Source organism: Enterobacter sp. JS8-1 (assembly GCF_049187015.1).
In the GTDB taxonomy this organism is placed as follows: Bacteria; Pseudomonadota; Gammaproteobacteria; order Enterobacterales; family Enterobacteriaceae; genus Enterobacter; species Enterobacter mori.
The window spans coordinates 4796670-4854340 of the sequence record NZ_CP185805.1; the positions used below are offsets into that span (position 1 = coordinate 4796670).

The window sequence follows — 57671 nt, forward strand, 5'->3', positions numbered from 1 at the left end:
CTGTACCGTCGGCTTTATGCCCATTCAGGCGCTGTTCGTCAGCCAGCCCTCGCTCGGCTATCTGGTGGCCGCGCTGGCGTTCGTCACCGGCGGCCTGTTCTGCATGTGGTGGTGCTATAGCGGCGTGAAAGAACGCTACGTGGAGCTCACGCCGGATCACCATAAGCCCGGCATGCTGAAATCGTTCTGCGCGATTTTCCGCAATCCGCCGCTGCTGGTGCTGTGTATCGCCAACCTGTGTACCCTCGCCGCGTTTAACATCAAGCTGGCGATTCAGGTCTATTACACCCAGTACGTGCTGAACGATCTGCATCTGCTGTCGTGGATGGGCTTCTTCAGCATGGGCTGCATTCTGATTGGCGTGTTTCTGGTACCCGGCGCGGTGAAGCGCTTTGGCAAGAAACCGGTCTATCTGGGCGGGCTGTTGCTGTGGGCGGTGGGCGACGTGCTGAACTTCTTCTGGGGGACCAGCTCCCTGCTGTTCGTACTGTTTTCCTGCATGGCCTTTTTCGGCACGGCGTTTGTGAATAGCCTCAACTGGGCGCTGGTGCCGGACACCGTCGATTACGGCGAGTGGAAAACCGGCATCCGCGCCGAAGGGTCGGTATATACCGGCTACACCTTCTCGCGCAAAATCTCTGCGGCGCTCGCCGGTTTCCTGCCCGGGATTATGCTGACCCAGATTGGCTACGTTCCCCATGCCGTGCAGAGCGCGGGCACGCTGCTTGGCTTACGTCAGCTTATTTTCCTCTGGCCGTGCGGGCTGGCGATCGTGGCCGCCGTGACCATGGGGCTGTTTTATAAACTCAACGAAGCGCGCTTCGCCTTTATTATCGAGGAGATTGGAAAACGGAAAAAACAATCAGCGAATACCCCTGAGATAACCACCAACAATAAAGCGTCAGCAGTCACTTTATAACAATAAATCCGGCCATCCTTTCCTTCCTGTTAATCAGGAGGGAGGCCTTTCTGTACCTGATACATGGACAAATTATGAAAAGAATCATCACTGTACTGATCGTGTCGTCAGTGTCCTGCCCGGTATTTGCCGGAGCGTATGTCGAAACGCGTGAAGCCTACAATACGGCCTCTGAGCTGCACGAGGTGATCCTGCGCGCAGGGTATAACTTCGACATGGGCGCGGGGCTGATGTTCACCAACGCCTATAACGTGGGGAAATGGGATGAGCTCAAGCACAGCTATAACGAAATAGAGGGGTGGTATCCGCTCTTTAAACCGACCGACAAACTCACCTTCCAGCCCGGCGGGTTAATTAACGACAGCAGCGCGGGGTCAGGTGGCGCGGTTTATTTAGATACCAACTACAAATTTACGGACGGGTTCAACCTGACGTTCCGCTATCGCTATAACCATAACAATTACGATACGCCGGACTATAACGGGCAGATGGATAAAAACGACACGCACGAATTTGCCAACTACTGGAATTTCAAAGTGACGGATGCGTTTTTCTACACCTTTGAACCGCACTTTTTCCAGCGAGTGAATGATTACCACAGCAAAAATGGCAAAGACCATCACTGGGAGATTACCAATAAGTTCAGCTATAAGATCGACAGAAACTGGCTGCCGTATCTTGAGCTGCAGTGGCTGGACAGATGGAATGATTACAACCGCGAGCAGTACCGGATTCGGTTGGGGTTACGGTATTCGTTCTAATAAAAAAGCCGCTGATCTCTCAGCGGCTTTTTACATACAGGACAGCGTAAACGCTAACCTGTATTACTCTTCTTTCGCACCGCGCATTGCACGTTTACGATCGTTCTCGGTCAGGTGACGTTTACGGATACGAATTGACTGTGGAGTCACTTCTACCAGTTCGTCGTCATCGATGAATTCCAGAGCTTGCTCCAGGGTCATCTTGATCGGTGGAACCAGAACCGTTGCTTCGTCAGTACCGGACGCACGCATGTTGGTCAGTTTCTTACCGGTCAGGCAGTTTACAGTCAGGTCGTTAGAACGACTGTGAATACCGATGATCTGGCCTTCGTAAACTTCTGCGCCGTGGCCGAGGAACAGCTTACCGCGGTCCTGCAGGCTGAACAGTGCGAACGCAACCGCTTTACCCTGACCGTTGGAGATCAGAACGCCGTTGTTACGCTGGCCTACTTCGCCCGGACGCACATCGTCATAGTGGCTGAAGGTGGAGTACAGCAGACCCGTACCAGACGTCATGGTCATGAACTCTGAACGGAAACCGATCAGGCCACGGCTTGGGATCACGTAGTCGAGACGTACGCGGCCTTTGCCATCTGGATTCATGTTTTTCAGGTCGCCTTTACGCTCACCCAGAGCCTGCATCACAGAACCCTGATGCTGCTCTTCAACGTCCAGCGTTACGTTTTCGAACGGCTCCTGTTTACGGCCGTCGATTTCGCGGAAGATAACTTTCGGACGGGAAACCGCCATCTCGAAACCTTCACGACGCATGTTTTCGATCAGAACTGACAGGTGCAGCTCACCACGACCGGAAACGCGGAATGCATCAGCGTCTGGCGTTTCTTCAACGCGCAGCGCAACGTTGTGCACCAGCTCTTTGTTCAGGCGGTCAAGGATCTGACGAGAGGTAACGAACTTACCTTCTTTACCACAGAACGGGGAGGTGTTGACGTTGAAGAACATGGATACGGTTGGTTCATCAACGGACAGGGCTGGCAGCGCTTCGACTTTCTGCGGATCGCAGATGGTGTCGGAGATGTTCAGTTCACCCAGACCGGTGATGGCGATGATGTCGCCCGCTTCAGCGATGTCGCTCTCGATACGCTCAAGACCCAGGTGAGTCAGTACTTTACCCACTTTACCGTTACGGGTTTTGCCTTCGCTATCGATGATAGTGACCTGCTGGTTAGGCTTAACTTTACCGCGCTTGATACGACCAATGCCGATTACGCCAACGTAGTTGTTGTAGTCGAGCTGAGAGATCTGCATCTGCAGGGTGCCGTCGAGATCAACGTTTGGTGCAGGAACACGGTCAACAATCGCCTGGTACAGCGGGGTCATGTCTTCGGCCATGTCTTCGTGGTCCAGACCTGCAATACCGTTCAGCGCAGAAGCGTAAACGATAGGGAAGTCCAGCTGCTCGTCGGTCGCGTCGAGGTTAACGAACAGGTCGAAGACCTGATCAACAACCCAGTCAGGACGCGCGCCAGGACGGTCAACTTTGTTGATAACAACAATTGGCTTCAGACCATGAGCAAACGCTTTTTTGGTCACGAAGCGCGTCTGGGGCATTGGGCCATCCATTGCGTCAACGACCAGCAGAACGGAGTCTACCATGGACATTACACGTTCAACTTCACCACCGAAGTCGGCGTGCCCTGGGGTATCAACGATGTTGATACGGTAGTCATTCCATTTGATAGCGGTGTTTTTGGCGAGGATGGTAATCCCACGCTCTTTCTCCAAATCGTTGGAGTCCATCACGCGTTCTTGAGTTTCGGCACGAGCATCAAATGTACCGGACTGCTGCAGCAGCTTATCAACCAGGGTAGTTTTACCATGGTCGACGTGCGCGATGATGGCGATGTTACGCAATTTTTCGATCACAACTTTGCCTCAGGCATTTAGAAATAGCGCGTTATTGTACACGGATTAATCGCACTACAAAACAGGATCACAAACATCCCCCGCAAACAAGTATTGCAGAGATGCTTTGTGATCGCTTTCACGGAGCGGTAAAAGGGCACTTTAACGTAAATTGCACCAATATGGTGCTCAATGTTCACATTGAAGCACTATACTGGTGCAACAAATCCATTGTGGTGCAGCCCTTTTGCACTATGGTGCGCATGATAACGCCTTTTTGGGGTGTTTTAAAAGTTGGCACAGATTTCGCTTTATAAAAATACGGCAAAAAGATGGCATCACAGCCACCTTGATAGAAGTTGAAGACCTCGTTACCACGACGACAATGACCAATCTGGAGAGTTAAGTATGTCCGCTGAACACGTTTTGACGATGCTGAACGAACATGAAGTGAAGTTTGTTGATCTGCGCTTCACCGATACCAAAGGTAAAGAACAGCACGTCACAATCCCTGCTCATCAGGTGAACGCCGAATTCTTTGAAGAAGGCAAAATGTTTGACGGCTCCTCCATTGGTGGCTGGAAAGGCATTAACGAATCCGACATGGTTCTGATGCCAGACGCAACCACTGCGCTCATTGACCCGTTCTTCGAAGAGCCAACCCTTATCATCCGTTGCGATATCCTCGAGCCAGGCACGCTGCAGGGCTACGATCGTGACCCACGCTCCATCGCGAAACGCGCTGAAGAGTACCTGCGTTCTACCGGCATCGCAGACACCGTTCTGTTCGGGCCAGAGCCAGAGTTCTTCCTGTTTGATGACATCCGCTTCGGCGCGTCAATTTCAGGTTCCCACGTGGCTATCGATGACATCGAAGGCGCATGGAACTCTTCCACCAAATACGAAGGTGGTAACAAAGGTCACCGTCCTGGCGTGAAAGGTGGTTACTTCCCGGTTCCTCCGGTCGATTCTTCACAGGACATCCGTTCTACCATGTGTCTGATCATGGAAGAGATGGGCCTGGTTGTGGAAGCGCATCACCACGAAGTGGCGACCGCTGGCCAGAACGAAATCGCTACCCGCTTCAACACCATGACCAAAAAAGCGGATGAGATTCAGATCTACAAATACGTTGTGCACAACGTTGCGCACCGTTTCGGTAAAACCGCGACCTTCATGCCAAAACCAATGTTTGGCGACAACGGTTCCGGTATGCACTGCCACATGTCCCTGTCCAAGAACGGCACCAACCTGTTCTCTGGCGACAAGTACGCGGGTCTGTCCGAGCAGGCGCTGCACTACATCGGTGGTGTTATCAAACACGCTAAAGCGATCAACGCCCTGGCGAACCCAACCACCAACTCCTACAAGCGTCTGGTCCCAGGCTACGAAGCACCCGTCATGCTGGCGTACTCTGCCCGTAACCGTTCTGCTTCTATCCGTATCCCGGTTGTTGCGTCTCCGAAAGCACGTCGTATCGAAGTACGCTTCCCGGACCCAGCGGCTAACCCATACCTGTGCTTCGCAGCACTGCTGATGGCCGGTCTGGACGGTATTAAGAACAAGATCCACCCTGGCGAAGCCATGGACAAAAACCTGTATGACCTGCCGCCAGAAGAAGCGAAAGAGATCCCACAGGTTGCAGGCTCTCTGGAAGAAGCACTGAACGCGCTGGACGCAGACCGTGAGTTCCTGACGGCTGGCGGCGTGTTCACCGATGAAGCTATCGACGCTTACATCGCGCTGCGTATCGAAGAGAACGACCGTGTGCGTATGACTCCGCATCCGGTTGAGTTCGAACTGTACTACAGCGTTTAATCGAGTTGTTTTACCCGGCGTGATAAACGTCGGGAGTAGTTGCCGTGGAAACTTTTAGCCCATCTCCGGATGGGCTTTTTTCTCCACCAACAACCTGATCTGACGCGCTTTTTACGCCGAAAAAGCTATACTGCACTAAATTAGTGCAACCAACTCCAGGAGACTGCTGAATGGCAACTGGCACGCTGCCCGATGCTGGGCAGATCCTCAATTCCTTAATTAACAGTATCTTGCTGGTCGATGACGAGCTGGCGGTGCATTACGCCAACCCGGCGGCGCAGCAATTGCTCGCCCAGAGCTCACGCAAGCTGTTTGGCACCCCGCTTCCTGAACTGTTGAGCTATTTTTCGCTGAATATTGGCCTGATGCAGGAGAGTTTGCAGGCCGGACAGGGGTTCACCGATAACGAAGTGACACTGGTGATCGACGGGCGTTCACATATTCTCTCTCTTACCGCGCAACGTCTTCCCGAAGGACTGATCCTGCTGGAAATGGCGCCGATGGATAATCAGCGTCGGCTCAGCCAGGAGCAGCTTCAGCATGCGCAGCAAATTGCCGCCCGCGACCTGGTGCGTGGCCTGGCGCATGAGATAAAAAACCCGCTGGGTGGGCTTCGCGGTGCAGCACAGCTGCTGACCAAGGCCTTGCCCGACCCTGCGCTGGCAGAGTACACCAACGTTATTATTGAGCAGGCTGACCGCCTGCGTAATCTGGTTGACCGTCTTCTTGGGCCGCAGCAGCCGGGCATGCACGTCTCTGAAAGCATTCATAAAGTGGCGGAACGGGTGGTGAAGCTCGTCTCAATGGAACTGCCAGAGAACGTCACGCTGGTGCGCGATTACGACCCAAGCCTGCCGGAACTGGCGCATGACCCGGACCAGATTGAACAGGTTCTGCTGAACATTGTACGTAACGCGCTACAGGCGCTGGGACCGGAAGGGGGCGAGATTATTTTACGTACCCGCACCGCCTTCCAGCTCACGCTGCACGGCGTGCGCTATCGTCTGGCGGCACGTATCGACGTTGAAGATAACGGTCCGGGTATCCCGCCGCATCTGCAGGACACGCTGTTTTACCCAATGGTCAGCGGCCGCGAAGGCGGCACCGGGCTGGGGTTATCCATTGCCCGCAGTTTGATCGACCAACACTCTGGCAAAATTGAATTTACCAGTTGGCCGGGACATACCGAGTTTTCGGTTTTCCTGCCGATTAAAAAATAAAGGTGACGTTTATGCAACGAGGGATAGTCTGGGTAGTCGATGACGATAGCTCCATCCGTTGGGTGCTGGAACGCGCGCTCACTGGGGCGGGGTTAAGCTGCACGACGTTTGAGAGCGGCAGCGAGGTGCTCGACGCACTCACCACCAAAACGCCAGATGTTTTGCTTTCGGATATTCGCATGCCGGGAATGGACGGGCTGGCGCTTTTAAAGCAGATCAAACAACGCCACCCAATGCTTCCGGTCATCATAATGACGGCGCACTCCGACCTGGATGCCGCAGTGAGCGCCTACCAGCAAGGGGCGTTTGATTACCTGCCAAAGCCGTTTGATATCGACGAGGCGGTGGCGTTGGTTGAACGCGCCATCAGCCACTACCAGGAACAACAGCAGCCTCGTAATGCGCCCGATTTTGGCCCCACCACGGACATCATCGGTGAAGCGCCTGCGATGCAGGATGTGTTTCGCATCATCGGGCGTCTGTCGCGTTCGTCCATCAGCGTATTGATTAACGGCGAATCGGGTACAGGTAAAGAGCTGGTTGCCCATGCATTGCATCGCCATAGCCCGCGAGCTAAAGCGCCCTTCATCGCCCTGAATATGGCGGCCATTCCGAAGGATTTGATTGAGTCCGAGCTGTTCGGCCACGAAAAAGGGGCGTTTACCGGGGCGAATACTATTCGTCAGGGGCGCTTTGAGCAGGCTGACGGCGGGACGCTTTTCCTGGATGAAATCGGTGATATGCCTCTGGACGTTCAGACCCGCCTGCTGCGCGTGCTGGCCGACGGGCAGTTTTACCGCGTGGGCGGCTATGCGCCGGTGAAGGTGGACGTGCGCATTATCGCTGCGACGCACCAGAACCTGGAGCTGCGCGTGCAGGAGGGAAAATTCCGTGAGGATTTATTCCACCGCCTGAACGTTATCCGCGTTCACCTGCCGCCGCTGCGCGAGCGCCGGGAAGATATTCCCCGCCTGGCGCGTCATTTCCTGCAGGTGGCAGCCCGCGAGCTTGGCGTGGAGGCCAAGCAGCTTCACCCGGAAACCGATGCCGCCCTCACCCGACTTGCGTGGCCGGGCAACGTGCGCCAGCTGGAAAACACCTGTCGCTGGTTAACCGTGATGGCCGCCGGACAGGAAGTGCTGATTCAGGATTTACCCGCAGAGCTGTTTGAAGCCACTGCACCTGAAAGCAGCACCGGTCACGCTCTGCCGGACAGTTGGGCAACGCTGCTGGCGCAGTGGGCTGACCGCGCACTGCGTTCCGGTCATCAAAACCTGCTGTCTGAAGCTCAGCCTGAGATGGAACGTACGCTGTTAACCACCGCGCTTCGTCATACGCAGGGCCATAAGCAGGAGGCCGCTCGCCTGTTGGGATGGGGACGTAATACCCTGACGCGCAAGCTTAAAGAGCTGGGAATGGAGTGATTTTGGCAGTGCCGGGTGGCGCTTCGCTTACCCGGCCTACATTTCGCGGTTGCCTAAGCCGAAAGCGGCTTAAATAACCCGCGAGAACTGCTGCAGGCGCGCTTTCTGACGCAGATAGGCGTCAAAGCACATGCAGATATTACGGATCAACAGACGCCCTTTCGGCGTGACCTCAATGGCACCCTCAGTAACATCCGCCAGCCCATCTTTGGCCAGCGGGGCAATCAGCTTCAGATCTTCTGCAAAATAATCGCTGAAGGTCAGATTCCACTGTGCTTCCACGTCACTGAAATCGAGACGGAAATTGCAGATAAGCGCCTTAATTACATCGCGTCTGATGCAGTCGTCGCGGGTTAGCGCGATGCCGCGCCACAGCGCGTTGCCCGTTTCATCAACCTGCTGATAATACTGTTTTAACTCTTTCTGGTTCTGCGCATAGCAGTCGCCAATCATGCTGATGGCCGAGACGCCCATCCCCAGCAAGTCGGTATCGCCCTGCGTCGTGTAGCCCTGGAAGTTGCGGTGCAGAACGCCTTCGCGCTGGGCAATCGCCAGCTCATCATCCGGACGGGCAAAGTGATCCATCCCGATAAACTGATAACCGGTTTCGGTCAGCGAAGTGATGGTTTCCTGCAAAATATCCAGTTTCTGCTGAGCAGAAGGGAGATCGGCATCTTTGATTTTGCGCTGGGCAGCAAACAGCGTCGGCAGGTGCGCATAGTTAAAGACGCTCAGACGGTCCGGGTTGAGTTCGGCAACGCGCTTCAGCGTGAAGGCGAAGCTCTCCGGCGTTTGCTTTGGCAGGCCGTAAATCAGGTCGATATTGGTCGACGTAAAGCCGATATCACGCGCGTGGTTGAGTAAGGCAAAGATAAATTCTTCGTCCTGCTCGCGGTTGACCAGACGCTGCACCTCTTTGTTGAAGTCCTGCACGCCCATGCTCAGGCGGTTGAAACCTTCGGCGCGTAAGTGATCCAGTACATCCAGCTCGATTTCGCGCGGATCGACCTCGATCGAGATTTCAGCGTCGTCGTTAAAATTAAAGTTGCCGCGCAGCAGCGCCATCAAACGGCTGATCTGCGCTTTATTCAGGTACGTTGGCGTGCCGCCGCCCCAGTGAAGCTGGCTGACGTGACGACCGGCAAACAGCGGCGCGCGGTGCAGGATTTCCTGCTCAAGCGCATCAAGATACTGATCGGCTTTGTGCTGCTGGCGGGTAACGATTTTATTGCATCCGCAGAAGTAGCAGAGCTTGTGGCAAAACGGAATATGGACATAGAGCGACAGCGGACGCTCGGGATAGCGCGCAACGGCCTGCTGAAAATCCGCCTCGCCGAAAGCATCGGAGAACTCCAGCGCGGTGGGGTATGAGGTATAACGCGGCCCGGAATAGTTATATTTCTGGATTAGGGCCAAATCCCAGTCGATAGTTGGTGCTGACATGCTCACTCCTTCCGTTGGTGTCGCGTTCGTTTACGGCGGCCCAGTCTGGCCCCATTGCGAGCCATCATTCGGGTGCGCAGCCACTGATGTCGCCGCGACAACCGCCGTAGTTTAACGAATAACCACACCAGATAACATATAACCGGAAGGGTTATAAGCAGGACTATTGAGCCTGCCGGGTGCAAATGTTAGTTTCCACCCTTCAGAAGACGCATCATATCTTCCTGCTTCTCGTCTTCTTCTTCATCTTCGTCATCGTCGTATGACAGGCCCAGCTTCTGCATCAGCTCATCAATGCGGTCCAGTTTGGCATCAACCCATGACTGTTCTTCTGCGGTCAGGGTTTCACCTTCTTCAAGACGTTCCAGCAGCGCATCCAGGCGCTCATCGTTCTCCAGCAAATCCAGCTCAGCCTGCGGTGAAAGCATAGGTTTCTCGCTCTTTGGTTTGTGCTGCTTAGTGACCGGGGTGTCTGTCACGCCCAGTGGAATGGGAGTTTTACTGCCGATACGGGGATCTTTCTGCGCCTTACCTTTTGCAGAAGCGCCCGTTGCACCGCTACCACTTGCACGGCTACCCGCAGCATGGCCACGATGCTTTTTATCGCGTTTGCGATCGCGCGCTTCCTGGTTCAGTTCTTCGCGCGTTTTGCGGCGTGCTTTTGCTGGGCGTTTCGCGCCCGCTGCGGTGGTCGGTTTTTTCATGATGTTTTATCTTTAAGCCGTTTTATTCAGTATAGAATTGCGGCGAAATCTAGCAGAAAGCAAGCAAAGAAAAAAGGCGACAGAGCAATCTGTCGCCTTTTTTCCTGACTCACAACCCTTAGCGGGTCAGACATTCCATGTTTACCAACAACAAACCCTGTTTATCCCTTGGCAAATACCGTCCGTGATACGGTTCCATTTCCTGTTAAAACGCCTCCAGGCGCTGGTCTTCCTGACAATCCCGAGTCTTCGCCTCCTGGCGCTCCTGACCCTTATCCTTAAGTCGTTATCCTGTGGCATCCTCGCCTTGACGCACACTTTACCTTTTTCCCTTAAACTAACAAGCAACGAAAGGGTACAAAAACGGATTTTCGGATTATTACTCACCATCAAGTCTATGATATTTAATAATTTGCATTTTTAAACGCCTGCGATTTCTCTTAAATGTCCCATAGGGTTTGTAGCCGATCTCTTACACATTTGAGGGTTTTCGCTTACGTGCCAGGTACGATGGGAAAAGCCTTTTGCCCGCATTCAGGTATAATCCCCCGCAGATTACGATTTTTGGAGACGACCACGTGACTACCTGGAACTACCAACAGACGCATTTTGTCACCAGTGCGCCTGATATTCGCCACCTGCCTTCTGATACGGGTATTGAAGTGGCATTCGCTGGCCGCTCCAATGCGGGAAAATCCAGCGCCCTGAATACGCTGACTAATCAGAAGAGCCTGGCGCGCACCTCAAAAACACCTGGCCGTACTCAGCTGATCAACCTGTTTGAAGTTGCAGAAGGCAAACGCCTGGTCGACTTACCGGGCTACGGGTATGCGCAAGTACCTGAAGAGATGAAGATAAAATGGCAGCGTGCGCTGGGTGAGTACCTGGAAAAACGCCAGTGCCTGAAAGGTCTGGTGGTGCTAATGGATATCCGCCATCCGCTGAAAGATCTCGATCAGCAGATGATCGACTGGGCTGTAGAGAGCGATATCGCCGTGCTGGTTCTGCTGACCAAAGCCGATAAGCTGGCTAGCGGTGCGCGAAAAGCACAGGTGAATATGGTTCGCGAAGCGGTGCTGGCATTTAACGGTGATGTGCAGGTTGAGCCATTCTCCTCGCTGAAAAAACAGGGCGTGGATAAACTGCGTCAGAAACTCGACAGTTGGTTTAACGAGCTGGAACCCGCGACAGAAGCGGAAGAAGAGTAAATATGAGCGCGGCAATGTCCGCGCTTTTTTTGCCTGACATTTTCTTTGCCGCAATAAAAAACGCCCCAGTCATTACTGACTGGGGCGGCTAAAATATTCAGCCAAATCCGATTACGTGAAGTAAAAGGTCTGAAAGATAGAACATCTTACCTCTGTACCCTACGTCGTTAACTCTACCCCTTTTTTATCTGTAGAAAAAGCACTTTTTGTAGTTTTTTTTCATTCTTTACATAGGGAATTCTAATGATTGTCACAAAACGCACGTCGTTATGTTGCTAACTTACATAAAACGCGCGTTATTCCATGAACCCTTAGTGAGCCTGATCCCAGTTTTCGCCACTCCCCACTTCCACCAGCAACGGAACGTCCAGCTTCATGCTGCTTTCCATCAGTTCGTGGATCTTCTGAGACACTTTTTCAAGATCGTCTTTGTGCACTTCGAACACCAGTTCATCGTGTACCTGCATGATCATTTTCACGCGCGGTTTATCTTTTTCCAGCCAGGCATCCACGGCGATCATCGCACGCTTAATGATGTCAGCAGCGGTTCCCTGCATTGGGGCGTTGATAGCCGCACGCTCTGCGCCTGCACGGCGCGCCGCGTTGCTGGATTTGATGTCCGGCAGATACAGACGACGACCATCCAGCGTTTCAACGTAGCCTTTCTCTTTCGCCTGCGCACGGGTGCGTTCCATATACTCCAGTACGCCCGGGTAGCGCTCGAAGTAGAGATCCATATACTTCTGCGACTCTTTACGCGGAATGTTGAGCTGGCGTGACAGGCCAAAGGCGCTCATCCCGTAAATCAGACCGAAGTTAATCGCTTTCGCGCTGCGACGCTGTTCGTTTGTCACGCTATCCAGCGGCAGGCCAAAGACTTCAGCGGCCGTTGCCCGGTGAATATCCTTCCCTTCGGCAAACGCGGTCAGCAAGCCCTTATCACGCGACAGGTGCGCCATAATGCGCAGCTCAATTTGTGAGTAGTCCGCAGAGACAATCAGATAATCTTCTGGCGCAATAAAGGCCTGACGAATACGACGACCCTCTTCATTGCGCACAGGAATGTTCTGCAGGTTGGGATCGGTCGACGAGAGACGCCCGGTTGCAGCAACCGCCTGATGATAAGAGGTATGCACACGCCCCGTTTTCGGGTTAATCATCAACGGCAGCTTATCGGTGTAGGTCGATTTAAGCTTCGCCAGACCGCGATACTCGAGGATAACTTTTGGCAGTGGATAATCCAGCGCCAGCTCTTCCAGCACCTCTTCAGAGGTTGATGGCGCACCGCCAGGGGTTTTCTTCAGCGGCTTGATGCCCTGCTTTTCAAACAGGATAGTTTGCAGCTGTTTAGGCGACGACAGGTTAAACGGCTCTCCGGCAAGCTCATGGGCTTTTTGCTCAAGCTCGGTCAGACGCTGCGCCAGTTCACCCGAGTGGTTATGCAGCACCGTTGGATCGATTTTTACGCCGTTGCGTTCGATGCGGGACAGCACCGGCACCAGCGGCATTTCGATATGCTGGAACACGTTCAGTGGGCCTTCCTGCTTTTGCAGCTTTGGCCACATCTTCAGGTGCAACTGCAGCGTCACATCGGCGTCTTCCGCCGCGTAACGACCCGCCTCTTCCAGCGCAATCTGGTTAAAGGTGAGCTGATTTTTACCTTTTCCGGCAATCTCTTCAAACGTAATGGTTTTGTGCTTGAGCCAGCGGTCAGATAAGGAATCCATATCATGACGGCCTGCCACGCTGTCCAGAATGTAGGATTCCAGCATGGTGTCGAAGGCGATGCCGCGCAGCTCAATACCGTAGTTTTGCAGAATGCCGCGGTCATATTTCAGGTTCTGCCCAACTTTGAGCGCCTTGTCATCTTCGAGAATCGGCTTCAGCAGCTCAAGGACGCGGTCGCGGGAGATCTGATCCGGCGCATCCAGGTAATCATGTGCAACAGGGACATAGGCCGCAACGCCCGGTTCGGTGGCAAATGACAGGCCCACCATGTTGGCCGAAATGTTATCGAGGCTGTCAGTTTCGGTGTCAAAGGCAAAGACCGGCGCTTTTTTCAGCTTCTCGATCCAGGCGACCAGCTGTGACTCTTCAAGAAGGGTTTCGTAGTTGTCGAAGGAGAGCGCGACGACCTCTTCGTCTGCCTGCTCTTCAGCATCCACAACAATCGTCTCTTTCGGCTTCACGGCAGGTTTCGCGCCTTTTGCCTGCAGCCATTTACCGGCTTCCACGTCAGTGGTCCAGCGCTTAAATTCGTATTTCTTAAACAGGCTCAGCAGATCGTCAGCGGAAGGCTGTTGCACTTCCAGCTGCTCACAGCCCAGTTCCAGCTCGACATCGGTTTTGATTGTGGCCAGCTTATAAGAGAGATAAGCCACCTCTTTGTTATCTTCCAGCTTCGCCGCCATGGTTTTCGCACCACGGAAGGTGAGCCCGGCGATTTTATCCGATTCCGCGTAGAGCGTATCCAGCCCGCCCAGCCCCTGAAGCAGCGCCTGCGCGGTTTTTTCACCGACGCCCGGCACACCAGGGATATTATCTGAGGAGTCGCCCATCAACGCGAGGAAATCAATAATCAGTTCAGGCGGCACGCCATATTTTGTGACGACTTCTTCAGGCCCCAGAATGGTGTTGGTCATGGTGTTAATCAGGGTGATACCTGGCGTCACAAGCTGCGCCATGTCTTTATCACCGGTACTGATCAGCACTGGACGGCCCATTTTTTCTGCTTCACGCGCCAGCGTGCCGATAACGTCGTCGGCCTCAACGCCAGAAACGGCCAGCAACGGCAGCCCCATCGCTTTCACCATGGTGTGCAGCGGCTCGATCTGTGCTCGCAGATCGTCAGGCATCGGCGGACGATGGGATTTGTAATGCTCAAACAACTCGTCGCGGAAGGTTTTACCTTTTGCATCAAAGACCACTGCCGCATGGGTTGGCTGATACTGAAGGATCAGGCTACGCAGCATGTTCAGCACGCCGTACATTGCGCCGGTGGGTTCCCCTGCGCTGTTGGTCAGAGGAGGAAACGCATGGTATGCCCGATACAGGTAAGAAGAGCCGTCGACGAGAATAAGAGGGTTTTCTGGGATCTGAACCATAATGTCCGTGCCTTTAATCAATTTATGGGTAAAGGATGCCACAGAAGGATGAAAACATCAGTTATTAGCGCCTGATACAGGAAAAGATTTTGCGATCGAGAGGATCGCTCGCAAAAATCAAACTGTGGATAAGTTTGTGCATACTTTCACTACATATGAATAACAGCCGTAAAAATCCTATCCCATTATATAATTTATTGTTTATTATCATCATATTAAGTGAGTACTCATGATCCATATTGCGAATTGATGACAATTTAGTCTATGTGGATATAAGCCTCGTTTATTCCGTCATCGCAGACATATCTGCTATAGCAGGTAAAAGCCGCACCCCCGCCGCGTGAAAGCACCATTTTTTAGTCTGTTTTCTGATAAACTCAGCGCCCTGCGCCGCATATGCGGTGGCTTAATTTAAGCTAACCATCTGAAAATACTGATTATGTCGAGATTACTCGCTGCAATAACACTGCTGTTAAGCATCATTTTAACCATTCTGGTGACTATCGCCTGTTCAGTGCCGATCATTATTGCCGGAATGATTAAGCTGCTGCTGCCCGTGCACTCGGTGTGGCGAGCCGTTTCTGCGTTTTGTAATTTCATGATGTTTTGCTGGTGCGAAGGGCTGGCGATTCTGCTGTGCCTTAACCCGCACCTGAAGTGGGATGTTCAGGGTCTGGAAAGACTCAACAAAAAGAACTGGTATCTGCTGATCTGCAATCATCACAGCTGGGCTGACATCGTGGTGTTATGTGTGCTGTTTCGCAAACATATCCCGATGAATAAATATTTCCTGAAACAACAACTGGCCTGGGTGCCTTTCATTGGCCTGGCCTGCTGGGCGCTGGATATGCCGTTTATGAAACGCTATTCACGCAGCTATTTACTTCGTCACCCGGAACGCCGCGGTAAAGATGTGGAAACCACACGCCGCTCCTGCGAAAAATTTCGTGCGCATCCAACGACGATTGTTAACTTTGTAGAAGGCTCTCGTTTTACCGAAGAGAAGCGCAGTCAGACTCGCTCCCCTTATCAGCACTTACTGCCGCCTAAAGCTGCGGGCATTGCGATGGCATTGAACGTGTTGGGCGAGCAGTTCGATAAATTATTGAACGTTACGCTTTGCTACCCGGAGAACGATAAGACGCCATTTTATGACATGCTCAGCGGCAAACTGACGCGTATTGTGGTTCACGTTGTTCTGGTTCCTGTTGAGACGGAACTGCACGGTGATTACGTTAACGATAAGAATTTTAAACGTCGTTTCCAGCTTTGGCTTAATACGCTCTGGAAAGAGAAAGACGAGCAGATAGACAACATTAAAGCTTCTTACAAAAACGCCGGTCATTGACCGGCGCTTTTACATCAACAATCTTACTTCTTCTCAACCAGATATTTCACGGTATCAGCATACTGTTGTACGAAGATATCCATGCTGCTGGTGTCCATACCACGCGTATTCACCTGGTATTTTCCGTTAACATACATCGCTGGCACACCCTGCAACTGCAGGTCAGCGGCTGCTTTTTCCTGCTGAGCCACAAGAGATTTCACCACAAAGCTGTTCCAGGCCGCGTCGTACTCTTCACCTTTCACTCCGGCATCCACGAACACTTTACGGATATCCGCTGTGGTCTGAACGGTCTGGGTTTTCTGTACGGCTTCAAACATTGGGGCGGTGATCTTATCTTCCACGCCCAGTGCGATAGCTACCGCCCACGCCTGAGTCAGGTCTTTGCCCAATGGGCCCAGGAACTCAACGTGGTATTTCGTCATTTTGGTGCCTTCTGGCAGCTTTTTCTTCACGTTGTCAGAAACATGCAGCACCTGCTCGAACTCGTAGCAATGTGGGCAATAGAACGAGAAGAACTCCAGAACCTGTGGCTCTCCGGCAACTGGCTTGTCCAGCGTAATGTACTGCTTACCATCGGTAAACTGTGCAGCAGAAGCGCTAAATGCCAGAATCATACCTGCCAGCGCCAGCCAAATTTTTTTCATGATCAACTCTCTCCTGGGTGTGTCCAATTAATACATCGGCGTTAATTGCAGAGGGGGTTCTTGCAGAACCTTAACCTGCTCAGTAAATGTGGATATCTGGCTGCGCCAGTAATCCTCTCCGGTAAGCCACGGGAAATTTCGGGGAAATGCGGGATCATCCCAACGCCTGATTAACCATGCGAGATAATAAACAAAACGCATCGCACGTAAAGGCTCTATCAAGGCAATTTCGTCTGAATTAAAGGGGCTAAATTCTTCATACGCTTCAATAATGGTTTCAAGCTGCATTCTCTGCTCGGCTTTATCACCATTGAGCAGCATCCACAGATCCTGAACCGCTGGCCCCATGCGCGCATCATCGAGATCGACAAACAGTGGGCCATCGCGCCAGAGAATATTGCCAGCATGGCAGTCTCCATGCAGACGCAGTGTGGGAATGTCATCACGCCAACAGGCTTTCACCGCTTCAATAAGTTTGTCGGTCGCGCTAAGGAATTTATCCTTTAATCCACCAGGAATAAGTGTCGAGGTTTCGAATACCTGCCGTGGCTCGATAAGGTATTCCTGAATACCGATGGTCGGGCGGGCAATAAACGGCTTTTTGCGTCCCGTCTGATGAATGCGCCCCAGGTAGCGGGCAACCCATTCCATCTGGTCGATATTATCAGCTTCAAACTGACGCCCGCCCAGGCTTGGGAATACGGCGTAATAAAAACCTTCGTGGGTAAGCAGCGTTTGGTTGTTAAATTTCAACGGCGCAGCAACGGGAACATCGTCATCCAGCAGATCATGGGCAAACTGATGCTCTTCCTGAATTTGTTCTGCAGACCAACGCTTAGGACGATAGAACTTTACAACGAAGCGCTGGCGCTCCTCATCCTGAAACTGATAGACGCGATTTTCGTAGCTATTTAACGGGGTTAACCCAGAATCCACCCGAATACCCTGCTCGTACAGGGCGTCCATAATGGTATCCGGGTGTAATGTCTGGAAAGTAAAAGCCTGGTCGTTCATCCGATCATCCGGAAATTATACGAATGATTCAGGATATCATCTTGTGGCGATTTCGGTGGCTCCGCTTACAAGCTTTTACTCTTTAATTACCCCACGCGCGCGCAGCAATGCGGTTTTAAAATCTTCCTCATAATCTTTCTGAATACCAGGAATAACAGCATCTTTGGCTGAATCACGCATTTTAAGGTGGTAGATCAGGATGTCGTCAGAAAGGTCTGTCAGCTCGCCGTCAAAACCTGACTCTTTCGCCAGTTTCTGTAAAAATTGCATCAGATTCAGCTCTGGCTCTTTTTGCCAGGCTGGCTGGAGGAGTTCAATAACTTCATTCAGACGTTTACATTTCATGGTGGTGCTCCTTTCATTTAGAGAGACACGTTAGCAGGGTCAATCCCACAATAAAAGAGGCGATATTAGTGAATGAATGCCAGAAAATCATCGGTGTCGTTCTGGCCGGTGGCAGAGCGACCCGCATGGGCGGAGAAGATAAGGGGCTCCAGCTGCTGAATGGAAAGCCCTTATGGCAGCATGTCGCTGACAGGCTTGCAGATCAGGTGTCGACAATCGCGCTCAGTGCTAATCGTCACATCGCTATTTACCAACGCAGCGGATTCCCCGTTTATCAGGATAACCTGGCAGATTATCCGGGGCCTCTTGCTGGGATGCTCTCGGTCATGCAGCAGGCTAAGGGGGTGTGGTTTCTCTTTTGCTCCTGCGATACACCCTTTATTCCGGCTTGCCTGGTAGAACGCATGGTACAACAGCGCGGTGATTCGCCCGTGGTTTGGGCACATGACGGTGAGCGCGATCATCCGACGATCGCCCTGATTCATATATCGTTAGTTTCTGACCTGCAGGCTTACCTGTCTGCTGGAGAAAGAAGGGTGATGGTGTTTATGCGGCAGGCAGGCGGACATCCGGTTGATTTTAGCGATGTGAAGCCAGCATTTGTGAACGTGAATACGACAGAAGATTTGCAGGCACTGCAGGAGAAGAAATGACACCTGTTTTAGCAATTTCCGCCTGGAGTGGTACCGGGAAAACCATGTTACTCAAAAAGCTGATACCTGCACTGTGCGCCAGAGGTATTCGTCCAGGCTTGATTAAGCACACGCATCATAATATGGATGTCGATAAACCGGGCAAAGATAGCTATGAGTTGCGTAAAGCGGGTGCGGCACAAACGATGGTGGCAAGCACTCAGCGCTGGGCATTGATGACAGAAACCCCGGATGAGGCGCCGTTGGATCTCGCGTATCTGGTCAGCAGAATGGATCACTCCACGCTGGATCTGGTGCTGGTTGAGGGGTTTAAGCACGAGGCCGTGCCTAAGATCCTGCTGTTCCGAAGCGATGCCGGGCATGACGTCAGCGAGTTAACGCTGGATGAGCATGTGATTGCGGTGGCTAGTGATGTTGTATTGCCGCTTGAGGTTCCGGTGCTGGACTTAAATGACGTGGATAGGATTGCAGAGTATATTTTAGCCTGGAGTGCGGCCTGACTTGCCGGGTGGCGGCTTTGCCTTACCTGACCTACAAAATTCAGTGGTCCAGAAACGCAAAAAGGCCATCCTTGCGGATGGCCTCTCTACTTAATTGATGCCTGGCAGTTCCCTACTCTCACATGGGGAGACCCCACACTACCATCGGCGCTACGGCGTTTCACTTCTGAGTTCGGCATGGGGTCAGGTGGGACCACCGCGCTAAAGCCGCCAGGCAAATTCTGTTAAATCTGTATCAGGCTGAAAATCTTCTGTCTCTCGTCCGCCAAAACACCTTCGGCGTTGTAAGGTTAAGCCTCACGGTTCATTAGTATCGGTTAGCTCAACGCATCGCTGCGCTTACACACCCGACCTATCAACGTCGTAGTCTTCAACGTTCCTTCAGGACCCTTAAAGGGTCAGGGAGAACTCATCTCGGGGCAAGTTTCGTGCTTAGATGCTTTCAGCACTTATCTCTTCCGCATTTAGCTACCGGGCAATGCCATTGGCATGACAACCCGAACACCAGTGATGCGTCCACTCCGGTCCTCTCGTACTAGGAGCAGCCCCCCTCAATTCTCCAGCGCCCACGGCAGATAGGGACCGAACTGTCTCACGACGTTCTAAACCCAGCTCGCGTACCACTTTAAATGGCGAACAGCCATACCCTTGGGACCTACTTCAGCCCCAGGATGTGATGAGCCGACATCGAGGTGCCAAACACCGCCGTCGATATGAACTCTTGGGCGGTATCAGCCTGTTATCCCCGGAGTACCTTTTATCCGTTGAGCGATGGCCCTTCCATTCAGAACCACCGGATCACTATGACCTGCTTTCGCACCTGCTCGAGCCGTCACTCTCGCAGTCAAGCTAGCTTATGCCATTGCACTAACCTCCTGATGTCCGACCAGGATTAGCTAACCTTCGTGCTCCTCCGTTACTCTTTGGGAGGAGACCGCCCCAGTCAAACTACCCACCAGACACTGTCCGCAACCCGGGTAACGGGTCTACGTTAGAACACCAGCCATTAAAGGGTGGTATTTCAAGGTCGGCTCCACGCAGACTGGCGTCCACGCTTCAAAGCCTCCCACCTATCCTACACATCAAGGACCAGTGTTCAGTGTCAAGCTATAGTAAAGGTTCACGGGGTCTTTCCGTCTTGCCGCGGGTACACTGCATCTTCACAGCGAGTTCAATTTCACTGAGTCTCGGGTGGAGACAGCCTGGCCATCATTACGCCATTCGTGCAGGTCGGAACTTACCCGACAAGGAATTTCGCTACCTTAGGACCGTTATAGTTACGGCCGCCGTTTACCGGGGCTTCGATCAAGAGCTTCGCGTTGCCGCTAACCCCATCAATTAACCTTCCGGCACCGGGCAGGCGTCACACCGTATACGTCCACTTTCGTGTTTGCACAGTGCTGTGTTTTTAATAAACAGTTGCAGCCAGCTGGTATCTTCGACTGATTTCAGCTCCACCCGCAGGGGCTTCACCTACATATCAGCGTGCCTTCTCCCGAAGTTACGGCACCATTTTGCCTAGTTCCTTCACCCGAGTTCTCTCAAGCGCCTTGGTATTCTCTACCTGACCACCTGTGTCGGTTTGGGGTACGATTTGATGTTACCTGATGCTTAGAGGCTTTTCCTGGAAGCAGGGCATTTGTTACTTCAGCACCGTAGTGCCTCGTCATCACACCTCAGCGTTAATAGAGTTCCGGATTTACCTAAAACTCCCGCCTACATGCTTAAACCGGGACAACCGTCGCCCGGCTAACATAGCCTTCTCCGTCCCCCCTTCGCAGTAACACCAAGTACAGGAATATTAACCTGTTTCCCATCGACTACGCCTTTCGGCCTCGCCTTAGGGGTCGACTCACCCTGCCCCGATTAACGTTGGACAGGAACCCTTGGTCTTCCGGCGTGCGGGCTTTTCACCCGCATTATCGTTACTTATGTCAGCATTCGCACTTCTGATACCTCCAGCAACCCTCACAGGCCACCTTCAACGGCTTACAGAACGCTCCCCTACCCAACAACGCATACGCGTCGCTGCCGCAGCTTCGGTGCATGGTTTAGCCCCGTTACATCTTCCGCGCAGGCCGACTCGACCAGTGAGCTATTACGCTTTCTTTAAATGATGGCTGCTTCTAAGCCAACATCCTGGCTGTCTGTGCCTTCCCACATCGTTTCCCACTTAACCATGACTTTGGGACCTTAGCTGGCGGTCTGGGTTGTTTCCCTCTTCACGACGGACGTTAGCACCCGCCGTGTGTCTCCCGTGATAACATTCTTCGGTATTCGTAGTTTGCATCGGGTTGGTAAGCCGGGATGGCCCCCTAGCCGAAACAGTGCTCTACCCCCGAAGATGAATTCACGAGGCGCTACCTAAATAGCTTTCGGGGAGAACCAGCTATCTCCCGGTTTGATTGGCCTTTCACCCCCAGCCACAAGTCATCCGCTAATTTTTCAACATTAGTCGGTTCGGTCCTCCAGTTAGTGTTACCCAACCTTCAACCTGCCCATGGCTAGATCACCGGGTTTCGGGTCTATACCCTGCAACTTAACGCCCAGTTAAGACTCGGTTTCCCTTCGGCTCCCCTATACGGTTAACCTTGCTACAGAATATAAGTCGCTGACCCATTATACAAAAGGTACGCAGTCACCCCATAAAAGAGGCTCCCACTGCTTGTACGTACACGGTTTCAGGTTCTTTTTCACTCCCCTCGCCGGGGTTCTTTTCGCCTTTCCCTCACGGTACTGGTTCACTATCGGTCAGTCAGGAGTATTTAGCCTTGGAGGATGGTCCCCCCATATTCAGACAGGATACCACGTGTCCCGCCCTACTCTTCGAGTTCACAGCAAGTGTGCTTTCGTGTACGGGACTATCACCCTGTACCGTGCGACTTTCCAGACGCTTCCACTAACACACAAGCTGATTCAGACTCTGGGCTGCTCCCCGTTCGCTCGCCGCTACTGGGGGAATCTCGGTTGATTTCTTTTCCTCGGGGTACTTAGATGTTTCAGTTCCCCCGGTTCGCCTCGTTAACCTATGTATTCAGTTAACGATAGTGTGTCGGAACACACTGGGTTTCCCCATTCGGACATCGCCGGGTCAAAGGTTCATATCACCTCGCCGGCGCTTTTCGCAGATTAGCACGTCCTTCATCGCCTCTGACTGCCAGGGCATCCACCGTGTACGCTTAGTCGCTTAACCTCACAACCCGAAGATGTTTCTTTCGATTCATCATCGACTTGCGAAAATTTGAGAGACTCGAACACACATAACATGTGTGTCGTTTCAATTTTCAGCTTGATCCAGATTTTTAAAGAGCAAATATCTCAAACGTCACCCGAAGATGAGTTTTGAGATATTAAGGCAGGTGACTTTCACTCACGAACCAGCAAGTGGCGTCCCCTAGGGGATTCGAACCCCTGTTACCGCCGTGAAAGGGCGGTGTCCTGGGCCTCTAGACGAAGGGGACACTGAAGTCTCAATCGCAAGACGCCTTGCTATTTACTTTTCATCAGACAATCTGTGTGGACACTACAAAGGCAGGTTCTTTAAGGTAAGGAGGTGATCCAACCGCAGGTTCCCCTACGGTTACCTTGTTACGACTTCACCCCAGTCATGAATCACAAAGTGGTAAGCGCCCTCCCGAAGGTTAAGCTACCTACTTCTTTTGCAACCCACTCCCATGGTGTGACGGGCGGTGTGTACAAGGCCCGGGAACGTATTCACCGTAGCATTCTGATCTACGATTACTAGCGATTCCGACTTCATGGAGTCGAGTTGCAGACTCCAATCCGGACTACGACGCACTTTATGAGGTCCGCTTGCTCTCGCGAGGTCGCTTCTCTTTGTATGCGCCATTGTAGCACGTGTGTAGCCCTACTCGTAAGGGCCATGATGACTTGACGTCATCCCCACCTTCCTCCAGTTTATCACTGGCAGTCTCCTTTGAGTTCCCGGCCGGACCGCTGGCAACAAAGGATAAGGGTTGCGCTCGTTGCGGGACTTAACCCAACATTTCACAACACGAGCTGACGACAGCCATGCAGCACCTGTCTCAGAGTTCCCGAAGGCACCAATCCATCTCTGGAAAGTTCTCTGGATGTCAAGAGTAGGTAAGGTTCTTCGCGTTGCATCGAATTAAACCACATGCTCCACCGCTTGTGCGGGCCCCCGTCAATTCATTTGAGTTTTAACCTTGCGGCCGTACTCCCCAGGCGGTCGACTTAACGCGTTAGCTCCGGAAGCCACGCCTCAAGGGCACAACCTCCAAGTCGACATCGTTTACGGCGTGGACTACCAGGGTATCTAATCCTGTTTGCTCCCCACGCTTTCGCACCTGAGCGTCAGTCTTTGTCCAGGGGGCCGCCTTCGCCACCGGTATTCCTCCAGATCTCTACGCATTTCACCGCTACACCTGGAATTCTACCCCCCTCTACAAGACTCTAGCCTGCCAGTTTCGAATGCAGTTCCCAGGTTGAGCCCGGGGATTTCACATCCGACTTGACAGACCGCCTGCGTGCGCTTTACGCCCAGTAATTCCGATTAACGCTTGCACCCTCCGTATTACCGCGGCTGCTGGCACGGAGTTAGCCGGTGCTTCTTCTGCGGGTAACGTCAATTGCTGAGGTTATTAACCTCAACACCTTCCTCCCCGCTGAAAGTACTTTACAACCCGAAGGCCTTCTTCATACACGCGGCATGGCTGCATCAGGCTTGCGCCCATTGTGCAATATTCCCCACTGCTGCCTCCCGTAGGAGTCTGGACCGTGTCTCAGTTCCAGTGTGGCTGGTCATCCTCTCAGACCAGCTAGGGATCGTCGCCTAGGTGAGCCGTTACCCCACCTACTAGCTAATCCCATCTGGGCACATCTGATGGCAAGAGGCCCGAAGGTCCCCCTCTTTGGTCTTGCGACGTTATGCGGTATTAGCTACCGTTTCCAGTAGTTATCCCCCTCCATCAGGCAGTTTCCCAGACATTACTCACCCGTCCGCCGCTCGCCGGCAAAGTAGCAAGCTACTTCCCGCTGCCGCTCGACTTGCATGTGTTAGGCCTGCCGCCAGCGTTCAATCTGAGCCATGATCAAACTCTTCAATTTAAGTTTGATGCTCGTGAATTAAACTTCGTAATGAATTACGTATGTTCACTCAGAGACTTGGTATTCATTTTTCGTCTTGCGACGTTAAGAATCCATGTCACTTTGAGTGCCCACACAGATTGTCTGATAAATTGTTAAAGAGCAGTGCCGCTTCGCTTTTCGCAGCGGCGCGGGGTGTGCATATTACGCTTCCCCGCTTCAGAGTCAAGCGTTTATTTTCGCTTTTCTCTGCTGACCCGGCGGCCTGTGTGCCGTTGTTCCGTGTCAGTGGAGGCGCATTATAGGGAGTTATTCTGAGGTGACAAGAGGAAATTTAAAAAAAGTTTCTGTCCGTACTTTTTTTCACCAATGCAGGTGAAATCAAGCTACAAATTGTTCTATTTGATGTATCTGCAACCACAATCACACCCGAGGTGGCATACTTATCAGCATGAATCATTAAGGAATAAAAGCGATGCCCTTAAGCGCACAACAGCTGGCAGCCCAAAAAAACCTGTCATATGTACTGGCAGAGAAGCTGGCTCAGCTGATTTTAGCGGGTAAATATGCCCCGGGTAGCATCCTGCCGGGCGAAATTGAACTGGGAGAACAGTTTGGGGTTAGCCGCACAGCCGTTCGCGAAGCTGTGAAAACGTTAACGGCAAAAGGCATGGTGCTTCCGCGTCCGCGCATTGGCACGCGAGTGATGCCTCAGGCAAACTGGAACTTCCTCGATCAGGAACTACTCTCCTGGTGGATGACTGAAGATAATTTCCATCAGGTCGTCGATCATTTTCTTGTGATGCGCAGCAGCCTCGAACCTCAGGCGTGTCTGCTCGCCGCCACGCTCGGAACTGCCGAACAAAAAGCCCAGCTTAATACCTTAATGGCAGAGATGGCCTACCTGAAAAAACACTTTAACCGCGAACGCTGGGTTGAAGTCGACATGGCCTGGCATGAACATATTTATACGATGAGCGCCAATCCGTTCCTGACCTCCTTTGCTTCATTATTCCATTCGGTGTACCACACTTACTTTACCTCTATTACCCAGGATGAAGTGGTGAAGCTGGAGCTGCACCAGGCAATTGTAGACGCCATTCAGGAGAGCGACGGGCAGCGGGCCCTGAGCGCGTGTCAGACATTGCTGGCCGCGCCCACCCACCAGCAGGTGACTAAATGACAAAGAAAAAAGCGCGCAGCATGGCCGGATTGCCGTGGATTGCAGCCATGGCGTTTTTTATGCAGGCACTGGATGCCACTATCCTTAACACCGCACTTCCCGCGATAGCCCAAAGCCTCAACCGTTCCCCACTGGCGATGCAGTCCGCTATCATCAGTTACACCCTGACAGTCGCGATGCTGATCCCCGTGAGCGGGTGGCTGGCTGACCGTTTCGGCACCCGTAAGATATTCATGCTGGCCGTGACGCTTTTCACGCTCGGCTCTCTGGCCTGCGCGCTCTCAACCTCCCTCACGGAGCTGGTTATCTTCCGCGTGCTTCAGGGGATCGGCGGCGCGATGATGATGCCCGTCGCGCGTCTGGCGTTATTGCGAGCCTATCCGCGCAGCGAATTACTCCCGGTGTTGAATTTCGTCACTATGCCAGGTCTTGTCGGCCCGATACTGGGTCCGGTACTCGGCGGGGTGTTTGTCACCTGGGCAAGCTGGCATTGGATCTTCCTGATTAATATTCCGATTGGTGTGGCGGGCCTGTTTTATGCCCGCAAGTATATGCCGGACTTCACCACGCCAAGACGCAGCTTCGACATGGGCGGCTTTTTCCTGTTTGGCCTGAGCCTGGTGCTGTTCTCCAGCGGGATGGAGCTGTTTGGCGAGAAGATCGTCGCGACGTGGATAGCGCTCTCCGTTATCCTCGCCGGTATTCTGTTATTCCTTCTTTATATACGTCACGCGAGCCGTCACCCGACACCGTTAATCTCCCTTGGGCTCTTTAACACCCGAACGTTTTCCGTAGGGATAGCGGGCAACATTGCATCACGTCTGGGCACGGGTTGCGTACCGTTCCTTATGCCATTGATGCTGCAGGTCGGTTTCGGCTACCCGGCCCTGATTGCTGGTTGCATGATGGCCCCCACGGCGATGGGTTCGATCCTGGCAAAATCAACCGTCACGCAGGTGCTGCGCTGGTTTGGCTATCGTAAGACGCTGGTTGGGGTGACGGTGTTTATCGGGCTGATGATTGCGCAGTTCTCATTACAGTCCGCCGTGTTGCCGGTCTGGATGCTGATCCTGCCGCTGTTTGTGCTGGGCATGGCGATGTCGACGCAGTTCACGTCGATGAACACTATCACCCTCGCCGACCTGACTGACGAGAACGCCAGCAGCGGCAACAGTGTGCTGGCCGTCACACAGCAATTATCGATAAGTCTGGGCGTTGCCGTGAGTGCGGCGGTGCTGCGGTTTTATGAAGGCTTCGACAGCGCGAATACCGTTGAGCAGTTCCACTATACCTTTATTACCATGGGCGCACTCACCGTGGTGTCGGCGCTGGTCTTTATGCTGTTAAAACCAAAAGACGGCCGAAACCTGATTAAAGAGCGCCACAAAGAGAAAGCTAAACCGAACCGCGTTCCATCAGAACAGGAGTAAGCTGCAGACGTTGCTGCTGCAGCGAGGGCTGCGCCATCCGGTGGATCAACACATCGATGGCCAGCTCGCCCAGTTCATCTTTTGGCTGATGGATCGTGGTCAGCGGAGGCGTCATGTAGCTGGCCAGTTCGATATCGTCGTAGCCAATCACCGCCATATCGTCCGGCACGCGTAGCCCCGCCTGATACAACGCCTGGTAGGCACCAAACGCCATCGCGTCATTACCAATAAACACCGCCTGCGGACGCGGGTTTTGCGCCAGCAGTTTCTGCATCGCCTCGAAACCGCCGTTGAACTCAAAGTCACCGGTGATCCGATAGCCATCAGGAATGGCAAGCCCCGCCCGTTCCATGGCAGAGAGATACCCTTCCAGACGCAAACGCGCCGGAGTTTTATCCAGCGGCCCCGTAATACAGGCAATGCGAGTGTGGCCTTTATCAATCAGGTGCTGAGTCGCCATATCGCCGCCCAGCAGGGAGTTATCCTGAATCAGATCGCTGGTGCCATCGAACGGCGCCCAGTCCATCATCACCGTTGGGATAGAAGGATAACGCTGGATAATCTCTTTCGAGGGCTGGTGCGTTTCGGTGCAAAGCAGCAGTAGCCCGTCGACGCGTTTTTGCATCAGCGTTTCCAGGTTGCGGTTCATGCGCTGCTCATCGCCTTCGGTATTGCACAGCACCAGGCTATAGCCACGCTCGAAGCAGCTACGCTCCACGCCGCGTACAAGTTCAGAATAAAAAGGGTTGGTACTGGCGGTGATCAGCATACCGATGGTGCGCGTCTGGTTAAGTTTGAGGCTGCGCGCCAGCGCCGACGGCGCATAGTTGAGTTCTTTTATCGCCGCGTCGACTTTTTCCCGGATCGCCTCGCTGACGAAGCGATCGTTATTGATGACGTGAGAGACAGTCGAGGTAGAAACGCCCGCCATGCGGGCGACATCTTTCATTGTGGCCAAGCGTTACCCCTGCTGACTTAAAAATTCATCGATCTCTTTACGCCACGGAACGGAAGGCTGGGCACCCTTACGCGTCACGGCAATCGCGGCGGCCGCATGTGCGAAGCGGATGGCCTCATCCATTGCTCTCCCTTCCAGCAGCGCCGTCACCAGCGCACCGTTAAAGGTATCTCCCGCCGCAATGGTATCGATGGCTTTAACCTTAAAGCCCGGCACGCGGCGGCCTTCGCCATTGGCACTTACCCACACCCCGCGGCTACCAAGGGTGATAATCACGGTGCCGATGCCTTTATCATGCAGTGCACCCGCGGCTCGCGCAGCATCGCCATCATTTTCTACGCGGATGCCCGTCAGCTTTTCGGCTTCGGTTTCGTTCGGCGTAATGATGTCTACCAGCGTCAGCAGCTCGTCTGATAATACACGGGCTGGAGCCGGGTTAAGTACGACAGTGGTATGATTTTCATGTGCAATTTTGGCGGCAGCCAATACGCTTTCAACCGGTGACTCCAGCTGCATCAGCAGGGCGTCGGCTCCGCTAATGATTGCACGTTGCGCTTCTACACGCTCCGTTGTCAGCGCAGCGTTAGCGCCAGCATGAATACCGATGACATTCTCACCTTCCGCGTTGACGAAAATCAGCGCCACGCCAGTAGATTCCCCTTCGACTACGCTCACTGGCGAAACATCAATGTTGTCGCTCGCCAGCTGTTTGCGTACGCGCTCACCGGTATCGTCATCGCCGGTACAGGCGATAAACGCGATATTCGCCCCGCTGCGTCCGGCGGCGACGGCCTGGTTTGCGCCTTTACCGCCGAAGGCCACCTGGTACTGGTTACCCGTGACGGTTTCACCCGGTGTCGGGAAGGTTTCAAGGTTAAGAATGTGATCGGCATTGATACTGCCAAGGACGACGAGGTTGCCTGCGGTTTTCATGATTGGGTTGTCCATCTGAGAGCGCCACCGGTGTTACCCGGTGGCGTATGCCACACTTTTCTTTATTGGTGTCCCTCAGGCAGCCAGCGACTGCCTGATTCGCCTTTTACTGCTTGATGACCAGCTTCAGGTCAACCGGGTATTTGGCCTGAACTTTTTCGCCCTTCAGCACTTTGTCGGCAGTTTCAACGCCAGTCGCGCCAATCTGCTCAGGCAACTGAGCGATGGTCGCAGCCAGTTTGCCATCATTTACTGCTTTTTCACCATCCGGCGTGCCGTCAAATCCGACAACCATCACATCAGATTTACCTGCGGTCTGCAGGGCACGCAGCGCGCCCAGCGCCATTTCGTCGTTCTGCGCGAATACGGCCTGCACGTCAGGATGCGCAGTCAGCAGGTTCTGCATAACGTTCAGACCTTTAGTACGGTCGAAGTCTGCCGGCTGGCTCGCCAGCACGTTGAATTTGTGTGCAGCCACAGCCTGCTGGAAGCCTTCACCACGCTCACGGGCTGCGGACGTACCGGCAATGCCCTGCAGTTCGATAACTTTCGCGCCTTCGCCTGCTTTCTTCGCGATGTAGTCACCGGCGATTTTGCCGCCCAGCACGTTATCAGACGCAATGTGGCTGACCACCTCACCTTTAGACGCCTGACGGTCCAGAGTGATCACCGGAATTTTCGCCTGGTTTGCCATCTTCACGGCGTTACCTACGGCATCAGAATCGGTTGGGTTGATCAGCAGAATTTTGGTGCCACGAACGGTTAAGTCCTGAACGTTCGCCAGCTCTTTCGCCGGGTTGTTCTGTGAATCCAGCACCACCAGGTTGTAGCCCAGCTTGTCCGCTTCTTTCTGCGCGCCATCCTTCAGGGAGACGAAGAACGGGTTGTTCAGGGTAGAGACAACCAGCGCGATGGTATCTTTCGCCATGGCGTTAGCACTTACGGTTGCGCTCAGCGCGACAGCAGAAACCAGGGTAGCCAGTTTTTTCATGTTCATATCTAAGATGTCCTGTAGTGTCGTCAGTTACTGTTTTTTGTTGTCTACCAGTACCGCCAGCAAAATCACCACTGCCTTAACGATCATCTGGTAATAGGAGGAAACACCTAATAAATTCAAACCATTATTCAGGAAACCAAGAATCAGTGCGCCGATCAATGTCCCAACAATGCGACCTTTACCGCCCGCAAGACTCGTACCGCCCAGAACCACTGCCGCAATGGCATCCAGCTCATACCCCGTACCCGCCGTCGGCTGCGCAGAAGAGAGGCGCGCCACTTCGATGATGCCCGCCAGTGACGCCAGCAGACCGCACAGGGAGTAAACGATAATTTTGACTTTATTCACGCTGATACCGGACAGACGCGTTGCCGCTTCGTTACCGCCCAGCGCATAGATATAACGGCCCAGACGGGTGTGATGCAGCATGTACCACGCCGCCAGGAAAACGATAGCCATGATCCAGACCGGGGTAGGAACACCCAGCGGACGACCGATACCGAACCAGCCAAACAGATCGGCATTCTCGGTAAAGCCGGTATTCACCGGGCTGCCGTTGGTGTACACCATGGTCACACCGCGCAGCAGCAGCATCATCACCAGCGTGGCGATGAACGCCTGAACGCGGCCTTTCGCTACAATGACCCCGGTCACGGCACCGATTGCTGCCCCAGCAGCCAGCGCAGCGGCCACGGCCACCAGCGCGTTGACCTCAATTCCGACAATTGAAGCGGCGATCGCACCGGTGAGCGCCAGCAGGGAACCGACGGACAGATCGATACCCGAGGTCAAAATCACCAGCGTCATGCCGACCGCCATAATGGCGTTCACCGACGTCTGCTGCAGAATATTGTACAGGTTATTAACGGTGAAGAAATTCGGGCTCATGGTCGATACAATCGCGATCAGCACCAGCAGGGCAATCAGCGATTTTTGTTCCATCAGCCATGCCTTTGTGAAATAGCGGCGACCAGAAACAGCCTGGGTAGTCATCTTCTTACTCCTGATTCACGCGATTAAGCTTGCCCACAGCGGCAGCCATCAGAACTTCCTGGGTGGCCTGCTCGCGAGTGAATTCACCGCCGAGATGCCCTTCATGCATGACGATTATGCGATCGCTCATGCCTAATACTTCTGGCATCTCGGAAGAGACCAGAATGATGCTCAGACCATCGGCCTTAAACTGGTTAATCAGCTGATAGATCTCTTTCTTCGCGCCCACGTCCACACCGCGGGTTGGCTCGTCGAGGATCAACACTTTCGGGCGCGTCATCAGCCCGCGCGCAATCGCCACTTTTTGCTGATTCCCGCCGGATAAGAGGCCAATCGCCTGCTCCATCGACGGGGTTTTGACGTTAAAGAGGCGGATAAAATCGCTCACTGCCTGCTGCTCGTCTTTATGCTTCAGCGTACCGCCGCTGTGGCTGAAATAGCGCAGCGCGGTCAGGGACATGTTCTCTTTTACCGACATGCCCAGCACCAGGCCGTCGCGCTTACGGTCTTCGGAGATATAGACGATGCCGTTCGCCAGACCATCCTGCGGAGAGCGAGTGACCACTTCATGACCGTCGAGGGTGACATAACCGCTGGTACGCGGCAGTGCGCCGTACAACACTTTCATCAGCTCGGTACGTCCGGCCCCCATCAGACCTGCCACGCCCAGGATCTCGCCCTGGCGCAGGGTAAAGGTCACGTCGTTCACGCCCGGACCACAGAGGTTATCCACCTTCAGGCGGATCTCACCCGGCGCTTTATCCAGATGCGGATACTGATCTTCCAGCTTACGTCCCACCATCATTTCGATAAGCGAATCTTCAGTCAGCGTCGCCACTTCGCGCTCGGCAATAAACTGTCCGTCGCGGAAGACGGTGACGTCATCGCAGATTTCGAAGATCTCTTTCATACGGTGAGAGATATAGACAATCCCGCGCCCCTGCGATTTCAGCTCGCGGATCACGCGGAACAGGGATTCAGTTTCGGTATCGGTCAGGGCATCGGTCGGTTCATCCATAATGATGACCTTCGACTCAAAGCTCAGTACCTTCGCGATTTCCACCATCTGCTGATCGCCAATCGAGAGATCGCCCACCAGACGGTCGCTCCTAAAGCGCAGGTTCAGCTTCGCCAGCAGCTTGTCCGCTTCGGCATACATGGTTTTCCAGTCGATTTTGCCGAACCGGTTAACAAACTCGCGGCCGAGAAAGATGTTTTCCGCAATGGTGAGCTGAGGGATGAGGTTCAGCTCCTGGTGAATAATGCCGATGCCCGCTTCCTGAGAGGATTTCGGGCCATTGAAGGTGGTCTCTTTCCCCAGCCAGACGAGTGAACCGGCATCGCGTTGATAGATACCTGTCAGCACTTTCATCATGGTGGATTTGCCGGCACCGTTCTCGCCCACCAGCGCCATGACGCGCCCGGCGTAGACGTTGAGCGCCGCACCGGAGAGGGCTTTTACGCCCGGGAACGACTTATCGATCCCTTTGAGTTGCAGTAATGCGTCCATGATGGCCTCAGAAGGTGACGCCAGCACAGAGAATGATATTCGCATACGGGGAACACTCCCCGCTGCGAATCACCGCCTGACTGTCTGCGGTTTGTTGTTTGAACTGTTCGTGCGTCGTGTAACGAATTTCTATGGTGTTTCCCTGGTGTTGTTGCAGTTGCTCAATGTGGCCGAGCAACGTTTCGTGGAGTTGCGGATTATGTTGTTTGATTTCCGCCGCGAGAATGGCTGCCTCAACCTGCATCTCCGCCGTCACGACTTCCAGTACCTGCATAAACGAAGGAACACCCTGCGTTAACGCCATATCGATACGGGTTGTGCTGCGCGGAACCGGTAAGCCTGCATCGCAAACCACCAGCGTATCGGTATGCCCAAGACGGGATATAACCGATGAGATTTCTGAGTTGAGAACCGTGCCTTTCTTCATTTTCTTGCTCCACTAGCGAAACGTTTCGCTAAAAGTAGTGTAGACGCAAGAGTGTTCAGAAAACCATCATGACGTAACAGATTTGTGATCGACGTCGAAACGTTTCGCTAAGTGAAATGTAAAGCAAATTTAGGCGGGGATATTGAGTGTGAGTAGGCCGGGTAAGCGAAGCGCCACCCGGCATTTTCAGGAGGGATTAGATCTCGACCTGCGTTCCCAGCTCAATCACGCGGTTAGGCGGGATCTCAAACTGGTCAGGCGCGCGCAGGGCGTTACGCTGCAGGATGAGGTACAGCTTGCCACGCAGGCGCAGATACCACGGGCGCTTGCCGATGATCAGCGACTCGTGCGACATAAAGAACGACGTCTCCATCATCCGGCAGCTCAGCCCTTCCAGACCGCAGCGGTGGAACACCTCTTCCACGTTCGGCGTTTCGCGCCAGCCGTAGCTTGCCACAACGCGCCAGAAAGTCGGCGACAGCTGCTCAATCTGCACGCGGCGCACGTTGTGGACATACGGCGCATCTTCGGTGCGCAGCGTCAGCAGGATCACCCGCTCGTGCAGCACTTTGTTGTGCTTGAGGTTATGCATCAGCGCGAACGGAATCACGTTCAATGCTCGAGACATATATACCGCGGTACCCGGCACGCGCACCGGCGGGGATTTCTCCAGAGAAGCGATCATCGCCTCCAGAGAATTCCCGTGCTCATGCATGCGGCGCAGCAGGCGGAAACGCTCACTTTTCCAGGTGGTCATAACAATGAACATCACCAGACCCAGCGTCAGCGGCAGCCAGCCACCGGACACGATCTTGTCGAGGTTCGCAGAGAACAGCGGCACGTCGATGCACAGGAAGCCCACAAGAATCATCGCCACGAGGAGTTTATTCCAGTGCCAGTTACGATACGCCACCGTTGTGGAGAGAATCGACGTCAACACCATCGTACCGGTCACGGCAATACCGTACGCCGCCGCCAGGTTACTGGAGTGTTCGAAGCTAACGATGACGATCACCACCGCAAAATAGAGCAGCCAGTTAATGAAAGGAATGTAGATCTGGCCGGACTCCATCTCCGAGGTATGGATGATGCGCATCGGTGAGAGATAACCCAGACGCACGGCCTGGCGCGTCAGAGAAAACACGCCGGAAATCACCGCCTGAGAGGCAATGACGGTCGCCAGCGTCGCCAGGATCAGCATCGGCACCAGCGCCCAGTCCGGCGCCAGCAGGAAGAATGGGTTCTTAATCGCCTCTGGGTTTGTAAGCAGCAGTGCGCCCTGGCCGAAGTAGTTCAGCACCAGCGACGGCAGCACCACAATAAACCATGCCACGCGGATAGGCAGTTTCCCGAAGTGCCCCATGTCAGCATACAGCGCTTCCACACCGGTAATGGAGAGCACGACGGCACCCAGCGCCACGAAGGAAACCACTTTATATTCGAGGAAGAAATGCACCGCCCAGTAAGGGTTCAGCGCATGCAGCACTTCCGGGTTGGCAATAATACTGCGTAATCCAAGCGCCGCGAGGATCAGGAACCAGGCCAGCATAATGGGAGCGAATAGCTTCCCCACCAGCCCGGTACCGTGCTTTTGAATAACGAACAGCAGCGTCAGGACAATAATAGCCAGCGGAACCACCCAGGCTTCGAGCTGTGGCGCAATAATCTCCAGGCCCTCTATCGCCGAGAGCACCGAAATAGCGGGCGTTATCACCACTTCCCCGTAGAAGAAACTGCCGCCAATCAGCCCGATGATCACGAGCACCGACGTCATTCTGGCAGAAGTATTACGCCCGGCAAGTGACATCAGCGTCAGGATCCCGCCTTCACCCGCGTTATCTGCGCGCATCACGAAGGAGAGATATTTAACAGAAACCACAAGGATCAGCAGCCAGAAGATGAGTGACAGGAAGCCAAACACGGCGTCGCGTTCAACACCAAAGCCAAACTGACCGGACAGACATTCACGAAGCGTATAAAGCGGGCTGGTACCAATATCACCGTAGACAACCCCGATCGCCGCAAGCGTTATTGCGGGTAATGATTGCTTATTATCAGTGCTCATAGACTAGTCTTTTCGTTTAAATAACAAATGTGTGCTTAGTCCCTTGGCCCACAAAAAGCGCACAGTATGCACGATTCACTGCAAAATCGTACCCCTAAATGCAACCGCGTTAATGTAGCGCAAAGAAAATAGCGCCGCACTTCAGTCTATTACCAGCCCTGACCGAAACGTCTATACTCGCTTCAATTGGCCGCCACGACGGCGAAAGGATGCAAAACTATTATGGCTCACTCACATTTATTAGCAGAAAGAATTTCCCGCCTCAGCAGCGCGCTGGAGAAAGGCCTTTACGAGCGTAGCCACGCCATTCGCCTCTGTCTACTGGCGGCATTGAGCGGTGAAAGCGTGTTTTTGCTGGGTCCACCGGGCATTGCCAAAAGCCTGATTGCCCGCAGGCTCAAATTTGCGTTTCAGAACGCCCGCGCCTTCGAATATCTCATGACCCGCTTTTCCACCCCCGAAGAAGTTTTTGGTCCGCTTTCCATTCAGGCGCTGAAAGATGAAGGGCGCTATGAGCGTTTGACGGCGGGGTATCTGCCAGAGGCTGAAATTGTCTTTCTTGATGAGATCTGGAAAGCCGGCCCGGCGATTCTGAATACCCTGCTGACGGCGATTAACGAACGTCGGTTCCGCAACGGTGCCAGCGAAGAGAAAATCCCGATGCGCCTGCTGGTGGCGGCCTCCAACGAACTGCCTGAAGCCGACAGCAGCCTGGAAGCGCTGTATGACCGCATGTTGATCCGCCTGTGGCTGGACAAAGTGCAGGATAAATCAAATTTCCGCTCCCTGCTGATAAGCCAGCAGGATGAGAACGAGAATCCGGTGTCTGCTTCGCTGCAGGTCACCGATGAAGAGTATCACCAGTGGCAACAGGATATCGGCAAAATCACCCTGCCCGACGCGGTCTTTGAGCTGATCTTCATGCTGCGCCAACAGCTTGATTTGCTGCCTGCTGCACCTTACGTCTCTGACCGTCGCTGGAAAAAAGCGATCCGTCTGTTGCAGGCCAGCGCCTTGTTCAGCGGTCGTGATGCCGTTGCGCCAATCGATCTCATCCTGCTAAAAGACTGTCTGTGGCACGATGCCGAAGGGATGAATTTGATGCAGCAGCAGCTTGAAATATTGATGACCGGACACGCCTGGGGGCAGCAGGCGATGCTCAACCAACTGGGGGCGATTGCCCAGCGGCGCATCCAGCTTCAGCAGCAGCAAAGTGATAAAACCGCGCTGAAAGTGAATCGCCTTGGCGGCATGTTCGCCCGCAAACCGCACTATGAGCTTCCTGCCGATCTGACTGGTACGACGCTCACGCTGCTGCTCCAGCAGCCGCTCAAACTGCACGATATGCAGGTGGTCCACATTACGATTGAGCGCGAAACGCTGGCGCAGTGGCTCGATAAGGGCGGAGAGATCCGCGGCAAGCTCAACGGTATTGGTTTTGCCCAGCCGCTGACGATGGAAGTGGATAGCAGCCAGCATCTGGTGATCCGCGATGTCAGCCTGCAAGGTTCGCGTCTGGCGCTACCGGGCACCGCTTCGGATAGCGTGCCGGAAGAGATCAAGCAGCAGCTGGAAGCGCTGGATACGGAATGGCACCAGCAGCACACGCGCTTCAGCGAGCAGCAAAAATGCCTCTTTATTCATAGCGACTGGTTAGGTCGTATCGAAGCCAGCCTGCAGGACGTCAGCGCGCAGATCAAACAGGCGCGTCAATGCTAACGCTGGACACGCTCAACGTGATGCTGGCAGTCAGCGAGGAAGGGTTGATTGAAGAGGTAGTCATTACCCTTCTGGCCTCTCCACAGCTGGCTGCTTTCTTTGAAAAATTCCCCAGGCTCAAAAAGGCGATGACCGACGATCTCCCACGCTGGCGCGATAACCTTCGCCAGCGGTTTAAGGAGACGGAAGTTCCGCCTGAATTGACGGAGGAGGTCGCCAGCTATCAGCAGTGCCAACGGCTGTCGACACCGCAGTTTATCGTCCAGCTACCGCAAACCCTTACGCTGCTTGATAAAGTCCACTCTCCGTTTGCCAGCCAGGCGCGGGCGCTGGTTACGGATAACGCCACCTTTACCCCCGCGCTGCATACCCTGTTTTTACAGCGCTGGCGGCTTAGCCTGGTGGTTCAGGCCACAACGCTGAACCAGCAGCTGCTGGATGAAGAGCGTGAACAGCTGCTCAGCGAAGTTCAGGAGCGTATGACGCTGAGCGGCCAGCTTGAAGAGGTGCTGGTAGAAAATGAAAACGCTGCCGGGCGCCTCTGGGACATGAGCGCCGGGCAGCTGAAGCGCGGGGACTACCAGCTGATCGTGAAGTACGGCGACTTTCTCACGCAGCAGCCCGAGCTGATGAAGCTTGCGGAGCAGCTTGGCCGCTCGCGGGAGGCAAAATCGGTCCCAAAGAAAGACGCGCCGATGGAAACCTTCCGCACGCTGGTCCGCGAACCGGCCACCGTGCCGGAGCAGGTGGATGGATTGCAGCAAAGCGACGACATCTTACGCCTGCTGCCGACCGAGCTAAGCACGCTGGGGATGACCGAGCTGGAATATGAGTTCTATCGTCGGCTGGTGGAAAAGCAGCTCCTCACCTATCGACTGCATGGGGAATCCTGGCGCGAGAAGGTAAGCCAGCGTCCAGTGGTTCATCAGGACTTTGATGAGCAGCCCCGCGGGCCTTTTATTGTCTGCGTGGATACGTCCGGATCGATGGGCGGGTTTAACGAGCAGTGCGCGAAGGCGTTCTGCCTGGCGCTGATGCGCGTCGCGCTCGCCGATCGGCGCCGCTGCTTCATCATGCTGTTTTCCAGCGAGGTGGTGGGCTATGAATTGACGAACCAGCAGGGGATCGAGCAGGCGATCCGCTTTTTGAGCCAGCGTTTTCGCGGCGGTACCGATCTGGCCAGCTGTTTTCGCAGCATTGTGGAGCGTATGCAGGGTGGTGACTGGTACGACGCCGATGCGGTGGTGATTTCCGATTTCATCGCCCAGCGGCTGCCGGATGACGTGGTGAATAAAGTGAAGGAGTTACAGCGGGTGCACCAGCACCGGTTCCATGCCGTCGCGATGTCCGCGCATGGAAAACCCGGCATCATGCGCATCTTCGATCATATCTGGCGCTTTGATACCGGGCTGCGTAGCCGTCTGCTCAGACGCTGGCGGCGTTAATTAAAGAAGAGAACCGACGCTTTCACGTACCTGCTGCGGCCATACGCCACACTGCACCTGACCGATATGTGGCAGTTGAAGCAGCAGCATGGTCAGACGAGACTGTCCGATACCACCGCCGATGGTCTGCGGCATTTCACCGCGCAGCAGCGCCTGGTGCCACTCTAATTTGAGGCGATCTTCATCACCAGTAACCGCCAACTGGCGCTTCAGCGCCTCCGCATCCACGCGGATCCCCATAGAAGAGAGCTCAAAGGCATCTTCCAGAACCGGGTTCCAGACCAGAATATCACCGTTCAGACCGGCAAATTCAGATTCACCTGCAGTGCTCCAGTCATCGTAGTCCGGCGCACGGACGTCGTGACGTTTGCCGTCAGACAATTTCCCGCCGATCCCGATCAGGAACACGGCACCTAACTCTTTAGCAATCGCACGTTCACGACCTTTGGCATCCAGACCCGGGAAGCGGCTCAGCAGTTCCTGACTGTGAACAAAGTGGATCGTTTCCGGCAGGAACGGTGCCAGTCCAAACTCTTTGCTCACTGCCGCTTCGGTGGCTTTGATTCCGGCGTAGATCGCTTCAACGGTAGATTTCAGCGTGCCAACGTGGCGCTCGCCGTCACCCATCACGCGCTCCCAGTCCCACTGGTCAACGTAGACGGAGTGAATTGGGGTGAGGCGGTCTTCGTCGGGACGAAGGGCTTTCATGTGCGTGTAAAGCCCTTCGCCCGCGCTGAAGTCGTGTTGCCCCAGAGTTTGACGCTTCCATTTCGCCAGGGAATGAACCACTTCGAACTGGGCGTCTGGCAGTGTTTTCACTTTCACCTGTACCGCTTTTTCGCATCCAGACAAGTTATCCTGCGTCCCGTCACCCACGCGGCTGAGAATTGGCGCCTGAACTTCAATCAGACCAAGCTTCTCTTCCAGCTGGCGGGAAAAATGGGATTTAACGAAACTGATCTGGCGTTGTTTTGCAATGTAAGCGGTTTTCATTATTTATACTCCTGCGTCCTGTTGGTACTGATTAAGCAACAGAACCGGCGCTTAATTCAATAACCCATCAGCAAAAAGCCGACTTCACTTTTGATTCGTTAAAATAAGACGCTAGAATAGAGTGATTCATTAATCTTCATAAGAAAAAGCTATGGAAAATTATCAGATCGACAATCTGGACCGCGGCATCCTCGAGGCCTTAATGGCCAATGCACGCACCGCCTACGCCGAACTGGCGAAACAATTTGGCGTCAGCCCTGGGACGATTCACGTTCGTGTAGAGAAGATGAAACAGGCGGGGATCATTACCGGCGCGCGCATTGACGTCAGCCCAAAGCAGCTGGGTTATGACGTCTGCTGCTTTATCGGCATCATTCTTAAAAGCGCAAAAGACTACCCTTCCGCGCTGGCGAAGCTGAACGCGCTGGATGAAGTCACCGAGGCGTACTACACCACCGGGCATTACAGCATCTTTATAAAGGTAATGTGCCGATCCATCGATGCCCTCCAGCAGGTACTTATCAACAAGATCCAAACAATCGATGAAATTCAGTCCACCGAGACGCTGATCTCCCTGCAAAACCCGATCATGCGTACCATCCGCCCCTGATCGGGCAAACTCATACCCACATTTTCCACAGGTAGATCCCAGCTCGCTCACAGCGTACAATGATCGCCTCTTTATCTGAGCGAGCGATCAATGGCGGACATTACCCTTATCAGTGGCAGCACCCTTGGCGGTGCGGAATACGTGGCGGAACATCTGGCTGAGAAGCTGGAAGATGCAGGCTTTTCGACAGAAACCTTGCACGGGCCGTTACTTGAAGATCTCCCGGCTGACGGGGTCTGGCTGCTGATTACCTCCACGCACGGCGCGGGCGATCTCCCGGATAATCTGCAACCTTTATATGACGAACTGCTGGAACAACAGCCTGACCTGTCAAACGTCCGTTTTGGCGCGGTGGGGATCGGCAGTCGTGAATATGACACCTTCTGCGGTGCCATAGAGAAAGTTGAAGCCGCTGTCACCGCGTGTGGAGCAAAACAGTTGGGTGAAACGCTCAAGATCAACATCCTCGATCACGACATTCCGGAAGATCCGGCCGAGATCTGGCTAGCAGATTGGAAAAATTTACTCAAAAACGATTAAAGATCGCGCGAACAGATGTGGATAACTCTGGTTAAAAGCTCGTATTAACCCGTAGTTATCCAAAGAACAACTCTGTGGATGTTTTTTGCCTGTGTATAAAGTCGCGTTCTGATCCCAGCTTATACGTTTCAGGATCACCGATCATTCACAGCAAACGATCCTTCCTAACCTGATGATCTTATTTGCCGGATCGGACTTATCCACAACAGACCGCGATCCTAATAAGAGATCACAATAGAACAGATCTCTAAATAAAAAGATCTTCTTTTTAATAGCCCAGGATCCCAATGCTTTCTCGAAAGACTAAAGTTGAGTAGAATCCACGGCCCGGGCTTCAATCCATTTTCATACCGCTTTACGCGAGGCAGACCACCATGTTTTATCAGGATCCTTTTGACGTCATCATCATTGGCGGGGGTCATGCAGGCACTGAGGCCGCAATGGCCGCAGCGAGAATGGGTCAGCAGACCCTGCTTTTGACACACAATATCGACACGCTGGGACAAATGTCCTGTAATCCGGCGATTGGCGGCATTGGGAAAGGACACCTGGTAAAAGAAGTGGATGCACTTGGCGGCCTGATGGCGAAAGCGATCGATCATGCTGGCATCCAGTTTAGGATACTAAACGCGAGTAAAGGGCCTGCTGTTCGTGCGACCCGTGCACAGGCAGACCGCGTGCTTTACCGCCAGGCTGTGCGCACTGCGCTGGAGAACCAGCCGAACCTGATGATCTTCCAGCAGGCTGTTGAAGATCTTATCGTCGAGAACGATCGTGTCGTGGGTGCCGTGACCCAGATGGGTCTCAAGTTCCGCGCAAAAGCGGTTGTGCTGACCGTCGGGACATTCCTGGACGGAAAAATTCATATCGGCCTGGATAACTACAGCGGTGGCCGGGCTGGCGATCCGCCGTCTATCCCACTGTCACGTCGTCTGCGCGAACTGCCGCTGCGCGTCAGCCGCCTGAAAACCGGTACACCGCCGCGTATTGACGCGCGGACCATTGATTTCAGCGTGCTGGCGCAACAGCACGGTGATAATCCGATGCCGGTGTTCTCGTTCATGGGCAATGCGGCTCAGCATCCGCAGCAGGTGCCGTGCTACATCACGCACACCAACGAGAAAACCCATGACGTGATCCGCAATAACCTCGATCGTAGCCCAATGTATGCTGGCGTGATCGAAGGGATCGGCCCGCGCTACTGCCCGTCGATCGAAGACAAGGTGATGCGCTTTGCCGATCGTAACCAGCACCAGATCTTCCTGGAGCCGGAAGGGCTGACCTCAAATGAAATTTACCCGAACGGCATCTCCACCAGCCTGCCGTTCGATGTACAGATGCAAATTGTTCGCTCAATGCAGGGCATGGAGAACGCAAAAATTGTTCGCCCTGGCTACGCTATTGAGTACGATTTCTTCGATCCGCGTGACCTGAAGCCAACTCTGGAAAGCAAATTCATCCAGGGTCTGTTCTTCGCGGGCCAGATTAACGGCACGACCGGCTACGAAGAAGCCGCAGCGCAGGGTCTGCTTGCCGGTCTGAACGCTGCCCGTTTCTCTGCCGAGAAAGAGGGCTGGGCACCGGGGCGTTCCCAGGCTTATCTGGGCGTGCTGGTTGACGATCTCTGCACGCTGGGTACCAAAGAACCGTACCGTATGTTTACCTCTCGCGCGGAATATCGCCTGATGCTGCGCGAAGACAACGCCGACCTCCGTCTGACCGAAATGGGCCGCGAGCTGGGTCTGGTGGATGACGAACGCTGGGCGCGTTTTAACGAGAAGCTGGAACGTATTGAGCAGGAACGTCAGCGTCTGAAAACCACCTGGGTGAATCCACTGGCGGAAACTGCTGCCGAAGTGAATGCTCACTTAACAGCGCCGCTGTCACGTGAAGCCAGCGGCGAAGATCTGCTGCGTCGCCCTGAAGTGACCTACGAGAACCTGGTCAAACTGACCGCGTTCGCGCCGGGTCTGGAAGACGCTGAAGCGGCCGAGCAGGTCGAAATCCAGGTGAAATACGAAGGTTATATCGCGCGTCAGCAAGATGAGATCGAAAAACAGCAGCGCAACGAAAACACGCTGCTGCCGGAAATGCTGGACTACCGCCAGGTAACGGGCCTTTCCAACGAAGTGATCGCTAAGCTGAACGATCACAAACCTGTGTCGATCGGCCAGGCTTCCCGTATCTCCGGCGTCACACCTGCCGCGATTTCGATTCTGCTGGTGTGGCTGAAAAAGCAAGGCATGCTGCGCCGCAGCGCATAATTGACATTGTTTTTGGCGGGTGGCGCTTCGCTGACCCGCCCTACTTATTCGTAGGCCCGGTAAGCGGCAGCGCCACCGGGCGAAAAATCTCTAAACAGGTACCCACCGTGCTCAATAAACTCTCTCGTCTGCTGGATGAAGCAGGTATTTCGCTCACCGATCACCAGAAAAACCAGCTGGTGGCCTATGTCGATATGCTGAACAAATGGAACAAAGCGTACAACCTGACGTCAGTGCGCGATCCCAACGAGATGCTGATACGCCATATTCTCGATAGCATCGTGGTGGCGCCGTATCTGAAGGGGGAGCGCTTTATCGACGTGGGTACAGGACCTGGTTTACCGGGCGTTCCGCTGTCGATTGTTCGTCCTGAGAGCCATTTCACACTGCTGGACAGCCTCGGAAAACGTATTCGCTTCTTGCGCCAGGTTCAGCACGAGCTGAAGCTTGAAAACATCGCTCCCGTCCAGAGCAGGGTAGAAGCGTTCCCGGCAGAGCCACCGTTTGATGGGGTGATTAGCCGTGCATTTGCCTCGCTCAACGATATGGTGAGCTGGTGCAAGCATCTGCCTGCGAAGGAAGGGCGTTTTTATGCCCTGAAAGGACTCGTCCCTGAGGACGAAATTGAGCAGCTCCCGGAAGGTTTTGCCGTGGAATCAATTGAAAAATTACAGGTCCCACACCTTGAAGGTGAGCGTCATCTGGTGATTCTTAAGCCAAACAATTTTTAAAAATTAAATAAAAAATTGGGAATTTGTGCTGTTCTTGTTGTGTTAAAAAGCAGCGCATTTCCGGGGATTATTCTGAGCTAAATTTAACCTTGTTGTTACCATGGGTTTTCTTGTAGTTAACGTTGCGGTTATTGTTCACCGTTAAGATAATCAACTGCGAAAATATCAGCCTGCTAAAAGTGAAAAGCGGCAACAAGAAAACAATGTTAAATTTTTATTAAGAATGTCAATAAAAGGTTTTTGTTGTATACAGGGTTGTTTTGAAAATAGTTGCGATATTTTGTCTTTAATTTCATAAGGATGAAATAACCAGATTTACGTCTTTGATAAATACAACCTTATCGTAAATGTGCATTTTGTGATCTCGTGCACGCTTTCTCGCCAACGTTTTCGCGCTGTTTGCAGTTTTGCCTGAAGGTCAACGCGGACGCCAAAAGTTGAAAAACAGCGGCGGGGAAAAATATTTAAACATTTATTCACCTTTTCGCTACTTAATGTTTGAAATCACGGGTGCGCACCGTATAATTTGACCGCTTTTTGATGCTTGACTCTGAGCCTTAAAGGACGTTTTATACGACACGCGGCATACCTCGAAGGGAGCAGGAGTAAAAACGTGATGTCTGTGTCGCTCTTGAGTAGAAACGTTGCTCGTAAGCTTCTGTTCATTCAGTTTCTGGCTGTGATAGCAAGTGGACTGCTGTTTAGCCTCAAAGACCCCTTCTGGGGCATCTCCGCCGTGTGCGGGGGTTTGGCGGTGGTTCTGCCAAACGTGTTGTTTATGATTTTTGCCTGGCGTCATCAGGCGCATACACCCGCCAAAGGCCGCGTGGCCTGGTCCTTCGCCCTCGGCGAAGTGTGTAAGGTGTTGCTGACCTTTGCTCTACTGGTGATGGCGCTGGCGGTTTTTAAAGTGGTATTCATGCCGCTGATAGCAACGTGGGTTTTGGTGCTGGTGGTACAAGTTCTGGCTCCAGCTGTAATCAATAACAAAGGGTAAAAGGCATCATGGCTTCAGAAAATATGACGCCGCAGGATTACATAAGTCACCATCTGAGCAACCTTCAGATGGACTTGCGTACATTCTCGCTGGTGGATCCACATAACCCCCCGGCCACCTTCTGGACGATCAACATCGACTCCATGTTCTTCTCGGTGGTTTTGGGTCTTCTGTTCCTGGCCATGTTCCGCGGTGTTGCTAAACGAGCGACCAGCGGTGTACCAGGGAAATTCCAGACCTTCGTCGAAATGATCATCGGCTTCGTCCATGGCAGCGTGAAAGACATGTACCATGGCAAGAGCAAGCTGATTGCTCCGCTGGCCCTGACCGTGTTCGTTTGGGTCTTCCTGATGAACCTGATGGACCTGCTGCCAATTGACCTGCTGCCGTTCATCGGCGAGCACATCTTCGGCCTGCCTGCGCTGCGTGTTGTACCGTCTGCGGACGTGAACATCACCCTGTCGATGGCACTGGGCGTGTTTATCCTGATTCTTTTCTACAGCATCAAAATGAAAGGCGTAAGCGGCTTTGTGAAAGAGCTTACCTTGCAGCCGTTCAACCACTGGGCGTTTATTCCGGTCAACCTGATCCTGGAAGGCGTTAGCCTGCTGTCCAAACCTGTTTCACTGGGTCTGCGACTGTTCGGCAACATGTATGCGGGTGAGCTGATTTTCATTCTGATCGCGGGTCTTCTGCCGTGGTGGTCACAGTGGATTCTGAATGTGCCATGGGCCATTTTCCACATCCTGATCATTACGCTGCAAGCCTTTATCTTCATGGTTCTGACGATCGTCTATCTGTCGATGGCGTCTGAAGAGCACTGATTTTTTACCAACACTACTACGTTTTAATTGAAACAAACTGGAGACTGTCATGGAAAACCTGAATATGGATCTGCTGTACATGGCTGCCGCTGTGATGATGGGTCTGGCGGCTATCGGTGCTGCGATCGGTATCGGCATCCTCGGGGGCAAATTCCTGGAAGGCGCAGCGCGTCAACCTGATCTGATTCCTCTGCTGCGTACTCAGTTCTTTATCGTTATGGGTCTGGTGGATGCAATCCCAATGATCGCTGTAGGTCTGGGTCTGTACGTGATGTTTGCTGTCGCGTAGTAGTAGTTTTAAAACCCCAAGCCACAGAAATTAAAGAGGTATTGTGCTGTGAACATGAACGCAACAATCCTCGGCCAGGCCATCGCGTTTATTCTCTTTGTCTGGTTCTGCATGAAGTATGTATGGCCGCCTTTAATGGCTGCCATCGAAAAACGTCAGAAAGAAATTGCTGACGGTCTGGCTTCCGCAGAACGCGCTAAGAAAGATTTGGACCTTGCACAGGCCAACGCGACAGACCAGCTGAAAAAAGCGAAAGCTGAAGCTCAGGTAATCATTGAACAGGCTAACAAACGCCGTTCTCAGATCCTGGACGAAGCCAAAGCTGAAGCAGAACAGGAACGTACTAAGATCGTGACACAGGCTCAGGCTGAAATTGAAGCTGAGCGTAAACGTGCTCGTGAAGAACTGCGTAAGCAGGTTGCGATTCTGGCTGTTGCTGGCGCCGAGAAGATCATCGAACGTTCCGTGGATGAAGCTGCTAACAGCGACATCGTGGACAAACTTGTCGCTGAACTGTAAGGAGGGAGGGGCTGATGTCTGAATTTGTTACGGTAGCTCGCCCCTACGCCAAAGCAGCTTTTGACTTTGCTGTCGAACACCAAAATGTCGATCGCTGGCAGGATATGCTGGCGTTTGCCGCTGAGGTGACGAAAAACGAACAAATGGCCGAGTTGCTGTCTGGTGCATTAGCGCCTGATACCCTCGCCGCGTCGTTTATCGCCGTGTGCGGAGAGCAACTGGATGCCAATGGCCAGAACCTGATTAAGGTTATGGCTGAAAATGGTCGTCTCCGTGTGCTCCCGGATGTTCTCGAGCAGTTTGAGCACTTACGTGCGCTGAGTGAAGCGACTGCCGAAGTCGAAGTGACTTCTGCTACTGAACTCAGTACCGAACAGCTTGCGAAAATCACCGCCGCGATGGAAAAACGTCTGTCACGCAAAGTTAAGCTGAATTGCAAAATCGATAAGTCTGTAATGGCAGGCGTAATCATCCGCTCGGGTGATATGGTCATTGATGGCAGCGTACGCGGCCGTCTTGAACGCCTTGCAGACGTCTTGCAGTCTTAAGGGGACTGGAGCATGCAACTGAATTCCACCGAAATCAGCGAACTGATCAAGCAGCGCATTGCTCAGTTCAATGTTGTGAGTGAAGCTCATAACGAAGGTACTATTGTTTCTGTAAGTGACGGTGTTATCCGCATCCACGGCCTGGCCGATTGTATGCAGGGTGAGATGATTTCCCTGCCGGGTAACCGTTACGCTATCGCACTGAACCTGGAGCGCGACTCCGTAGGTGCAGTTGTGATGGGTCCATACGCTGACCTCGCCGAAGGCATGAAGGTTAAGTGTACTGGCCGTATTCTGGAAGTGCCGGTTGGCCGTGGCCTGCTGGGTCGCGTCGTTAACACCCTGGGTGCGCCAATCGACGGTAAAGGTCCGGTTGAGCATGATGGCTTCTCCCCAATCGAAGTTATCGCACCGGGCGTTATCGACCGTCAGTCCGTTGATCAGCCAGTGCAGACTGGTTATAAGTCCGTTGATGCCATGATCCCAATCGGTCGTGGCCAGCGTGAACTGATCATCGGTGACCGTCAGACCGGTAAAACCGCGATGGCAATCGACGCCATCATCAACCAGCGTGACTCCGGCATCAAATGTGTGTACGTGGCTATCGGCCAGAAAGCGTCCACCATTTCCAACGTGGTTCGTAAACTGGAAGAGCACGGCGCGCTGGCTAACACCATCGTTGTTGTGGCGACCGCTTCTGAATCTGCTGCACTGCAATACCTGGCGCCATACGCCGGTTGCGCAATGGGCGAATACTTCCGTGACCGCGGTGAAGATGCGCTGATCGTATACGATGACCTGTCTAAACAGGCTGTTGCTTATCGTCAGGTTTCCCTGCTGCTCCGTCGTCCACCTGGACGTGAAGCATTCCCGGGCGACGTATTCTACCTCCACTCTCGTCTGCTGGAGCGTGCATCCCGCGTTAACGCGGAATACGTCGAGAACTTCACCAAAGGTGAAGTGAAGGGCAAAACCGGTTCTCTGACTGCTCTGCCAATCATTGAAACCCAGGCGGGTGACGTTTCTGCGTTCGTTCCGACCAACGTAATCTCCATTACCGATGGTCAGATCTTCCTGGAAACCAACCTGTTTAACTCCGGTATTCGTCCGGCGGTTAACCCGGGTATCTCCGTATCCCGTGTTGGTGGTGCTGCTCAGACCAAGATCATCAAGAAACTGTCCGGTGGTATCCGTACCGCGCTGGCACAGTATCGTGAACTGGCTGCGTTCTCTCAGTTCGCATCCGATCTGGACGAAGCAACCCGTAAACAGCTGAGCCACGGTCAGAAAGTGACCGAGCTGCTGAAGCAGAAACAGTACGCGCCAATGTCTGTTGCTCAGCAGGGCCTGGTGCTGTTCGCGGCTGAACGCGGTTACCTCGAAGATGTGGAACTGGCGAAAATCGGTAGCTTCGAAGCCGCGCTGCTGGCTTACGTCGACCGTGATCACGCTCCGCTGATGCAAGAGATCAACCAGACCGGTGGCTATAACGACGAAATCGAAGGCAAGCTGAAAGCTATCCTCGATTCCTTCAAAGCAACCCAGTCCTGGTAATCGTCCGGCGGCTTGTCTCACGACAAGCCGCCTGGCATTGAGGAGAAGCTCATGGCCGGCGCAAAAGAGATACGTAGTAAGATCGCAAGCGTCCAGAACACGCAAAAGATCACTAAAGCGATGGAGATGGTCGCCGCTTCCAAAATGCGTAAATCGCAGGATCGCATGGCGGCCAGCCGTCCTTATGCAGATACCATGCGCAAAGTGATTGGTCACCTTGCGAACGGTAATCTGGAATATAAGCACCCTTACCTGGAAGAACGCGACGTTAAGCGCGTGGGCTACCTGGTGGTGTCGACCGACCGTGGTCTGTGCGGCGGCTTGAACATTAACCTGTTCAAAAAACTGCTGGCGGATATGAAAGCATGGTCCGAGAAAGGCGTTCAGTGCGATATCGCAATGATCGGCTCTAAGGGCGTTTCTTTCTTTAACTCCGTGGGTGGCAACATTGTCGCTCAGGTGACCGGTATGGGTGATAACCCGTCCCTGTCCGAACTGATCGGTCCGGTTAAAGTGATGTTGCAGGCCTACGATGAAGGTCGTCTGGACAGACTGTATGTTGTCAGCAACAAATTTATTAACACGATGTCTCAGGTTCCAACGCTCACTCAAATGTTGCCTTTACCGGCATCAGAAGATGACGAGCTGAAGCAAAAAGCCTGGGATTACCTGTATGAACCTGATCCGAAACCGCTGCTGGATACCCTGCTGCGTCGTTACGTTGAATCACAGGTTTATCAGGGTGTTGTAGAAAACCTGGCCAGCGAGCAGGCCGCACGTATGGTGGCGATGAAAGCCGCGACCGACAATGGCGGCAGCCTGATTAAAGAGCTGCAGTTGGTATACAACAAAGCTCGTCAGGCCAGCATTACTCAGGAACTCACCGAGATCGTCGGTGGTGCATCCGCGGTATAACCAGGTTAATTCGTAGAGGATTCAAGATGGCTACTGGAAAAATTGTCCAGGTAATCGGCGCCGTGGTTGACGTCGAGTTCCCTCAGGATGCCGTACCGCGCGTGTACGATGCTCTTGAGGTACAGAATGGTAACGAGAGCCTGGTGCTGGAAGTTCAGCAGCAGCTCGGTGGTGGTATCGTGCGTACCATCGCAATGGGTTCTTCCGACGGTCTGCGTCGTGGTCTGGAAGTCAAAGACCTTGAGCACCCGATCGAAGTCCCGGTAGGTAAAGCAACACTGGGTCGTATCATGAACGTATTGGGTCAACCAATCGACATGAAAGGCGACATCGGTGAAGAAGAGCGTTGGGCTATCCACCGCGCAGCACCTTCCTACGAAGAGCTGTCAAGCTCTCAGGAACTGCTGGAAACCGGTATCAAAGTTATCGACCTGATGTGTCCGTTCGCAAAGGGCGGTAAAGTCGGTCTGTTCGGTGGTGCGGGTGTAGGTAAAACTGTAAACATGATGGAGCTGATCCGTAACATCGCGATCGAGCACTCCGGTTACTCTGTGTTTGCGGGCGTGGGTGAGCGTACTCGTGAGGGTAACGACTTCTACCACGAAATGACCGACTCCAACGTTCTGGACAAAGTTTCCCTGGTTTACGGCCAGATGAACGAGCCACCAGGAAACCGTCTGCGCGTTGCGCTGACCGGTCTGACTATGGCTGAGAAGTTCCGTGACGAAGGCCGTGATGTTCTGCTGTTCGTTGATAACATCTACCGTTACACCCTGGCCGGTACCGAAGTATCTGCACTGCTGGGTCGTATGCCTTCAGCGGTAGGTTATCAGCCAACGCTGGCGGAAGAGATGGGTGTTCTTCAGGAACGTATCACCTCTACTAAAACCGGTTCTATCACCTCCGTTCAGGCGGTATACGTACCTGCGGATGACTTGACTGACCCATCTCCAGCAACCACCTTTGCGCACTTAGATGCAACCGTGGTACTGAGCCGTCAGATCGCGTCTCTGGGTATCTACCCAGCCGTTGACCCGCTGGACTCCACCAGCCGTCAGCTGGATCCACTGGTTGTTGGTCAGGAACACTACGACACCGCGCGTGGCGTACAGTCCCTGCTGCAGCGTTACCAGGAACTGAAAGACATCATCGCCATCCTGGGTATGGATGAACTGTCTGAAGAAGACAAACTGGTGGTAGCACGTGCGCGTAAGATCCAGCGCTTCCTGTCCCAGCCGTTCTTCGTTGCGGAAGTATTCACCGGTTCTCCGGGTAAATACGTTTCCCTGAAAGACACCATCCGTGGCTTTAAAGGCATCATGGAAGGCGAATACGATCACCTGCCAGAGCAGGCGTTCTACATGGTTGGTTCCATCGAAGAAGCCGTGGAAAAAGCCAAAAAACTTTAACGCCTTAATCGGAGGGTGATATGGCAATGACTTACCACCTGGACGTCGTCAGCGCAGAGCAACAAATGTTCTCTGGTCTGGTCGAGAAAATCCAGGTAACGGGTAGTGAAGGTGAACTGGGTATTTTCCCGGGTCACGCACCGCTGCTCACCGCCATTAAGCCTGGTATGATCCGCATCGTTAAACAGTTCGGTCATGAAGAGTTTATCTATCTGTCCGGCGGCATTCTTGAAGTGCAGCCTGGCAGTGTGACCGTTCTGGCCGATACCGCTATTCGTGGCCAAGATCTCGACGAAGCGCGAGCCCTGGAATCGAAGCGTAAGGCTGAAGAGCACATTAGCAGCTCTCATGGTGACGTGGATTACGCTCAGGCGTCTGCGGAGCTGGCCAAAGCGATCGCGAAACTGCGCGTTATCGAGTTGACCAAAAAAGCGATGTAACACCGGCTTGAAAAGCTCAAAAGCCAGTCTGGATACCAGGCTGGCTTTTTTTTTGCCTTAATTCATGATGAAAAAGATGTAGAATTTTAAGCATCAAACGTTTTTACTTCTCACTCAAACTACCGTCAGGATGCGTATGTCAAACAGTGCGATGAGCGTGGTGATCCTTGCCGCTGGCAAAGGTACCCGCATGTATTCCGATCTGCCTAAAGTGCTTCACACGTTGGCAGGAAAGCCAATGGTGCAGCATGTCATTGATGCAGCAAATGAATTGGGCGCTCGTCAGGTAAACCTGGTCTACGGCCACGGTGGCGATTTACTGAAAAAGACGCTGTGTGACGACAAGCTCAACTGGGTGCTTCAGGCTGAACAGCTGGGAACTGGCCATGCGATGCAGCAGGCGGCCCCGTTCTTTGCCGATGATGAAGACATTCTGATGCTGTACGGCGATGTCCCGCTGATCTCCGTTGAAACCCTGACCCGCCTGCGTGAAGCTAAACCCCAGGGCGGGATTGGCCTTCTCACCGTCGTACTGGACGACCCGAGCGGCTATGGCCGCATCACCCGCGAAAACGGCAAGGTGACCGGCATCGTAGAACACAAAGATGCCAGCGAAGAACAGCGCCAGATCCCGGAAATTAACACCGGTATCCTGATTGCCAACGGCGCGGATATGAAACGCTGGCTGTCTCAGCTCAACAACAATAATGCGCAGGGTGAATACTACATCACCGATATCATTGCGATAGCGTATCACGAAGGGCGTGAAATTGCTGCCGTTCATCCGGCGCGTATCAGCGAAACGGACGGCGTGAACAACCGTCTCCAGCTTTCCCGTCTTGAGCGTATTTATCAGTCCGAGCAGGCCGAAAAGCTACTTCTTGCGGGTGTGATGCTTCGCGATCCGGCACGTTTCGATCTGCGCGGTACCCTGTCGCACGGGCGTGACGTTGAGATTGATACTAACGTTATCGTTGAAGGCAACGTCACGCTGGGCAACCGCGTCAAAATTGGCACCGGCTGCGTGATTAAAAACAGCGTTATCGGTGACGACTGCGAAATTAGCCCGTACAGCGTGGTGGAAGATGCCCGTCTGGATGTGGCTTGTACTATCGGCCCGTTTGCACGCTTGCGCCCGGGTGCCGAACTGCTGGAAGGCGCTCACGTAGGCAACTTCGTGGAAATGAAAAAAGCGCGTCTGGGTAAAGGCTCGAAAGCCGGTCATCTGACCTATCTGGGCGATGCGGAAATTGGCGACAACGTGAACATCGGCGCGGGAACCATTACCTGCAACTATGACGGTGCCAACAAGTTTAAAACCATCATCGGTGATGACGTGTTCGTTGGCTCCGATACGCAGCTGGTGGCACCTGTTACCGTGGGTAACGGCGTGACCATTGCAGCTGGAACAACCGTTACCCGCGATGTGGCCGCGAACGAGCTGGTGTTAAGCCGCGTTCCGCAGGTCAACAAGCAGGGCTGGAAACGCCCGGTGAAGCAAAAGTAACAACAAGGCGGGTGGCGCTACGCTTACCCGCCCTACGATTGAGTAGGCCTGATAAGGCGTAGCCGTCATCAGGCAAACCCGGGTGAGGAGATAAATATATATCTCCCCCCACAAGCAGTACCCATAAAAATAACCCCACTCTCTACAAGGCTCGGGGCGCCCGGAAAGGGTAAATACAGGTCAGCGACAACGCAGGCATCATGCCTAAATTCGGAATCTAAAACTATGTGTGGAATTGTTGGCGCAGTTGCGCAGCGTGATATTGCTGAAATCCTTCTCGAAGGTTTACGTCGTCTGGAATACCGTGGCTACGACTCTGCCGGTTTGGCTGTCGTTGATGCAGAAGGTCATATGACCCGTCTGCGCCGTCTCGGTAAGGTGCAGATGCTGGCCCAGGCCGCGGAAGAACACCCGCTGCACGGTGGTACCGGTATTGCGCATACCCGCTGGGCGACGCACGGCGAACCGTCTGAAGGTAACGCGCACCCGCATGTGTCTGAACACATCGTGGTCGTACACAACGGCATTATCGAAAACCACGAACCGCTGCGCGAAGAACTGAAAGCGCGCGGCTACACCTTCGTCTCTGAAACTGACACCGAAGTGATTGCTCACCTGGTGCACTGGGAGCTGGAGCAGGGCGGCACGCTGCGTGAAGCGGTACTGCGCGCCATTCCTCAGCTGCGCGGTGCCTACGGTACCGTGATCATGGATTCCCGCGACCCGTCTACGCTGCTGGCCGCGCGTTCCGGTAGCCCGATGGTTATCGGTCTTGGCATGGGGGAAAACTTCATCGCTTCAGACCAGCTGGCGCTCCTGCCGGTTACCCGTCGCTTTATCTTCCTGGAAGAGGGGGATATCGCGGAAGTGACCCGTCGCAGCGTGACCGTATTCGATACCAAAGGCGAGCAGGTAAAACGCCAGGAGATCGAATCTAACCTGCAGTACGACGCGGGCGACAAAGGCGCGTACCGTCACTACATGCAAAAAGAGATCTACGAGCAGCCAAACGCCATCAAAAACACCCTTACCGGGCGCATTAGCCACGGTGAAGTGGATCTGAGCGAGCTGGGCGCAAACGCCAACGAACTGCTCGGCAAGGTCGAGCATATTCAGATCGTGGCCTGCGGCACCTCCTACAACTCCGGTATGGTCTCTCGCTACTGGTTTGAATCCCTGGCGGGCGTGCCGTGCGACGTGGAAATCGCGTCTGAATTCCGCTATCGCAAATCCGCGGTACGCCGTAACAGCCTGATGATCACCCTTTCCCAGTCCGGCGAAACGGCAGACACGCTGGCAGCGCTGCGTCTGTCTAAAGAGCTCGGTTACCTGGGTTCGCTGGCCATCTGTAACGTCCCAGGCTCATCGCTGGTGCGTGAGTCCGATCTGGCGCTGATGACCAAAGCGGGTACCGAAATCGGCGTGGCCTCCACGAAAGCCTTTACCACTCAGCTGACCGTTCTGCTGATGCTGGTGGCGAAACTGGCGCGTCTGAAAGGCGAAGATGCTTCCGTTGAGCACGACATCGTTCACGGCCTGCAGGCGCTGCCGAGCCGTATTGAGCAGATGCTGTCTCAGGACAAACGCATTGAAGCGCTGGCTGAAGACTTCTCTGACAAACATCACGCCCTGTTCCTGGGTCGTGGCGATCAGTATCCGATTGCGCTGGAAGGCGCGCTGAAGCTGAAAGAGATCTCTTACATCCACGCTGAAGCCTATGCGGCAGGCGAGCTGAAACACGGCCCGCTGGCGCTGATCGATGCAGATATGCCGGTCATCGTTGTGGCACCTAACAACGAACTGCTGGAAAAACTGAAGTCCAACATCGAAGAAGTGCGCGCCCGCGGCGGTGTCCTGTACGTCTTCGCTGATAAAGATGCCGGTTTCGCCAGCAGTGACAACATGCACATCATCGAGATGCCGCACGTTGAAGAGGTGATTGCACCGATCTTCTACACCGTTCCGCTGCAGCTTCTGGCCTATCACGTGGCGCTGATCAAAGGCACCGACGTTGACCAGCCGCGTAACCTGGCGAAATCCGTCACCGTAGAATAATCCCTTCAGACTCCACCTTCGGGTGGAGTTTTTTTATGACAATCTGTCATTTTCAGCTATTTTTTCAGTGTCACATAAAGAAAATATTACTGAAAACAGGTTGTCACATTCCTCTTTAAGTTCATGATAAACATATAAAGTTTTACGTTATTTTAAGTGAAATTTTCGTTGTCATAAAACTGTCATAATTCGTACATTTATCTGTCACCTGTTTGTCCTATTTTGCTCATCGTAGCCACTTAAACAATGATTTACGAAATCCTTGCAGGAGACATTATGAAAGTTATGCGTACCACTGTCGCAACTGTTGTCGCCGCGACCTTATCGATGAGCGCTTTCTCTGCATTCGCAGCAGCAAGCCTGACTGGTGCTGGTGCAACCTTCCCTGCGCCGGTGTATGCCAAATGGGCTGATACCTACCAGAAAGAAACCGGTAACAAGGTTAACTATCAGGGTATCGGCTCCTCCGGTGGCGTAAAACAAATTACCGCTAATACCGTAGATTTCGGCGCATCAGATGCCCCACTGTCTGATGAAAAACTGAATCAGGAAGGCCTGTTCCAGTTCCCGACCGTGATCGGCGGCGTTGTGCTGGCCGTTAACATCCCTGGCCTGAAGTCAGGCGAGCTGGTGCTGGACGGCAAAACCCTGGGTGACATCTACCTGGGTAAAATCAAAAAATGGGATGACGAAGCCATCACCAAACTGAACCCGGGCGTTAAGCTGCCTTCGCAGAATATCGCTGTGGTTCGTCGTGCTGACGGTTCCGGTACCTCCTTCGTCTTCACCAGCTATCTGGCGAAAGTGAACGAAGAGTGGAAATCTAAAGTCGGCTCCGGCTCTACCGTTAACTGGCCAACCGGTCTGGGCGGTAAAGGTAACGACGGTATCGCCGCGTTCGTACAGCGTCTGCCAGGCTCCATCGGTTACGTAGAATACGCTTACGCTAAGCAGAACAACCTGGCTTACACCAAACTGGTTTCAGCTGACGGTAAACCGGTTAGCCCGACCGAAGAGAACTTTGCTAACGCCGCAAAAGGCGCTGACTGGAGCAAATCCTTCGCGCAGGACCTGACTAACCAGAAAGGCGACGACGCGTGGCCAATCACCTCTACGACGTTCATTCTGATTCACAAAGATCAGAAGAAACCAGAGCAGGGTACTGAAGTGCTGAAGTTCTTCGACTGGGCATACAAAAATGGTGGCAAACAGGCTAACGACCTGGATTACGCCAGCCTGCCAGACAGCGTGGTTGAGCAGATTCGTGCTGCATGGAAAACCAACGTGAAAGACAGCAGCGGTAAAGCGCTGTACTAACAGGATATATTTAACGAAGATGGCGGGTGGCGCTGCGCTTACCCGCCCTACGGTTTAATCTGTAGGCCCGGTAAGCGTCAACGCCACCGGGCATATTCGTAAAAACGTCTCAAACAGAAGAGTGATTTATGGCTGCAACCAAGCCTGCATTTAACCCTCCGGGTAAAAAAGGTGACATGATTTTCAGCGCGCTGGTCAAACTGGCTGCGCTGATTGTGCTATTGCTGCTGGGCGGCATTATCGTGTCTCTGATTTTCTCCTCCTGGCCGAGCATCCAGAAATTTGGGTTCTCCTTCCTGTGGACTAAAGAGTGGGACGCGCCGAACGATATCTACGGAGCCCTGGTGCCAATTTACGGCACGCTGGTGACCTCGTTCATCGCCCTGCTGATTGCGGTTCCGGTGAGCTTTGGTATTGCCCTGTTCCTGACGGAGCTGGCGCCTGGCTGGCTGCGACGCCCGCTCGGTATTGCTATCGAACTGCTGGCGGCCATTCCAAGTATCGTTTACGGCATGTGGGGTCTGTTCATCTTTGCTCCGCTGTTCGCAACGTACTTCCAGGAGCCGGTCGGTAACGTGCTTTCCGCCATTCCGTTTGTGGGGGCTCTGTTCTCAGGCCCGGCATTCGGTATCGGTATTCTGGCAGCGGGTGTGATCCTCGCCATCATGATTATTCCTTACATTGCGGCGGTTATGCGCGATGTCTTCGAACAGACCCCGGTGATGATGAAAGAGTCAGCCTACGGTATCGGCTGCACCACCTGGGAAGTTATCTGGCGCATTGTTCTTCCGTTCACCAAAAATGGGGTGATCGGGGGCGTGATGCTGGGCTTAGGTCGTGCGCTGGGTGAAACCATGGCGGTCACCTTTATCATCGGTAACACCTACCAGCTCGACAGCGTGTCGCTCTACATGCCGGGCAACAGTATTACCTCTGCACTGGCAAACGAATTTGCGGAAGCGGAATCCGGCCTGCACGTTGCGGCGCTGATGGAGCTGGGGCTGATTCTGTTTGTTATCACCTTCATTGTTCTGGCGATTTCCAAGCTGATGATTATGCGTCTCGCTAAAAATGAGGGAGCACGCTAATGGCAACTCTCGAAATGCAAGCTACCGCTGAACTGGCGGAGTCCCGCCGCAAAATGCAGGCCAAACGCCGCATAAAAAACCGGATTGCGTTAACGCTCTCTATGGCGACGATGGCATTCGGCCTGTTCTGGCTGGTCTGGATCCTGTTCTCGACGATCGTTCGTGGAATTGACGGTATGTCGCTGGCGCTGTTCACCGAGATGACGCCTCCGCCAAACACGGCGGGTGGTGGTCTGGCGAACGCCCTGGCGGGTAGCGGCCTGCTGATCCTGTGGGCGACGGTCTTCGGTACGCCGCTGGGCATCATGGCGGGCATCTACCTGGCAGAATATGGGCGTAAATCCTGGCTGGCGGAAGTGATTCGCTTCATCAACGACATTCTGCTGTCCGCGCCGTCTATCGTTGTGGGTCTGTTCGTCTACACCGTCGTGGTGGCGCAGATGGAACACTTCTCCGGCTGGGCGGGTGTGATTGCGCTGGCGCTGCTGCAGGTGCCTATCGTCATTCGTACCACCGAGAACATGCTGAAACTGGTGCCGGACAGCCTGCGTGAAGCGGCTTACGCGCTGGGTACGCCGAAATGGAAGATGATCTCCGCGATTACGCTGAAAGCGTCTATCTCCGGGATCATGACCGGTATCCTGCTGGCGATTGCGCGTATTGCAGGTGAAACGGCGCCACTGCTGTTTACATCCCTCTCCAACCAGTTCTGGAGCACGGACATGATGCAGCCGATCGCCAACCTGCCGGTGACGATCTTTAAATTTGCGATGAGCCCATTCGCGGAGTGGCAGCAGCTGGCCTGGGCCGGGGTGCTGATCATTACCCTTTGCGTACTGTTGCTGAACATTCTGGCGCGCGTCATTTTCGCGAAGAAGAAACACGGTTAAATTTTTACGGCGCGGCAGCTCGCTGCGCCGAATGAGGAAATGAGTCAATGAGTATGGTTGATACTGCCCCGGGTAAGATTCAGGTTCGTGATTTGAACTTCTACTACGGCAAATTCCATGCCCTGAAGAACATTAACCTGGATATCGCGAAGAACCAGGTCACGGCATTTATCGGTCCATCCGGCTGTGGAAAATCCACGCTGCTGCGTACCTTTAACAAAATGTATTCGCTCTATCCGGAGCAGCGCGCCGAAGGTGAAATCATCCTGGACGGCGAAAACATTCTGACCCAGGCCCAGGATATCGCCCTGCTGCGTGCCAAAGTAGGTATGGTGTTCCAGAAACCCACGCCGTTCCCGATGTCGATTTATGACAACATCGCCTTTGGCGTGCGCCTGTTTGAAAAGCTCTCCCGTGCCGATATGGACGAGCGCGTGCAGTGGGCGTTGACCAAGGCCGCATTATGGAATGAAACCAAAG

At 53.6% G+C, this 57671-nt stretch carries 47 protein-coding genes, 1 tRNA gene and 3 rRNA genes (2 of these 51 cut by a window edge); 32 read left to right on the forward strand and 19 right to left on the reverse strand.

The window, feature by feature from the left end:
* Nucleotides 1–919, forward strand: the 3' portion of a protein-coding gene (locus ACOQH0_RS22860; RefSeq protein WP_421511264.1) for an MFS transporter. 506 nt of this gene lie to the left of the window's left edge; only the last 919 of its 1425 coding nucleotides appear in the window; its start codon lies off the left edge, out of view; the stop codon is at nt 917–919.
* Nucleotides 920–993: 74 nt separating this feature from the next.
* Nucleotides 994–1680, forward strand: a complete 687-nt coding sequence (ompL, locus tag ACOQH0_RS22865; RefSeq protein WP_023333894.1) for a porin OmpL — start codon at nt 994–996, stop codon at nt 1678–1680.
* A 63-nt stretch (nt 1681–1743) separates the two neighbouring features.
* Here ompL and typA read toward each other — a convergent pair whose 3' ends face one another.
* Entirely contained in the window at nt 1744–3567 is a 1824-nt protein-coding gene (typA, locus tag ACOQH0_RS22870) for a ribosome-dependent GTPase TypA (protein WP_010436831.1), read from the reverse strand.
* Between the two features lie 387 nt (nt 3568–3954).
* Here typA and glnA point away from each other — a divergent pair, with 387 nt between their 5' ends.
* The 3 genes from glnA (at nt 3955) to glnG (ending at nt 8008) form a co-directional block, all read left to right on the forward strand.
* Nucleotides 3955–5364, forward strand: coding sequence for a glutamate--ammonia ligase (gene glnA / locus ACOQH0_RS22875; protein WP_010436828.1), 1410 nt, complete (start codon nt 3955–3957; stop codon nt 5362–5364).
* Nucleotides 5365–5534: 170 nt separating this feature from the next.
* Nucleotides 5535–6584 (forward strand): nitrogen regulation protein NR(II), encoded by a 1050-nt coding sequence (glnL, locus tag ACOQH0_RS22880; RefSeq protein ID WP_010436825.1) that lies wholly within the window; start codon nt 5535–5537, stop codon nt 6582–6584.
* 11 nt (nt 6585–6595) lie between these two features.
* A complete protein-coding gene (gene glnG, locus ACOQH0_RS22885; protein WP_042716381.1) occupies nt 6596–8008 on the forward strand; it encodes a nitrogen regulation protein NR(I) in 1413 nt (470 codons plus the stop codon).
* A 69-nt stretch (nt 8009–8077) separates the two neighbouring features.
* On the opposite strand, the gene hemN is transcribed toward glnG, so the two are convergent.
* Nucleotides 8078–9451, reverse strand: coding sequence for an oxygen-independent coproporphyrinogen III oxidase (hemN, locus tag ACOQH0_RS22890; RefSeq protein ID WP_421511265.1), 1374 nt, complete (start codon nt 9449–9451; stop codon nt 8078–8080).
* 188 nt (nt 9452–9639) lie between these two features.
* A complete protein-coding gene (gene yihI / locus ACOQH0_RS22895) occupies nt 9640–10155 on the reverse strand; it encodes a Der GTPase-activating protein YihI (RefSeq protein ID WP_089600439.1) in 516 nt (171 codons plus the stop codon).
* Between the two features lie 578 nt (nt 10156–10733).
* Between yihI and yihA the strand changes: the two genes are divergently transcribed.
* Nucleotides 10734–11363 (forward strand): ribosome biogenesis GTP-binding protein YihA/YsxC, encoded by a 630-nt coding sequence (gene yihA, locus ACOQH0_RS22900; RefSeq protein ID WP_010436812.1) that lies wholly within the window; start codon nt 10734–10736, stop codon nt 11361–11363.
* A gap of 311 nt (nt 11364–11674) precedes the next feature.
* On the opposite strand, the gene polA is transcribed toward yihA, so the two are convergent.
* Nucleotides 11675–14467, reverse strand: coding sequence for a DNA polymerase I (polA, locus tag ACOQH0_RS22905; protein WP_407586818.1), 2793 nt, complete (start codon nt 14465–14467; stop codon nt 11675–11677).
* A 439-nt stretch (nt 14468–14906) separates the two neighbouring features.
* Here polA and ACOQH0_RS22910 point away from each other — a divergent pair, with 439 nt between their 5' ends.
* Nucleotides 14907–15815 carry an acyltransferase gene (locus tag ACOQH0_RS22910; RefSeq protein WP_421511266.1) on the forward strand — a complete coding sequence of 303 codons (909 nt, stop codon included), beginning with the start codon at nt 14907–14909 and terminating at the stop codon, nt 15813–15815.
* A 23-nt stretch (nt 15816–15838) separates the two neighbouring features.
* Here ACOQH0_RS22910 and dsbA read toward each other — a convergent pair whose 3' ends face one another.
* From dsbA to ACOQH0_RS22925, 3 genes are all read right to left on the reverse strand, one after another.
* Nucleotides 15839–16462, reverse strand: coding sequence for a thiol:disulfide interchange protein DsbA (gene dsbA, locus ACOQH0_RS22915; protein ID WP_211450047.1), 624 nt, complete (start codon nt 16460–16462; stop codon nt 15839–15841).
* A 27-nt stretch (nt 16463–16489) separates the two neighbouring features.
* On the reverse strand, nt 16490–17476 hold the full coding sequence (locus ACOQH0_RS22920; RefSeq protein WP_325828836.1) for a serine/threonine protein kinase: 987 nt from the start codon (nt 17474–17476) through the stop codon (nt 16490–16492).
* Nucleotides 17477–17551: 75 nt separating this feature from the next.
* Nucleotides 17552–17821, reverse strand: coding sequence for a YihD family protein (locus tag ACOQH0_RS22925; protein WP_010436801.1), 270 nt, complete (start codon nt 17819–17821; stop codon nt 17552–17554).
* A 68-nt stretch (nt 17822–17889) separates the two neighbouring features.
* Here ACOQH0_RS22925 and mobA point away from each other — a divergent pair, with 68 nt between their 5' ends.
* Together mobA and mobB are read left to right on the forward strand one after the other, a co-directional pair.
* The gene (gene mobA / locus ACOQH0_RS22930; RefSeq protein WP_172698848.1) at nt 17890–18474 is read left to right on the forward strand and encodes a molybdenum cofactor guanylyltransferase MobA; all 585 of its coding nucleotides are present in this window, start codon (nt 17890–17892) and stop codon (nt 18472–18474) included.
* Nucleotides 18471–18974 carry a molybdopterin-guanine dinucleotide biosynthesis protein MobB gene (mobB, locus tag ACOQH0_RS22935; protein ID WP_421511267.1) on the forward strand — a complete coding sequence of 168 codons (504 nt, stop codon included), beginning with the start codon at nt 18471–18473 and terminating at the stop codon, nt 18972–18974. Before mobA ends, mobB begins: the two co-directional genes overlap by 4 nt.
* Before the next feature lie 99 nt (nt 18975–19073).
* Here mobB and rrf read toward each other — a convergent pair.
* The 4 genes from rrf to ACOQH0_RS22955 all read right to left on the reverse strand — a co-directional run bounded on the left by rrf (nt 19074) and on the right by ACOQH0_RS22955 (nt 24062).
* Nucleotides 19074–19189: ribosomal RNA gene (gene rrf / locus ACOQH0_RS22940) — 5S ribosomal RNA — on the reverse strand.
* A 71-nt stretch (nt 19190–19260) separates the two neighbouring features.
* Nucleotides 19261–22167, reverse strand: a 23S ribosomal RNA gene (locus ACOQH0_RS22945).
* Between the two features lie 192 nt (nt 22168–22359).
* Nucleotides 22360–22435, reverse strand: a tRNA-Glu gene (locus tag ACOQH0_RS22950).
* Nucleotides 22436–22520: 85 nt separating this feature from the next.
* Nucleotides 22521–24062, reverse strand: a 16S ribosomal RNA gene (locus ACOQH0_RS22955).
* The 16S, 23S and 5S rRNA genes sit together here with 1 tRNA gene alongside, the layout of an rRNA operon.
* Nucleotides 24063–24516: 454 nt before the next feature.
* On the opposite strand from ACOQH0_RS22955, the gene ACOQH0_RS22960 reads away from it, so the two are divergent.
* Together ACOQH0_RS22960 and mdtD are read left to right on the forward strand one after the other, a co-directional pair.
* Entirely contained in the window at nt 24517–25224 is a 708-nt protein-coding gene (locus ACOQH0_RS22960; protein WP_010426614.1) for a FadR/GntR family transcriptional regulator, read from the forward strand.
* A complete protein-coding gene (gene mdtD / locus ACOQH0_RS22965) occupies nt 25221–26654 on the forward strand; it encodes a multidrug transporter subunit MdtD (protein ID WP_421511268.1) in 1434 nt (477 codons plus the stop codon). The genes ACOQH0_RS22960 and mdtD overlap by 4 nt, the downstream gene beginning before the upstream one ends.
* On the opposite strand, the gene rbsR is transcribed toward mdtD, so the two are convergent.
* The 7 genes from rbsR to kup all read right to left on the reverse strand — a co-directional run bounded on the left by rbsR (nt 26620) and on the right by kup (nt 34537).
* Nucleotides 26620–27612 (reverse strand): ribose operon transcriptional repressor RbsR, encoded by a 993-nt coding sequence (rbsR, locus tag ACOQH0_RS22970; RefSeq protein WP_089598346.1) that lies wholly within the window; start codon nt 27610–27612, stop codon nt 26620–26622. The genes mdtD and rbsR overlap by 35 nt on opposite strands.
* A 3-nt stretch (nt 27613–27615) precedes the next feature.
* A complete protein-coding gene (gene rbsK, locus ACOQH0_RS22975; protein ID WP_420985527.1) occupies nt 27616–28545 on the reverse strand; it encodes a ribokinase in 930 nt (309 codons plus the stop codon).
* Nucleotides 28546–28651: 106 nt separating this feature from the next.
* A complete protein-coding gene (rbsB, locus tag ACOQH0_RS22980) occupies nt 28652–29542 on the reverse strand; it encodes a ribose ABC transporter substrate-binding protein RbsB (protein WP_023333911.1) in 891 nt (296 codons plus the stop codon).
* 27 nt (nt 29543–29569) lie between these two features.
* Nucleotides 29570–30535: a ribose ABC transporter permease gene (gene rbsC, locus ACOQH0_RS22985; protein WP_421511269.1), complete on the reverse strand. Its 966-nt coding sequence runs from the start codon at nt 30533–30535 to the stop codon at nt 29570–29572.
* A 4-nt stretch (nt 30536–30539) separates the two neighbouring features.
* A complete protein-coding gene (gene rbsA, locus ACOQH0_RS22990; protein WP_237845190.1) occupies nt 30540–32045 on the reverse strand; it encodes a ribose ABC transporter ATP-binding protein RbsA in 1506 nt (501 codons plus the stop codon).
* 7 nt (nt 32046–32052) lie between these two features.
* The gene (rbsD, locus tag ACOQH0_RS22995) at nt 32053–32472 is read right to left on the reverse strand and encodes a D-ribose pyranase (protein ID WP_010426608.1); all 420 of its coding nucleotides are present in this window, start codon (nt 32470–32472) and stop codon (nt 32053–32055) included.
* 196 nt (nt 32473–32668) lie between these two features.
* Nucleotides 32669–34537 carry a low affinity potassium transporter Kup gene (kup, locus tag ACOQH0_RS23000; RefSeq protein ID WP_172701403.1) on the reverse strand — a complete coding sequence of 623 codons (1869 nt, stop codon included), beginning with the start codon at nt 34535–34537 and terminating at the stop codon, nt 32669–32671.
* Nucleotides 34538–34759: 222 nt separating this feature from the next.
* On the opposite strand from kup, the gene ravA reads away from it, so the two are divergent.
* Nucleotides 34760–36256 (forward strand): ATPase RavA, encoded by a 1497-nt coding sequence (gene ravA, locus ACOQH0_RS23005; RefSeq protein ID WP_010426606.1) that lies wholly within the window; start codon nt 34760–34762, stop codon nt 36254–36256.
* Complete coding sequence (gene viaA / locus ACOQH0_RS23010) at nt 36250–37701, forward strand: ATPase RavA stimulator ViaA (protein WP_042719057.1); 1452 nt, start codon at nt 36250–36252, stop codon at nt 37699–37701. The genes ravA and viaA overlap by 7 nt, the downstream gene beginning before the upstream one ends.
* Here viaA and asnA read toward each other — a convergent pair whose 3' ends face one another.
* Nucleotides 37702–38694, reverse strand: coding sequence for an aspartate--ammonia ligase (gene asnA / locus ACOQH0_RS23015; RefSeq protein WP_089598342.1), 993 nt, complete (start codon nt 38692–38694; stop codon nt 37702–37704).
* A gap of 151 nt (nt 38695–38845) precedes the next feature.
* On the opposite strand from asnA, the gene asnC reads away from it, so the two are divergent.
* From asnC to pstB, 19 genes are all read left to right on the forward strand, one after another.
* Entirely contained in the window at nt 38846–39304 is a 459-nt protein-coding gene (asnC, locus tag ACOQH0_RS23020; protein WP_008500198.1) for a transcriptional regulator AsnC, read from the forward strand.
* A 90-nt stretch (nt 39305–39394) separates the two neighbouring features.
* Entirely contained in the window at nt 39395–39844 is a 450-nt protein-coding gene (mioC, locus tag ACOQH0_RS23025; protein ID WP_089598341.1) for an FMN-binding protein MioC, read from the forward strand.
* A 374-nt stretch (nt 39845–40218) separates the two neighbouring features.
* Nucleotides 40219–42108: a tRNA uridine-5-carboxymethylaminomethyl(34) synthesis enzyme MnmG gene (gene mnmG / locus ACOQH0_RS23030; protein ID WP_182402026.1), complete on the forward strand. Its 1890-nt coding sequence runs from the start codon at nt 40219–40221 to the stop codon at nt 42106–42108.
* A gap of 107 nt (nt 42109–42215) precedes the next feature.
* Nucleotides 42216–42839: a 16S rRNA (guanine(527)-N(7))-methyltransferase RsmG gene (rsmG, locus tag ACOQH0_RS23035; RefSeq protein WP_421511270.1), complete on the forward strand. Its 624-nt coding sequence runs from the start codon at nt 42216–42218 to the stop codon at nt 42837–42839.
* 616 nt (nt 42840–43455) lie between these two features.
* Nucleotides 43456–43836, forward strand: coding sequence for a F0F1 ATP synthase subunit I (gene atpI, locus ACOQH0_RS23040; RefSeq protein WP_421511271.1), 381 nt, complete (start codon nt 43456–43458; stop codon nt 43834–43836).
* A gap of 8 nt (nt 43837–43844) precedes the next feature.
* Nucleotides 43845–44660: a F0F1 ATP synthase subunit A gene (gene atpB / locus ACOQH0_RS23045; protein WP_089598340.1), complete on the forward strand. Its 816-nt coding sequence runs from the start codon at nt 43845–43847 to the stop codon at nt 44658–44660.
* Nucleotides 44661–44709: 49 nt separating this feature from the next.
* Nucleotides 44710–44949 carry a F0F1 ATP synthase subunit C gene (gene atpE / locus ACOQH0_RS23050; protein ID WP_000429386.1) on the forward strand — a complete coding sequence of 80 codons (240 nt, stop codon included), beginning with the start codon at nt 44710–44712 and terminating at the stop codon, nt 44947–44949.
* Between the two features lie 48 nt (nt 44950–44997).
* Nucleotides 44998–45468, forward strand: a complete 471-nt coding sequence (atpF, locus tag ACOQH0_RS23055; protein WP_003862370.1) for a F0F1 ATP synthase subunit B — start codon at nt 44998–45000, stop codon at nt 45466–45468.
* A gap of 14 nt (nt 45469–45482) precedes the next feature.
* Nucleotides 45483–46016: a F0F1 ATP synthase subunit delta gene (gene atpH, locus ACOQH0_RS23060; RefSeq protein ID WP_010426590.1), complete on the forward strand. Its 534-nt coding sequence runs from the start codon at nt 45483–45485 to the stop codon at nt 46014–46016.
* Between the two features lie 12 nt (nt 46017–46028).
* The gene (gene atpA, locus ACOQH0_RS23065) at nt 46029–47570 is read left to right on the forward strand and encodes a F0F1 ATP synthase subunit alpha (protein ID WP_028017764.1); all 1542 of its coding nucleotides are present in this window, start codon (nt 46029–46031) and stop codon (nt 47568–47570) included.
* 51 nt (nt 47571–47621) lie between these two features.
* A complete protein-coding gene (gene atpG / locus ACOQH0_RS23070) occupies nt 47622–48485 on the forward strand; it encodes a F0F1 ATP synthase subunit gamma (protein WP_010426586.1) in 864 nt (287 codons plus the stop codon).
* Between the two features lie 26 nt (nt 48486–48511).
* Complete coding sequence (gene atpD, locus ACOQH0_RS23075; RefSeq protein ID WP_003862362.1) at nt 48512–49894, forward strand: F0F1 ATP synthase subunit beta; 1383 nt, start codon at nt 48512–48514, stop codon at nt 49892–49894.
* A gap of 20 nt (nt 49895–49914) precedes the next feature.
* Nucleotides 49915–50334, forward strand: a complete 420-nt coding sequence (locus tag ACOQH0_RS23080; RefSeq protein WP_006177560.1) for a F0F1 ATP synthase subunit epsilon — start codon at nt 49915–49917, stop codon at nt 50332–50334.
* Between the two features lie 136 nt (nt 50335–50470).
* Nucleotides 50471–51841, forward strand: a complete 1371-nt coding sequence (gene glmU / locus ACOQH0_RS23085; protein ID WP_421511272.1) for a bifunctional UDP-N-acetylglucosamine diphosphorylase/glucosamine-1-phosphate N-acetyltransferase GlmU — start codon at nt 50471–50473, stop codon at nt 51839–51841.
* A 225-nt stretch (nt 51842–52066) separates the two neighbouring features.
* Nucleotides 52067–53896: a glutamine--fructose-6-phosphate transaminase (isomerizing) gene (glmS, locus tag ACOQH0_RS23090; protein WP_100167515.1), complete on the forward strand. Its 1830-nt coding sequence runs from the start codon at nt 52067–52069 to the stop codon at nt 53894–53896.
* A gap of 276 nt (nt 53897–54172) precedes the next feature.
* On the forward strand, nt 54173–55213 hold the full coding sequence (gene pstS / locus ACOQH0_RS23095) for a phosphate ABC transporter substrate-binding protein PstS (RefSeq protein WP_010426579.1): 1041 nt from the start codon (nt 54173–54175) through the stop codon (nt 55211–55213).
* Between the two features lie 128 nt (nt 55214–55341).
* Entirely contained in the window at nt 55342–56301 is a 960-nt protein-coding gene (gene pstC, locus ACOQH0_RS23100) for a phosphate ABC transporter permease PstC (RefSeq protein WP_023333924.1), read from the forward strand.
* Entirely contained in the window at nt 56301–57191 is an 891-nt protein-coding gene (gene pstA, locus ACOQH0_RS23105) for a phosphate ABC transporter permease PstA (protein ID WP_010426576.1), read from the forward strand. The genes pstC and pstA overlap by 1 nt, the downstream gene beginning before the upstream one ends.
* A 47-nt stretch (nt 57192–57238) precedes the next feature.
* Nucleotides 57239–57671 carry the 5' portion of a phosphate ABC transporter ATP-binding protein PstB gene (gene pstB / locus ACOQH0_RS23110; protein ID WP_010426574.1) on the forward strand. It continues 341 nt past the right edge of the window, so 433 of the gene's 774 nt are visible here — the first part of the coding sequence; its start codon is at nt 57239–57241; the stop codon falls past the right edge of the window.

Coding starts and splice junctions, on each gene's coding strand:
- mnmG (WP_182402026.1), top strand. CDS start 40,219: ATGTTTTATCAGGATCCTTTTGACGTCATCATCATTGGCGGGGGTCAT.
- asnA (WP_089598342.1), bottom strand. CDS start 38,694: ATGAAAACCGCTTACATTGCAAAACAACGCCAGATCAGTTTCGTTAAA.
- hemN (WP_421511265.1), bottom strand. CDS start 9,451: ATGTCAGCACCAACTATCGACTGGGATTTGGCCCTAATCCAGAAATAT.
- rbsA (WP_237845190.1), bottom strand. CDS start 32,045: ATGGACGCATTACTGCAACTCAAAGGGATCGATAAGTCGTTCCCGGGC.
- atpI (WP_421511271.1), top strand. CDS start 43,456: ATGTCTGTGTCGCTCTTGAGTAGAAACGTTGCTCGTAAGCTTCTGTTC.
- polA (WP_407586818.1), bottom strand. CDS start 14,467: ATGGTTCAGATCCCAGAAAACCCTCTTATTCTCGTCGACGGCTCTTCT.
- ACOQH0_RS22925 (WP_010436801.1), bottom strand. CDS start 17,821: ATGAAATGTAAACGTCTGAATGAAGTTATTGAACTCCTCCAGCCAGCC.
- mioC (WP_089598341.1), top strand. CDS start 39,395: ATGGCGGACATTACCCTTATCAGTGGCAGCACCCTTGGCGGTGCGGAA.
- mdtD (WP_421511268.1), top strand. CDS start 25,221: ATGACAAAGAAAAAAGCGCGCAGCATGGCCGGATTGCCGTGGATTGCA.
- rbsC (WP_421511269.1), bottom strand. CDS start 30,535: ATGACTACCCAGGCTGTTTCTGGTCGCCGCTATTTCACAAAGGCATGG.
- atpA (WP_028017764.1), top strand. CDS start 46,029: ATGCAACTGAATTCCACCGAAATCAGCGAACTGATCAAGCAGCGCATT.
- glnL (WP_010436825.1), top strand. CDS start 5,535: ATGGCAACTGGCACGCTGCCCGATGCTGGGCAGATCCTCAATTCCTTA.
- pstS (WP_010426579.1), top strand. CDS start 54,173: ATGAAAGTTATGCGTACCACTGTCGCAACTGTTGTCGCCGCGACCTTA.
- ACOQH0_RS23080 (WP_006177560.1), top strand. CDS start 49,915: ATGGCAATGACTTACCACCTGGACGTCGTCAGCGCAGAGCAACAAATG.
- ompL (WP_023333894.1), top strand. CDS start 994: ATGAAAAGAATCATCACTGTACTGATCGTGTCGTCAGTGTCCTGCCCG.
- glmS (WP_100167515.1), top strand. CDS start 52,067: ATGTGTGGAATTGTTGGCGCAGTTGCGCAGCGTGATATTGCTGAAATC.
- viaA (WP_042719057.1), top strand. CDS start 36,250: ATGCTAACGCTGGACACGCTCAACGTGATGCTGGCAGTCAGCGAGGAA.
- atpD (WP_003862362.1), top strand. CDS start 48,512: ATGGCTACTGGAAAAATTGTCCAGGTAATCGGCGCCGTGGTTGACGTC.
- ACOQH0_RS22960 (WP_010426614.1), top strand. CDS start 24,517: ATGCCCTTAAGCGCACAACAGCTGGCAGCCCAAAAAAACCTGTCATAT.
- kup (WP_172701403.1), bottom strand. CDS start 34,537: ATGAGCACTGATAATAAGCAATCATTACCCGCAATAACGCTTGCGGCG.
- pstC (WP_023333924.1), top strand. CDS start 55,342: ATGGCTGCAACCAAGCCTGCATTTAACCCTCCGGGTAAAAAAGGTGAC.
- atpG (WP_010426586.1), top strand. CDS start 47,622: ATGGCCGGCGCAAAAGAGATACGTAGTAAGATCGCAAGCGTCCAGAAC.
- rbsK (WP_420985527.1), bottom strand. CDS start 28,545: ATGAAAACCGCAGGCAACCTCGTCGTCCTTGGCAGTATCAATGCCGAT.
- atpB (WP_089598340.1), top strand. CDS start 43,845: ATGGCTTCAGAAAATATGACGCCGCAGGATTACATAAGTCACCATCTG.
- ACOQH0_RS22920 (WP_325828836.1), bottom strand. CDS start 17,476: ATGAACGACCAGGCTTTTACTTTCCAGACATTACACCCGGATACCATT.
- glmU (WP_421511272.1), top strand. CDS start 50,471: ATGTCAAACAGTGCGATGAGCGTGGTGATCCTTGCCGCTGGCAAAGGT.
- atpE (WP_000429386.1), top strand. CDS start 44,710: ATGGAAAACCTGAATATGGATCTGCTGTACATGGCTGCCGCTGTGATG.
- yihI (WP_089600439.1), bottom strand. CDS start 10,155: ATGAAAAAACCGACCACCGCAGCGGGCGCGAAACGCCCAGCAAAAGCA.
- glnA (WP_010436828.1), top strand. CDS start 3,955: ATGTCCGCTGAACACGTTTTGACGATGCTGAACGAACATGAAGTGAAG.
- atpH (WP_010426590.1), top strand. CDS start 45,483: ATGTCTGAATTTGTTACGGTAGCTCGCCCCTACGCCAAAGCAGCTTTT.
- rbsD (WP_010426608.1), bottom strand. CDS start 32,472: ATGAAGAAAGGCACGGTTCTCAACTCAGAAATCTCATCGGTTATATCC.
- ACOQH0_RS22910 (WP_421511266.1), top strand. CDS start 14,907: ATGTCGAGATTACTCGCTGCAATAACACTGCTGTTAAGCATCATTTTA.
- dsbA (WP_211450047.1), bottom strand. CDS start 16,462: ATGAAAAAAATTTGGCTGGCGCTGGCAGGTATGATTCTGGCATTTAGC.
- ravA (WP_010426606.1), top strand. CDS start 34,760: ATGGCTCACTCACATTTATTAGCAGAAAGAATTTCCCGCCTCAGCAGC.
- mobB (WP_421511267.1), top strand. CDS start 18,471: ATGACACCTGTTTTAGCAATTTCCGCCTGGAGTGGTACCGGGAAAACC.
- glnG (WP_042716381.1), top strand. CDS start 6,596: ATGCAACGAGGGATAGTCTGGGTAGTCGATGACGATAGCTCCATCCGT.
- rbsB (WP_023333911.1), bottom strand. CDS start 29,542: ATGAACATGAAAAAACTGGCTACCCTGGTTTCTGCTGTCGCGCTGAGC.
- pstA (WP_010426576.1), top strand. CDS start 56,301: ATGGCAACTCTCGAAATGCAAGCTACCGCTGAACTGGCGGAGTCCCGC.
- asnC (WP_008500198.1), top strand. CDS start 38,846: ATGGAAAATTATCAGATCGACAATCTGGACCGCGGCATCCTCGAGGCC.